The following is a 56673-nucleotide window of genomic DNA, read 5'->3' on the forward strand; positions in this document are numbered from 1 at the left end:
GAACGCGACACCACCTGTCCGGTGCGCAGCGCGTCCTGTCCGACGCCGTCCAGCCGCTGCAGCGAGGCGAGCAGACTCACACGCAGCGAGTGCTGCACGTCGAGGGAAAGCCGTCCGGCCAACATACGGCGTCCGAAGGCTGCCGAGAAGCGGCCGAATGCGACAAGGGCGAGCAGGGCCGCGATGGTCCCGATGACGGAGGTGTCACCGACTCCGGCCGCATCGACCGCCCGCTTGGTCAGCAGTGGCGCGGAGATCTCGACCACTGCTCCGGCCGCCAATGCGATCGCGATCCCCGTGACCGTTCCCCGGTGGCCCCAACACTCGGCCCACAATCTGCGCATCCAACCCATATCGCGCTCGGTCACTCCGCTGCTCACCCCGTCTTGTCGTGCTGGTACCGACGGTAATGACACGTGCCGCACCGCTGTTTGTTCCCCGCGGCCGGGGCCGGATCAGATGTCGCGAGAGCGCAGCAACCACCACGCACCGCCCGCGGCGGAGATTGTCCAGAGAATGAGGACCACCAGGGCAGCGGGGGTGGGGGCCAAGAAGTCGCTGTCTTTGAAGGAACCGACGGCGACGGTGCTGACGGTGGCGGAACCGGGCAGGACGGTGACCACTCCGGCCAAACCGATCGCCTTGGCCACGACCCAGATCAGCGGTTCGATGATCACCAGCCAGCCGAGCATCGCCACGACCGCCGTGGTGGAGGTGCGCAGCAGCAGGCCGAGGCCGGCGCCGATCAGGGACCAGCAGACCGCGGCGAGCAGCCCGCCGCCGAGGACGGCGAGTAGGCGTACTCCGAAGTCGAATTTGCCACGGCCGAAACCGAGCAGGCAGGCGAAGGCGATGAGTTCGACGACGAAGGTCGCCGCCAGGGCGCAGCCCGCGGTGACGAGGAACTTCGCGGCGACGAGCCGGTCCCGGTCGGCGGTGAACAGGGCGGTGGTCGGCATTGTCGCGTAACGGTATTCGGCTCCCGCACCGGCCGCGCCGAAGGCGCCCGCCAGCACGATCGCGACCGCGAGACCGATATAGAGCCCGATGGTCGCCGCGCCTGTGGCCGGATTGGATTTCGGATCGGCGGGTCCAGCGAGCAGTACGGTCACCGTGCTCGCGACGAGGGCGACGGCGGGAATCAGCGCGGCCAGGATTCTGCTGGCGCGCAGCGTGCTGACCTTGCGGACCTCGGAATTGACGGCCGGAACGAGGTCCGGCGGCAGAACGGCGATCATCGTGTAATCCCGTAGGGGGTCGGTTGCTGCGGTGCGATCCCGGCATAGGGGGCGGGCTGGGGTGGGCGGGCCGGTTTGACCAACGAGGCGAGCACTCGGTCGGGATGGATCTGGTCGGCGGCGATATTGTCCACGCGCACACCGGCCGCCGTCGCCGCCGCACGGATCTGGGCTTCGGTCGCTTCGGCGACGGCGAGGCGTCCGTCGGGGCGGATCACCGCATCGGTGAAGCCCTGTGCGGCCAACATGGTCGCGAGTGCGATCGGGGTCGATGCGGCGACGACCAGTCGATCAGGGTGTCCGCGCCGCAGCCGGGCGGGGGTGCCCTGATAGACCACCGAGCCCTCGCTCACGACAATGATGTTGTCCGCCATCGGCATCACGTTCGCGAGGCTTTCGCTGGACAACAGGGCCGAGCCGCCGCGACGGGTGTGCCGCCGCAGGACGTCGGCCAGCCAGGCGCGTTCTGCCGCGTCGAGACCGGCCAAGGGCTCGTCGAGAATCAGCAGCTGCGGGTCGCCCAGCAGCGCGGTCGCCAAGGCCAGCCGGGTCTGCGATCCGTCCGACAGCTCGCCCGCCCGTGTCTTCGCCAACTCACCGAGGCCGACCAGCTGGATCACCTCGTCGACCCGCGCGGCCTCTACTCCCGCGGCCGCCGCATACACCAGCAGATGATCACGTGCGCTTCGAGCCGGATGCAGCCCACGTGGCTGCAACATGGCGCCGACGACAACGGCGGATCCGTCGCCCCGCCGCGAGCCCGGCCCGCCGACCGCGGCGGTTCCCGAGGTCGGCTGGTGTAGACCGAGCAGGATCCGCAGGATCGTCGACTTACCCGCACCCGCCGGACCCACCAGGGCGGCGGTGGAACCGGACGGCACGGTGAAGCTCACGTTTTCGACCGCGGTGACCAGGTCGTAGCGCTTGGTCAGGCCGCGGACGGAGAAGGCGAGCGGTCGGCCCGCGCTCATCGTGGCGTGGTCGGCGGTTGCGGCTTGACCGGATCCAGGGCGGGCAGCGGGTCGGCGTCGATGACGAGCTGCCGATCGGCGGGCCAGGTCACCGGCGCGGGTCCGAATGCCTTGCGCGCGTTGCCGATCGTGGTCTTACCGAGTGCCCGATTGCCGACGCTGCCGATCACCGCTCCGATGCCGGCGGGCACCACCTTGCCTGCCATCAATGCGGCCCGCTTGGTGATGAAACGGATGATGAATCGCTTGAGCAGCGAGTCGTTCATGCTCGACAGGCCGGGAATCCTATTGGCGAACAGCGTGCCCCAGTTCTTCGCCGAATGACCGACCGTCTTCTCGACGATCTCCATCCCGCTCTCACCGAGCACGACCGCGAGCACCAGCGCCCGCCGCGTCTCTTGGTCCTCGGGGGAGATGCCGTGCACGGCCGCGACGGCCAGCGTGAACACCGCGGACGCCTCCATGAAGAAGGTGGTCTCGGCACTGACCGCCGCGAGCGCCGCGATGGTGCCGACTCCCGGCACCGCGGCCGTCGCGCCGACCGCACCGCCACTGCCGGTGACCGCGAGCAGGTACTGGTGCTCCAGCCGCTCGATGATCTGCGCGGGGTTCTCCGAGGGATGCGAACGCCGCAGCCGGTCCACGTACTTGGCGACCGCGGGCCCCTGCAAGCGGGACCCGGTATCGAGTAGCTGGACCACCGTCTTCTCGAACGTGCCTTTGAACACGGCGATATCCTCCTCTTCCGCCCGTAGGCCAACGACCTTATTGCACCGGCCGCCATCAACTCGTCATGACAACGATGTACCCGGTCGGCCGGGTTCCCGATGGGGGATGGCAGCCGGCGGAGCCGACAGGGTGGGTGTACCCGGTGTCGGTCCGATCACGCCGGTTCGCGCAGGGCAGGGACCCTCTCCGTGAGCGGTGGCGGTGGCGGCGGGGTGCCGTCGCCGAATGGCCTGCCGCCCAGCGCTTCTCGGCCGTGCGGGGTCAGCCAGTTGGTCAGCTCCGGCCCCTTGGGCACGATCTGCGTCGGGTTGATATCGGCGTGCACCACGTAGTAGTGCTCTTTGATCTGGCCGAAATCGACGGTGTCACCGAATCCAGGTGTCTGGTACAGATCGCGCGCATAGGCCCAGAGCACCGGCATTTCGGTCAGCTTGGAGCGGTTGGTCTTGAAATGTCCGTGATAGACCGGATCGAAGCGGACCAGCGTGGTGAACAGGCGTACATCGGCCTCGGTGATGGTGTCGCCCACCAGGTAACGCTGGGTGGCGAGCCGTTCGGACAGCCAGTCCAACCGAGCGAAGAGCCGATCGTAGGCCGCCTCGTACGCCTCCTGTGTACCGGCGAATCCGCACCGATAGACGCCGTTGTTGACATCACGGAAGACGGCCAGATTCACCTCGTCGATCTCGGCCCGTAGCTCCTGCGGGTAAAGCTGCGGCGCGCCGAGGCGATGGAGTTCGGTCCATTCGGTGGAGAAGTCGAGGGTGATCTGCGCGTAGTCATTGGTCACCACCTGCCCGGTGGGGACGTCCACGACCGCGGGCACCGTGATGCCACGCGGATAGTCCGGGAATCGCGCATGGTAGGCGTCACGCAACCGGGCAATGCCCAGCACCGGATCCACCCCACGGGGATCCAGATCGAAGGTCCAGCTGTGCCTGTCGTGCGTCGGCCCGCACAAACCGAGTGAGATGACGTCTTCCAGTCCCAGCAGCCTGCGCACGATCAGCGTGCGGTTGGCCCACGGACAAGCCCGCGCCGCGACCAGGCGATAGCGGCCCGGCTCGACCGGATACCCGTCGCGGCCATCAGCGGTAATGCGTGTGGTGATGTAATTCGTATCCCGCTTGAACTCACCGGCTTCGACGTAGGAGCCATTTTCCGATACCGACTTGGTCACCCGCCTAGTCTCGCAGATCGACGGCTGAAGGGATGCCCGCCGTCGGGATGGGGTAGCCCGGGGATGGCAGCCGTCGGAGTGGGTGTGCCTACTCTTGCCGAATGAGTGATACCAAGGCCACCAGGCTGATCCGGGAAACCACCGATGGCGGCGCCGAGGTCGCGATCCTCACCCTGGCCAATCCGCCGCTGAATCTGTTCGACCAGTCGATGCTCGACGCGCTCGTCGAGGATCTCGCCGAGCTCTCGGCCGATCCGCCGCGCGCGGTGCTGCTGCGGGCCGAGGGCAAGGTGGTCTCGGGTGGGGTCGACGTGCACGTCTTCGATGGCTTGACGGACGACCAGGGCGCCGCGCTGTGGCGCACCCTGTTCGCGCAGATCATCCATCCGCTGGAGGCGCTGCCGTGTCCGGTGGTCTTCGCCGCGCACGGCCTGACCCTGACCGCCGCCTTCGAAATGGCCCTGGCTTGCGACATCATCCTGGCCGCGCCGAAGGCGAAATTCGGCCTGGTGGAGACGGTCGTCGGCCTTACGCCGTCGATGGGCGGGCCACAGCGACTGGCCGAGCGCGCCGGTTCCGGCCGCGCCCGCGAGTTCGTGATGACCGGTGACCTCTACGACGCCGCGACCATGGCCGAATGGGGCGTGGTCAACGCCATCCACGACGATGTCGATGCCGCCGCGAAGGACTTGACGAATCGCCTGGCCCAGGGGCCGACGCGCGCGCATGCCGCGACCAAGCAGATCATCGAGGCGTGGCGATCCGGCGGTGTGGCGCACGCGGATTCGGTGACGCCGGAGGTGTCCGGTGCGCTGTTCGACACGGCGGATCTGCGCGGCGCGGTGCGCAGCTTCCTGGAGGTCGGCCCCGGGAAGGCGACCTACACCGGTCGGTGACAGCCGGGACACGTTCAACTGCTATGCCAGCGAAAATGTGACTCGCGTCATATAGTCGCAAGAGCCTGCAGGCTCGAGGCGTGTGCGGAGGACCCATGTCGCAGTTCCTGGTCGAATATCCACTCAACCGTCCGCATGCTTGCGACGCGCCGCTGGCCCGCGGCGCCGACGGGGTGCTGCGCTACGGCAACCTCACCCCTGCGCTGACCGAACTATTGGATCTGCAGGTGCATGCCTTCTCGACCAGGGAGGCGGTCGTGGAGATCGGCGGCCCCCGGCTGAGTTATCGGGAACTGTGGCACTGCGCCTCCCGTATCGCGGGCGGTCTGCAGGAACACGGCATCGGCTACGGCGACCGGGTCGCCATCCATATGCCGACGGGCGCGCGCTGGGTACAGGCCTTCCTCGGGGCGCTGCTCAGCGGCGCGGTCCCGGTGCTGGTGCACGACGGCCTGCCCGATGCGGTGGCCGAGCGGGTGATGGCCGACAGCAGTACCGATTTCGTACTCGGCGGCGGCAGCGACGACCTGCCCGACGGCGCCGCCTTCATCGATGACGGTGCGGCCCTGCACGATCTGGCACTGCTCTGCTACACCAGCGGCACGGGGCCGTGTCCGGTCAACGCCACGGTCGCGCCCAAGGGCGTCGAGCTGACCAACGAAAATCTGCTCTCGGCGATCCGCTCCGTCGTCGCGGCGCTGGATCTGCCGACCGATGGACTGCGCAATCTGGTGCTGTTGCCGCTGGCGCACGCGAGCGGCTGTGTGGACCAGCTGCTGCCGACTTTCGCGGTCGGCGGCACAGTCGTACTCGCGCCGGATAGTCGCAGTCTCGCGGAAACCATTGTCTCCGAACGGATCGATATGGTTTCCGCGACACCGCGCATCTTCGCCCGCCTGCTGCCCGAACTCGCGGCGCTGCGCACCGAGGGATTGTGTACCGAGGGCATCGTCCGGGTCAGCAATGCGGGGCATCGCGGCGAACGCGCCGCCGCTCCCACCGATCCCGCGGACCTGGCCGCCCCCCTGCGGGATATGTTCCCGGCCGCGCGGCGGTGGTCGGTCTGGGGCGCGACCGAAACCAGCGGCATCGGCCTGGTCGTCGACGACGACGCCGGTACCGCGCCCGGCGCGGATCCGGTGCTCGGATTCCCCTTCGGCGGTACCGAATTGGCGCTCTGGGGGCCGCAGGCGCAGACCGGACACGGCGAATTGCTGTGTCGCGGACCGAATGTCACCCACCGCTACTGGAACGATCCCGAGACCACCGCGGACCGTTTCACCGGAAGTTGGTTCCACACCGGCGATCAGGTCAGCATCGACGCCGACGGTCTGGTCCGACGCGAGCGGGCGCAGGCGGGGTGACTCACTCGAGCATGCGCTCGCGCAATCGCGCGCGCAGGTCGGCGGTGAATCCGATGGCGGTCAGGTAGGTCTCGAAATCACCGTGGCTTTCGTGCACCGTATCCGTCGCGATGCGCAGATAGTCCTCGCGCACGCCGAGGATATCGATGGAAAGTTCGGCTCCCGCAGTGAGTTTGGGCGCCATCATGGCGCGCAGCGCGGGGACGGCGTCATTGCTGGCCATGAAGTCGGCGAGCACATCGGCCTCGCCGACCGCGACCGCGCGCAGCAGGGTCGCGATCGCCCACCCGGTGCGGTCCTTACCCGCAGCGCAATGCACCAGCACCGCGCCGTCGCCGTTGGCGATCGTCTCGGCGATGGCGATGATCGCGGCATTGGCCTCGGGCCGGGACGGGAAGTCGCGGTAGACCTCGAGCATGTGTGGGAAGGCGGCGTCGGTCTGCGCATCGTGCGGCGGCGCCTCGGCCATCCGGGAGTCGAACGGTGTGACATTCAGTCGCACACCCTCGGGCAGATTGTCGTGGCCGATGTGCTCGATCTCGCGCGGCCCGCGCAGGTCGAAGACATCGGTGACGCCGAGTTCGCGCAGGATCGCGTGTCCGGGCAGGTCGAGGCCGCTCAGCTGGGCGGAGCGCAACAGCACGCCGGGGCGGATCCGCGGACCGTCGAGGGTGCGCAAACCGCCGACGTCGCGGAAGTTGAACGTGCCGGTCAGATAGAACTGGTCGGCCGATGGCGAGAGAGTCACCGGTCCAGGCTAGCTACCTCGCGGTGTCGGCACGGTGTCGATCGTGGAACCGTCGGCCGTCCAGTTTGCGAGGTATTGGTGTGGGATCCGCCACAGGATGCCGGAGCGGTACCGTTACGTACCGTAGTCTGGTCGATGGTCTATCTTGCGTGGGGCAGACGCGAGAGTGACGCCGTGGGAGGCGATTCCGGTGAACTCCGCTCGATCGCGACCGGATTCCGTTTGGGTAACAAAACATTCTTCCAGTCTGGAAATACCCAACGAACCCGTTCTTAAACCCTGGAAACCCTCTACCATTGATGAATGTTGGACTGGGCATCCAGGAAATTCCCTGACGGGGGATTCGTGAGAGCCGCCTGTCGTGTTCAGCGAGTCGCGCCGACGAGGGTGCGCGAGTTCTTTCCTCGAGGGAGTCGTCGTTGAGCGTACGTGGAGAAATAGCGGCGGTCAGGCTGCGGCCGACCATCTGCGAGGCCGTCGAAAAGGCGGCCGCCTCGCTCGATTTCACCGGAGTGCGAGCGCTTCGGGTGCTGCTGCATGCCGGTGTGAGCGCGTACTGGCCGTTGGTCAAGGCGGCTCCGGCCAAGCAGGCTCGCAGGTACGAGGCGACCGCGCATCAGTTGGCCGAACGGTGGGAGGCGCAGCCCGACTGTGTCGCCGACCCGCAGGCCGCGGCTCTGTTCCAAGAGATGGACTCCGAGGTCGCGAGCTTCCTGGATCTCTGCGCCGACCGTTCGGGCGCGCAGTGGTTGGAGCCGACGGATGCCATCGCGGCCTACGTGGTCTCGATGCTGCAGGGCACGGTGCTGCGCTGGCTCGCGGATTGCAATGACGAAACGATGCTGGTCGTGCTGGACGACCTGGTCAGCAGTCTGGCCGCGCGGGCCGCCGAAGTCTGATTCCCGCAATACTGGACGTTTGACCAGTTTGGTGGTTGAGTGGGTCCGGTGACCGACACGTCGCCGATTGTCGCACTGCATGCGGCCACGGCCGAGCTGGACCCGCCGCTGGCCGCCCTCGACCTGACCGCGCTGCGCGCCAACGCCGCTGACCTGGTCCGTCGCGCGGGTGGGGTGCCCATCCGAGTCGCGAGTAAATCGGTGCGCTGCCGCGCGGTGCTCGAAGAGGTGCTCGGCGCCGAGCTCACCGCGTCCGGCGGCTTCGCGGGCATCATGTCCTACTCATTGGCGGAGGCCATCTGGCTGGTCCGCCTCGGCGCGCGCGATGTGCTGCTCGGCTATCCGACCGTCGACCGCGCGGCGCTCGCCGAACTCGGCACCGATGACACGCTGCGCCAATACATTACGTTGATGGTCGATGATGTCGCACAGCTGGAACTGATCCGCGCCGCGGTCGGCACCGATCTGGTGCGGCCCCGGATCTGCCTCGATGTGGACGCCTCACTACGAATCGGACCGCTGCACCTGGGGGTTCGGCGCTCGCCGGTACGTACTCCCGAACAGGCCGCCGCGCTCGCGCGCGAGGCCGTGAACCGTGGATTCGACGTAGTCGGCGTGATGACCTATGAGGCGCAGATCGCCGGACTGCCCGACTCCAATATCGCGGTGCGCCTGGTGAAGCGGGCCTCGGCCGCCGAAATCGGCAAGCGGCGCAGACAGGTTCTGGACGCGGTGCGCTCGGTGGTCGGCAAGCTGGAGATCGTCAACAGCGGTGGCTCCGGATCTGTCGAGGTCAGCGTCACCGATCCGGATGTCACCGAGGTGACCGCGGGCTCCGGGCTGTACGTGCCGACGCTGTTCGATCACTACCGCGCCTTCACCCCGCGCCCCGCGCTGTTCTTCGCCACATCGGTGTTGCGCAAGCCGACCCCGTCCATCGCAACGGTTTTCGCGGGCGGGTACATCGCCTCCGGACCGGCCGGGGCGGCGCGGGTGCCGAAGCCGACGTGGCCACCGGCTTGAAGCTGCTCGGCACCGAGGGCGCGGGCGAAGTGCAGACGCCGCTCTCGGGAGCCGCCGAACTGCGGATCGGCGATCGAGTGTGGTTCCGGCATGCCAAGGCCGGGGAGTTGTGCGAGCGGTTCGACCACGTCCACTTGGTCGATGCGGCGGGCACGCGGACAACGGTGCCCACTTATCGCGGTGAAGGCAACTGCTTCGGCTGAGCCGGCTGCTAATTGCGAATTGCGCGTGACCGCAATTTCAAGATCGAATTCCACTAAAAGAACCAACCGGTTCGGACTGAATATTTCGGTCACAAACCGAGCAAATGCTGAAAGAAATATTCAGCTGAGTCGCAGGAATGTCGCCAGATCCGATAGATCGTCCGGCGTACTCGGCAGATATTCGGTGAGCAATGGTGACCGAATGATGACGGCCTTCCACATGGCCCGACACAGCGTCGCCTGAACCAGACTGCGCGACAGCAGGAATCGCATACCGTAGGGCGCGTCGGCGGGGCTGGAGGTGGTCATCGACATGAGCACCACCGCCGCCTCCCGACCGCGGAATCGCTCGGCCGTGCCGACCAGCACATCCTCGAACTTGGCCCGGGCCAGCAGCGTTCGGATCAGTCCGACCTGGGCGCTGTAGGGCGCGACCACGAGGATGTCGTGCGGATGCAGCCGTCGTGTCATCGCACCGGTCATCCACGAGACCCCGAGCAGGGCACGCACCCGGCGGACCACCTCGCGGGCCTCGGCCATCGATTCGGTCGAATCGCCGCTGTGTGCCACCAGCACCGTCTCCACGCCGGGTTCGATGCCCTCCAACTGCCGCGCGAGCGTGACGGTTTCGTTGGAGCGCAGCCGGTTGTCGTAGTACAGCCGGGAGATCGGATCGCAGACACGCGGGTGCATCCGCCAAGTGCGGTCCAGGAAGTAGCCGCGGTCGGCGGGCAGGGTGTCGCGGCCCTCGGTGAGCCATCCGAGCACGGATTCGTCGACCGGTTCCGGATGCGCGCTGCGCGCCGCCGAGGGCGCCGGATCGCCGACCAGCAGCAGCTTGCGCGCACTCACCGCGACGGCGACGGTATCGGCGAGTGGGAAGCGGCCCGCGTCGGCGATCACCAGCAGGTCGAGACTGTCGCCGGGCACCACCTCGTCATCGGCGAAATCGGCCGGTACACCGCCGACTACGCAGCCGTTGACCGCATTGTCCAGGAACCGCGGATAACGCGTGCCGTCGATCACCGACCACTCCGGCGCCACCGCCTCGACATCCTTCTTGGCCAGCAGTTCCGGTAGCACGCCCATCGCGACGATCATGTCGAGCAGGCTCTCCACCGTCGAATGCGTCTGCGCGACAATGCCGATGCGCCACTTGTGCCGCGTGACCAGACGTTCGATCGCCCTGGCGACGGTGGAGGTCTTGCCGGTGCCCGACGGTCCCTGCACGGCGAGGTAGGAATCGTCGAGGTCGCGCAGCGCGGCCGTGACGGCCGCCGCATGGTCACCGTGCACATCCGGTAGCCGTTCGGCATGCCGCAGGCGCGGGGGTCGGCGGGCGAGGATGTCGAAGACCGCGCCCGCCGGGATCTCCGGTAGCGCCATCAGCAGTTGCTGTGCGGCGTATTCGACCGCGGTCTCGATATTCTCGTCCCAGGCGGGCAGGCCGGGGGCGATCGCGGTCGGCAGCTCGTCATAGGGTTCGCAGCCGTGCGGCAGCAGTTCCTCCAGCCGCACGGTGTCGTCGAAGTTCGCGTCCACCGAGCAGCCGAGCACGGTCGCGGTGGCGGTCGCGCGTCGGCCGACGGCGGTGATCATCCCGGCGGCGACCGGCTGATCGTAGAAGGTGTAAACGGTGGCGCCCGGCGTCAGCACCGAGCCGGTCGCGGCCCCGCCCGCGGTATCGCGGCCGCCCCAGCCGATGCCGATCCGTCCGGTCAGCGTGAGGTATCTGCGCATGGTCGGCTGGTGTGGGCTGCGATGCCATTTGGTGTCGACCGTGCCCCAATCGGCCACCAATACCCCTGGCGCGTCGGCCCATTCGTCGACCGGATGACTGAGCCGGTCGGCATGCGCCCACCACAGCGGCTGCCGTTCGCGCCGGTGATAGCCGAGCGCCGCCGCCATCAATGCCGCAGGATGGCGTGGCTCGCCCTGTGCCGCCGCGAATTCCGCGAGTGCGGCCTCGATCGACGACGGCCGCGACGGCGGCAGCGGATCGGGCTCCGCCGGACTCGGCACCAGGCACCACGAACTCGCCTGATCCAGGAGCACCGCATCCGAGTCCACGCGCCGTTCGGCGACCCGATCCAGCAGCCAGTCGCGTAGCCGCAGCACGGTGACGCAATCGCGTTCCTGGCCTGCGGCATTCGGCAGTAGCCGCCGCAGTCGACTCAGCCGATAGGAGCGTTCCCCGATCAACAGGGCATTGCGCACGATCGGATACAGATCGACGAGCACACCCGCGTGCAGCAGATCCTCGACGATCTCCTCACCGACCCCGTACCGACCGGTCCACCGCAGCAGCGCCGAGCGCACGCCGGAGGTGTAGTGGTACACACGCATATCCGGATACATCCGCAACCTTTGCGCGACGAAGTCGAGCACCTCGGCCAAAGCGCGCCGCCGCCCGGCCTCCTCGTCGGCGATATCGGTCATCGCCCGGTACGGTGCGCGCGCCGCGCCGAACGGGGCACGGAAGGCCAGATGGACCGTGCCGTTGCCGCCCACCTCGATACCGAGCAGCCGACCCGATGAGTCCTCCTCGATGGTCAATGCGAGATCTTCCGGCGACGCCGGCGGCAACGCACCCAGCGCGATCGCGTCGACCAGCGTGTGGGTCGGCCGGCCGGAATCTTCTCGGGCCAGCTGGATTTCGGCCTGGCGATGCAATGCGTTGAAGGTGCGCGGCGGGAGGCCGGGCACGGTCGCGGTGCTGCTCGCCAGCCGGTCGATGGTGCTCACCCCGGCCTCGCGCAATCTGGCCCGCGCGGTGCGCGGCATACCGGCGACCAGCAGCAGGTCGCGTGCCGCCGAGATCGCGCTTGTACAGGTCGGGCAGTGGCCGCAGGCGAGATAGCGCGGATCGCCCCACTGCACCGGCAGCAACTCGCTCAGTTTGTCTTCCAGGATCCGTTCCACCCGACCGCGCCGGGCCAGATACACCGGCAGCAGATCGGTGAGCGCGAGGGTCTGGCTGCTCTCGTCCAGGTACAACCGGACCAGGGGAGCGGTGAGCGCGCCGCTGCGATCCAAAGCGTCGGCGCAGGCGGCGAGTTCGAGTGCCGCGGCGATCCGATCCGGTGGTCCCGCCGCGGTGCCGTGCACGGTATAGCGCACCCGATGACCGGCCCGAATCAGAAAATCGCTGGTGCAGACGAATTTTCCGTCGAAGAAGGTGGCGCCGTGGATTACGTGCGCACCGGCCCGCAGTGCCGCGACCGTCTCGGCATTGGCGGCCCGCAGCGCGGCGATATAGCGTTCGGGCTCGGCCACCGGATCGTGCGCGGCGCAATGGATCTCCACCATCCGACTGCCGAACCGATCACGGAAGTCCGCGAGCCTGCGTGCGCGCGCATCGTCGAATGCGCTGCGCTGCGTATGATCCGGCGCCACGTCCGCCGTGCCCGCGATGGTGCCCAGTTCGGTATCGAGGGCACGCAGCAACTCGAATTCACATTGCGCCGCGCGTACCAGGTCGACGGCGGAACAGACGACACGATCACCGAACACGATCAAACGCGGCCTCCTGTGTCTTCGCCGGACACGGACGGCAACACTGTAGCTAGCCGCGTTGACTGCGTTGAATTCGGTGTCCGCGGGGCCCTGCGTGGTTACGCAAGCCGATCGTTTCGAGCGACCTGCAAGCAGTCGCTACGGCTACGCCTCCGGGCCCGTCGCTCCCACCGGCGGCTTACCCCTCCCCGGTTCAGGAGCGTGGCTTACGCCGTTCGGGTCGCTTGCCGCCGTCGCGATCCCGACGTGGTCCGGCGCGGAACGGACGTCCGTTCGGCGGGCCGGAATCGAGTTGCAGCTGGATGAGCTGGCCGCTGATCCTGGTGCGCCGCAATGCTTCCAGCGTCTCCGAGGATAGGTCGGCGGGCAGTTCGACCAGGCTGTGGTCCGGACGGATGCTGATATGGCCGAAATCGCTGCGGCGCAGTCCGCCCTCATTGGCGATCGCGCCGACGATCGCGCCGGGTACCACCCGGTGCCGCTTGCCTACACTGATCCGGTAGGTCGCCAATTCGGCTCCGGTCCCGCGGTGATGCGAAGGACCGCGATCCTCACCCTCGAACCGGCGGGCGGGCCGATCCCCGCGCGGCATGCGTTCGCGCTGCGGCCGTTCGACCGGCTCCGGCTCGGGCTCCATGAAGAAGTTGTCGCCGTCGTAGCCGCTGACCGCCAACGCCGCCGCGATGTCCACCAGCGGAATGTTGTGCTCGCGCTCGTAGTCCTCGACGAGCTTGCGGAACAGCGCCAGGTTCGTCGAGCTGAGGTTCTCGGTGATCGAATCGCCGAACTTGGCGACGCGCTGGGTGTTGACATCATCGACGCTGGGCAGCTGCATTTCGGTCAGCGGATGCCGGGTGGCGCGCTCGATCGACTTGAGCAGATGACGTTCCCGCGGCGCGACGAACAGCAGTGCCTGACCGCTGCGCCCGGCCCGGCCGGTGCGGCCGATGCGGTGCACATAGGACTCGGTGTCGTGCGGAATGTCGTAGTTGACCACATGCGAGATCCGGTCCACGTCGAGACCGCGCGCGGCGACATCGGTGGCGACCAGGATGTCGAGTGCACCGGACTTCAGCTGGCCGATGGTGCGCTCACGCTGGTTCTGCGCGATATCGCCGTTGATCGCCGCGGCGGAGAAGCCGCGCGAGCGCAGCTTTTCGGCCAGTTCTTCGGTGGCCTGCTTGGTGCGCACGAACAGGATCATCGCCTCGAACGACTCGACCTCGAGGATCCGGGTGAGTGCGTCGAGCTTGCGCTGATGGGAGACCTGCACCCAGCGCTGGGTGATGTTGGTATTGGTCGAGGTCTTCGACTTGACGGTGATCTCGACCGGTTCGCGCAGATACTTCTTGGAGATGCTGCGGATCGCCGAGGGCATGGTCGCGGAGAACAGCGCGACCTGCTTCTCGCGCGGGGTGTCGGCGAGGATGCGTTCGACATCCTCCTGGAACCCCATCTTCAGCATCTCGTCGGCCTCGTCGAGCACCAGATACTGCAGCTGCGACAGGTCCAGCGTGCCCTTCTCCAGATGATCGATCACCCGGCCCGGCGTGCCGACCACGACGTGCGCGCCGCGACGCAGGCCGGCGAGCTGGACGCCGTAGGCCTGACCGCCGTAGATCGGCAGCACATGCAGCCCGGGGATGTGGGTGGCGTAGCGGCCGAATGCCTCCGCGACCTGGATCGCGAGTTCGCGCGTCGGGGCCAGCACGAGGGCGCGCGGAAGTTTGCCGGTCGCCTCGATACCCATGAGGATCGGGATGGCGAATGCCGCGGTTTTGCCGGTGCCGGTTTGGGCCAGCCCGACCACGTCGGCGCCTTCGAGCAGCGGTGGAATGGTTGCCGCCTGGATGGGAGACGGCGACTCATAGCCCACATCGGCGATGGCCGCGAGGACGCGGTCATCGATGCCGAGATCGGCGAAGGTCGGGCCGTCGTTGTCCCTGTCGTTGTCGCCAGGAACGCTGTCGACCTGATTGGTACTCATTGACCAGCAGTTTACTGCCTCGCGGTGGTCGTCCCGGCCACCGGGCCAATACGGTGAGACGTATGCAACCCGAAAACGTGTCCGTGCATCACGATCCGGAGTCGTCGGCGGTGGCTGTGGCGGTGGTCCAATTCGCGCCGGGAACCGATCCGTCCGGCAATCTCGAAACCCTGCGCGGGCATGTTCGCGCGGCCTCGGAACGGGGTGCGAAGGTGGTGGTCGCGCCCGAATACTCGATGTTTGCCGTGAGCCGGCTCGACGAACGGGTCGTGGCCGTCGCCGAACCGCTGACCGGGCCGTTCGTCACCGGTCTCGGTGAAATCGCGCGCGAATTCGGGGTGTATCTGGTCGCCGGAACGGTCGAGCAGGTGGCGGCGGCCGGGCGGATCCGCAATACCCTCGTCGTCCTCGGACCCGACGCGACCCTGGTGACGAAATACCGCAAGGTGCATCTCTACGACGCGTTCGGATATCTCGAATCCGATGTCGTCGAGCCGGGTGCGATCGAGGCCCCGGCGACCTTCACGGTCGGTGCTGTGACATTCGGCATGCAGACCTGTTTCGATCTTCGCTTTCCGGAAGGCTGCCGTCGCGTCGCGGCCGCCGGAGCCCAGGTGCTGGTACTGCCCGCGCAGTGGATTCCCGGTCCGGCGAAGGTGGATCAGTGGACGACGCTGCTGCGCGCGCGTGCCATCGAGAACACCGTCTATGTGGCCGCCGCCGATCAATGCGCACCGCGCGGTGCGGGCGCATCGATGATCATCGATCCGACCGGTGTCGTCCTCGCCGAACTCGGCGACGAACCCGGTGTGCTCACCGCGACCATCGACCTCGATCGCTTGGACGCGGTGCGCACATCTAATCCGAGTTTGATCTTGCGTCGGTTCGCGATCACCGAGCGCGTACGGGATTGACATCCATGCCCGGCTGGCCAGCCGGACACTCCTACCGGCAGCTCGTACTGCCCTCGGCGGGTTCTTGCTTCACAGCCGATCGCTAGGACGGATCCGAGTCTTACATCAGCTCCACAAGCGTTTAGCCTCTCCGCCTGCCCGGCGGCGAGAATAGAACCTGCGTAGTCTAAGTTGCGGTGACCCGGGACACAATGCGGTACCGTTCAGATGGATGATCTACTCCGATCGGACAGCGGCCGGTCGCGCGCTGGGTTTGGAACTCGGCCACCTGCGTGCGATGCAACCGCTGGTGCTCGGACTGCCTCGTGGCGGGGTTCCGGTGGCGGCCGCGGTGTGCGAGGTCATCGGGGGCGATCTCGACATCATGCTGGTCCGCAAGCTCGGTGTGCCGTGGCAGCCGGAGCTGGCGATGGGCGCGATCGGTGAGGAAGGAATCCGGGTGCTCAATCAGGATGTGTTGTCGCACACCGGGATAACGACGCGGCAGCTCGCCGAGATCGAGGATGTGGAACGCGCCGAACTCGAGCGTCGACGCGAGATGTGGCGCGGTGACGCCAAGCCGATCCCGATCTCCGGCCGCACGACGGTGATCGTGGACGACGGCATGGCGACCGGGGCGACGGTGGCCGTCGCCTGCCGGGTCGCCCAGCTGCACCAGCCGACGCGGATCGTGGTCGCGGTGCCGGTGTCGTCCACCGAGGCGTTGCACCGGGTGGCCGCCGAGGCGGATGAGGTGGTCTGCCCATGGGTGCCGCGCTCGCTCGGCGGTGTGGGGATGGCGTACCGCGACTTCCATCAACTGGACGACGACGAGGTCACCACGCTCCTTGCATGAGAGCGCCCCGCCGATTCGTCGAGATGTTCGGTGCCGCGAAGTGTCGCGCGGTCAGGGCTGGACTTCGGTGATGGCCTCGCGGTGGCGTCGGCCGAGTTCGGTGTAGAAGCCCGGATTGAGTTTGACCCAGCCTTCGGCCGGGGTGCCTTCGATGGACTTCTTGACCTCGGCGGGGGAACCGGCGGCGAGCACGCCCGCGGGGATCTTGGCGTGCGGCGGGACGAGGGAGTGCGCGGCGATCATTGTGCCCGCGCCGATTTCGGCCAGGTCGAGGACCGTGCTGCCATTGCCGACAATGGCCTCCGCGCCGACCGACGCACCGTGGAAGACCACGCTGTGGGCGATGGTCGCGCCGGGGCCGATGTCCATCGGCACATCCGGCGGCACATGCAGGACCGCATTGTCCTGGACATTGGCACGTTCCCGAATGGTGATCGGCGCCAGGTCCGCGCGCAGCACCGCGCCGTACCAGATGGACGCACCCGCCTCGACGCGCACATCGCCGATCAGGGTCGCGGTCGGCGCGACGAACGCGGTCGGATCAACCGTGGGCCGTTTGCCTTCGAATTCGTAGAGTGGCACCGGTTCACGGTAAACCCAGCGCGATCTCACCAGCGTTCGGCCAAGGCGAGGGTGCGTTCGGCCGCGGTGACCATCGGCCGCAGTTGTGCGGTGAACCGCTGCGCGGTGACCGGCACGATATCGACATCGACCCCGGTGCGCACCGAGTATCTGCCGTCGCCGATCACGTCGATCCAGCACAGCACGCCGAACGGATGCAGCTCGCCGTCGGCTCGGCGCACCGACACCACGATCTGGCCGATGCCGTCGCGAGATTGCCTGAGCAGCTTGCGAATCCGGGTCGGCGTGGTGGGTCCGGCCACCGGCACGGTCACCAGATCCCGGCTGTCCTCGGTGACTCGGGCCAGCGGTGCGGTCAGTTGCGGTGTGGCGCCGGGCGAATTCTCCGGGAGCACCGAAGTAATCCGTGCGGAAAGGTTCTTCACGCGATCGACGAACAGCCGGATATCGCCGCCGCGATCGGTGGTCGCACCCGCACGTTGCGCTGCGACCACCGCGATATCCCCGGCGATCGCACCGAGTACGCGCACCGGACGCGACTCGGCCGCGATGCCGGGCTGGGCGACTACCGGACCGGTCTGTTCGACCAAACCCGTCGCCTGGACCGTTCCGTCCGGCCCGCCATCGACCGCCGACGGCGCTGCCGTACCACGCTCACCGAAGACCTCGATGCGCACGGTTGGGCGTGCGAGCACCCGCAGGGCCCCCTCCAGATCGGCGTCGAGAGTCTCGTCGCACCAACGGTTCAGGGCGGGGAGTTGCGCGGCGCGCTCGGCGGTATCGCGAGCCGAGAGGCGGACAGCGAGCGGGTAGGGGATGCGGTCGCCATCGGTGCGGGCCCAGGCCATGGCGAACTGGTCCGGGGTCAGCGTCCAGTTCACTCCAGTTCGGTCCATTCGCCGACGACCGGGGGCGTCGTCGGATCCATATCGCCGATCAGCTCACCGCCGTCATCGGCCGGTTCCAGGAAGGTCAGATCGTCGTCGAAGAAGTGGTAGTCGTCGTACTCGTCCTCTTCGCGGGCCTGGGCGCGGGCTGCGGCCGCGCTGGCGCTCGTGCCGGAGCGCGGGCTGTCACCCGCGACCATGGCGCCGCCCATGAGTCCGCCGACCGCGCCCGCGCCGACGCCGTTGATGGCATCGCCACTCGCATCGCGTTTGCGCTCATCGCGTTTGCGTTCGTCGTCGGTGTGCGAGGTGCCGGGAACGGTCGGGGCGACCACCGAGGTGGACGCGGCGGTGGTCACCGGTGCGGTGGTACCCGGTCGCACCGGGCGATCCGGTGTGGTCGTCGGTGTGGCGGCTGCGGCGGGTGTGGTCGATGCGGGGGAATCCGCTATCGGCACAACGGGTTTGGCGGCGGCAGGTGCGGTGTCGGCGGCGGTGCTCACCGGAGTGACGGTGGTCGGCGCGTCAGCCGGTTGAGTCGTCGCGGCCGGCTCGACGGTGGTGTGCGATGTGGTCGGCACCGGCGCGGCCGTCGAAACCGTTGGGGTGGTGAGGGTTTGCGTACCGGTGTGGAAGACGGGCGTTGTGGCGACCTGCGCGGCCGATGTTGTTTCGGAAGACTGCGGCATGTCGGCGGAGACCGCATCCGGGAAGGCGGGCACACCGGAACCGGTCGAGATGAACACATTCGTGTAGATGCTGTCCATCGCCTGCACCACATCCTGACGGGTGCCATCGGCGGTTTTCTGGGTGGCGGTGTTCTCGGTCGCCTTGGCCGGATCCAACAGTGCGCCAGCTAGATCCGTTGTCTGGCTGGATGGTTCGACAACGGCCGCGCGCAGTGCCTCGGCGGCATCGCCCGCTTGGCCGAGCCGCTGACCGACCGCGGCCATGACATCGGCGAGCTGCTGTCCCTGCCGCTCGAATTCGCGTACCGCATCGGCGGCAGCATCCGCCGCGGCACCGCGCCAGCCATCGGCCATCGCGGCCCGAATCTCACTGTGCGCCTGCTCGACCGCGGTGGCGAGTCCGGTCGAACTGCCTTGCCACGCTTGCTGTCCGGCCGCGAGGACAACCGGATTCATCAGCTGGACCCCGTCGTGAATTTCCCGATGCGACAGGTTGTCGAAGATTTCGACGGTCTGCGCGTAGTTGGGGTCCGTATAACTGGGGTCGGCATACCGAATGGGCGTCTTCTCACCGGAGTGCGGCATCTTACGCATGCGCGGCTCCCGCCACCTCGACTCGACCGACCGCGGCTGCCAGATCCGTATCGGCCCGGGTGTACGCCGCTCCGGCCGCGCGGAAGGTCTGCGCGAGCGCCCGCGCGGCGTCGGCGTATGCGCGCAATCGGATGATCGCGCCGTCGGCCTTGTCCTCGAAGCCGCGCCGCAGCGCCGCACCGGAATCGAAGCCGCCGAAGCCGGGAAGTGAAGTGGCCCCGCCCAATACGGCGATCTGGGCATCGACCTCATCGGCGAGTTGTGCATAGCGCTTGGCGCACTGTTCATGTGCACCCTCGGCGACCAGTACCCCATCTATCCAGAGCTGGCCATCGTCGATCGCTTGATTCAGAGTTGTCACGTCCGACATCTCGCCGCCCCCTTCCTCGTCGTGCTGCCCGCGCAGCCGTGATCAACTCACCGGTGCGCCAACCCCACGACGACACCCTGCATCCAGTCCGCGATGTCGGCAGCGACCCGCGCGTGCACCGGCTCGTGCAACAGGTCGTGCCCGGCGTCGGCGTACTCACGCAAACTTACCCAATCGTGGCGGCGAGTCCAGACCCTCATCGCATCGATCGGCGCCCGTCGGTCCTCGATGCCGTGCACCGCGAGGATGGGCAGGGTGCTCGGCAACGGCGTGCCGGGTGCACCGGGTGCGCCGCCACCGAGGGCTCGCTTCGGCACTCCCGACAGCACCAATCCGATCAGTTCGCTCGGCGGCAGGCTCGGGTGCAGCGGGTACTTGGCCTCCAGACCGTGCAAGTCGTCGACGGCACTGGTCTGATCCGGCACCGCCGCACCGAGGATGCCAAGGGCGGTGACGGCCCCGAGTGAGTGGCCCATCAGGATCAGCGGCGTACCCGGTAGTTCCGCGCGGACCAGCTCGATCAGCTGCATCGCATCGGCCACCAGTTCCACCAGCGTGCCGGGATTATTCGGATCACCCTCGCTCAACCCGTGCCCCGCGGTGTCCAACGCCCACACCTCGATCCCGGCGGATTTCGGGGTGCGGGCGAAGCGGTGGTAATGGCCGCTGTGCTGGCCCATTCCAGGCAAGAGCACTGCAGCTGCGACCGGGTTGTCGACCGGCCACCGCCGGTAATGCATCCGGCCTCGCGCACCGTCGAAGAATGGCATCCGTAAATACTGGCAACTCGTTGAGATGCAGTCGAGTTCCTGACATAACTACTGGTGAGTTCATAACTGACAAAGTGGCTAGACTCCCGGCCGAGGGTCGGACATAGAGAGTCGAGGTTCGCTTTGAGGAAGCCCTATCGTCCGAACGTGCGAGTGTGGGTCATCGCATTTGCGCTGAGTTGTGCCGGTGTGGATGCCTCGGCCGCCATGGCCGAGCCCCAGCTGGGTGCGGTCGCCGCATGCGCGCGGGCCCAAGCGGCGACGGCCGTGCCCGCCGGTCTGCCGGTGCTCGACTGGTCGGAGAATGTGGGGTACGACGCGCAGGGCAATCTGTGGGTATCGCGGCTGTACCGCAATGAGGTGCAGCGCTACGACAGCGCGGGCCGGTTGACCGCGACGGTGCCGGTCGAATTCCCGGGCGCGATTCGGCTCGGACCGGACGGACTGCTCTACGTCGTCTTCGGCAATTCACCGACGAGTGTGGTGCGTCCAGGTGGGGTGGTGCGCTTCGATCCCAACGATCCCCGGCCCTCGGTATTCGCCTCCGGACTCACCATGCCCAACGGTGCCTCCTTCGATACGCAGGGCAATCTGTACGTCGCCTCCAGTCTCGGCGTGCTCCGGATCCGTCCGGACGGCGGCGTCGATGCGGACTGGACCGTGCGGGCGAAGTACACCGGCGCCAATGGGATTGTGGTGCGGGATGGTTCGATCTACCTCAGCATGAACGGCAATCCGCTCGGTCGGATCGTGCGCTTCCCGATCGAGGACCCGGACCGAGTCGCCGTGATCGCCGACTTGACGGTGTCACCCGGAATTCCGGATTTCGCAGACGACTTCGTCATCGATGACCCGGGTGTGCTCTACGTGACCACCTTGACCGGCCAGCTGGTTCGGGTCGATCCGAGCACGAATACCGCGTGCGCGGTGCTGACCGGCGAACCGATGACATCGGTGGTCGCCGTGCCCGGCCGCTCGGACGAACTCATCGCCGGCACCGAGAGCGGCGCGATCCTGCGGATTCGGCTGTCGCGCTGAGCGAATCGGTCAGTCTTCGATGAGATCGGCGGGCGCGGCCTGACGCCAGGAATCCAGCAGGATGTCGTAGAGTTCGTCGATATCTTCCACGGCGCAGAGCCGGGCCCGGACCCAGGACGAGGACGCCTCGTGCGGCGGAACCCAGAACTTGTCCGGTTCGGCGGCGATGAGTTCCGCGCGATCGTGTCTGGGGCAGCGGATGGCGACCGAGGTCTGATCGTCGGGGATGGTGACGAACATTTTGCCCGCCACATCGAAGGTGGGATGGTTCCAGCGTTCCTTCTCCACGGTCTTGGGAAAGGACAACGCGATGCGGCGCACGTCGTCGGCGTCGAGCACGGTTCAGCCTCCGGTTCGGAAATCGGACTCCTATCGTGCACATCGCTTCGTCGGCCATCAAGTGACGGCGTCGGTTATGCGGGATGCGATCGTGCGCAACCGCTCCACCAGGGCGGCCGGCTCGTGGACTCGGAAGTCCGCGCCGAGTTCGATCAGGCGGTATGCCAACCAGGTCGGGTCGTCGTCGCGGCTGGCCTCCAGTCGGCAGGAGTCGTCGTCGATGGGCGCGATATCGCCGGGGGAGTCGCCGAGACGTCCCGCGACCCGGCCGATCGGGGCCTGGATCGTCACGCGGACGCGGAAGGACGGTGTGCCCCAATCGGTTCGGCGACCCGCCACATAGGCGGCCGGATCCGCCGCGGGTAGCGGTCGCGGGCGGTAGCGAGCGCCGGTGGGTTGCGGTCGGTCGATGCGATCGACTCGGAAGACGCGCCAGTCGTCGCGGTCCACATCGTGGCCGACGAGGTACCAGCGGCGCCGTGACGGCACCAGCCCGACCGGTTCGATATGGCGACGGGTTTCGGCACCGGATTCGCCCCGATACGCGAAACGTACCCGCTCCCTGTTGGTTACCGCCGCGGCCAGCGCGGTCAGCACCTCGGGATCGACCGCCGGGGCGTCGTCGGTGTGCGGCACCAGGGCGGTGCCGAGCACCCGCACCCTGCGGCGCAATCTGGCGGGCAACACCTGTTCCAGCTTGGCGAGCGCGCGGACCGAGGCCTCCTCGATACCGACGATCGCCGATCCGGCGGCCGCGCGCAGTCCCACCGCGATGGCTACTGCCTCTTCGTCATCGACCAGGAGGGGCGGCATCGCGGTACCGGCGACGAGCCGGTAGCCGCCCGTCGCGCCCATAGTCGCCTCGACCGGATAGCCGAGTTCGCGTAGCCGGTCGATATCGCGGCGCACGGTGCGGTCGGTGACGCCGAGTCGATCGGCGAGTTCGCTGCCCGGCCATTCCCGTGGTGTCTGCAACAGGGAGAGCAGGCGCAGCAAGCGGGCGGGGGTGTCGTTCATGATTTCAGGATTCCAGATAACTAGGACCTGATTTGTCCTAGTTGGCTCCTAACGTGGTTGCCGTACCCCAAGAGCTAGGAGTCACCCGATGAACGAGATCCGCCCCTTCCGCATCGACATTCCGCAGGCCGATATCGACGATCTGATCGACCGGCTGGCCCGCACCCGCTGGTCTGCGCAACTGCCGGGCAAGGGCTGGGAGCGCGGTGTCCCGGTCGACTATCTGCGGGAGCTGGCCGAGTACTGGCGCACCGGATTCGACTGGCGGGCACAGGAGGCGGCGTTGAACGAGTTCCCGCAGTTCGTCACCGAAATCGACGGCCTGGACGTGCATTTCCTGCATGTGCGTTCGCCCGAGCCGGATGCGCTGCCACTGATCCTGACCCACGGCTGGCCCAATTCGTTCGTCGAATTCACCAAAACCATTGGCCTGCTGACCGATCCGCGCGCCCACGGACTCGATCCGGCGCAGGCGTTCCATGTGGTGGTCCCGTCGGTGCCCGGTTTCGCATTCTCCGAGGGGCCGAAGGAGACCGGGATGACCGTGCGTCGAGTGGCGCAGATGTGGGTCGAGCTGATGGACCGGCTCGGCTACCAGCGCTATGGCACCCAGGGTGGTGATCTCGGGGCCTACGTGGCGCCCGAAATCGCTCTCATCGCACCGGATCGCGTGGTCGGCGTGCATATCGATGGCGGTATCGGCATGCCGACCGAGGCCGACGTGCCGACCATGACGCCGGAGGAACGCGCGGAATGGGATCAGATGCAGGGCTGGATGTCCGGTGGCGTGAACCACCACGTGCTATTGCGTGCCGCGCCACAGACTTTCGCGCACGCCTGGACCGATTCGCCGGTGGGCCTGCTCGCCTGGCTGATGCAGAAATTCCACGAGTTCACTCCGTTGGCCGAACTGGCCGAGGACGTCATGGACCGCGATCATCTGCTGACCAATATCAGCCTGTACTGGTTCACCAACACGACAGGGACGTCGTCCTGGCCGATGTACAACGGACTCGGCGACGGTGGATTCGTCTGGCCTACCGGCCAGCAGGCGGTACCGACGGGCGTCTACGCGGGCGGTTCCGCACTCATGCTGCGACTCGCCGAGCGCGACAACACCATTGCGCACTGGCCCGAGGGCAATACCGGAAACCACTTCGTGCCGATGGAACTGCCGGATATGCACGTCGCCGATATCCGGGCGTTCTTCGGCAAGGTGGCTTGAGCGCTCAGTTGTTCTGGTGCGCGATTTCGTCCCGCGATACGGAGTCCGCATGGTTCGGGGCGGCCGGCGCCACGGGGTCCTGAGTCGAGGCGGGCTGTGCCGCCGGTGCCGGTGCGGCGCTCTCGGGCGCCGGCGCCGGCGGCAGTACCGGAAGATCCGGAACGTAGAACGTCCCGACCGTCGGCGTCATCACGCAGTGCGCGAACGGGTAGTCGATCATGCCCCACATCGAGGCGATGACCGTGCCAGGACCGCTGGTCACGGTCTTCGACAGCGTCGGCATGTTGTATTCGGTCCGGTCGTCGAGCGTGGTGAGGCCGCTCGCGCCGGTATTGACGTTCAGCCAGGCCACGACGAGCCCGGAGGACAGCGGTGCGCCCGAATGCGCGGGCGTCGCGCTGAACCGCAGAGTGCCGGGCAGGGGGTCCGCGGCGCCATTGGGGTTGGATCCGTCGGTGGAGGCCGCCGCGATGATCGTGGTGACCGGGCCGGTGCTGCCGCAGCCGAAGGTCGGCGCGGCATAGGCGAACGGGGTGAAGGCGGCCGAGACATTGCGCAGCTCGGCGATATCCACCAGCTTCGTGAACTGGCTGAGCGCTCCGACGCCCGCCCGCGCGGCCGGATCGGATCCGGCATCGGTGGTGAGCTGTTCGAGTCCGGTATCGACGGTGGATGGCTCGGCGACCGCCGTACCGGTCAGGGCGAGGACCGCACCGATGCCGAGAGAGGTCACTGCCGCGGCGGCGCGTGCGATGGATCTGCCGTTCACTCGTTCTCCTCGATACCGAACACCGGGATAGCTCCGCCCCACGAGCAGCAACGTACCAGTTCGTCGCTTACGCCGCCCAGGGACTCACAACCAAGCGCACCGGCCGCTGAGGGCCGGCGCGCGACACATCGCCGATCTGCCCTTGTGACCCACTCGACAGTGCGAGATTACCGGGGGGTAGGTTTGACGCGGACGTACGAGACACACCGGGAGATGTGTATGAAACTAAGTCTGACGCCCGAAGAGGTGGGCTTCCGCGACGAGCTGCGGAACTTCTACCGGACCGAGATCCCCGCAGACATCCGTGACCGCGTCAAATACGGCCACGAACTGACCCGCGAGGACATCGTCACTTCGCACAAAATCCTCAACGACCACGGTCTGGCCGTGCCGAACTGGCCGGTCGCGTGGGGCGGCAAGGACTGGACGCCGATTCAGCGCCACATCTGGCAGGACGAAATGCAGCTGGCATCGGTGCCCGAGCCGCTGACGTTCAATGCCCAGATGGTCGGCCCGGTGATCGCGCAATTCGGCTCGCAGGAGATCAAGGAGCGCTTCCTGCCGCCGACGGCCGCGCTGGATATCTGGTGGTGCCAGGGCTTCTCCGAGCCCGACGCCGGATCCGACCTGGCCTCGCTGCGCACCACCGCGGTGCGCGACGGTGACTCCTACATCGTCAACGGCCAGAAGATCTGGACCACGCTCGGCCAGTACGCGGACTGGATCTTCTGCCTGGTCCGCACCGATCCGAACGCGTCGAAGAAGCAGGCGGGCATCTCCTTCCTGCTGTTCGATGTGAAGTCTCCCGGCGTCACCATCCGCCCGATCAAGTTGATCGACGGTGGCTACGAGGTCAACGAGGTCTTCTTCGAGAATGTGCGGGTGCCCGCCGATCAGCTGGTCGGCGAGGAGAACCAGGGCTGGAGCTACGCGAAATTCCTGCTCGGCAACGAGCGCACGGGCATCACCGGTGTCGGTCGTACCAAGGTCAAGCTCGGTGTCGCGAAGGATTACGCGCGCCAGACCAAGTCGGGTTCGGGCACCCTGCTCGAGGATCCGGTCTTCGCCGCGCGCATCGCCGAACTGGAGAACGAACTGCTCGCACTGGAACTGACCCAGCTGCGCGTGGTCTCGAACTCCTCGGACGGTAAGCCGAATCCGGCCTCGTCGGTGCTCAAGCTGCGCGGTTCCGAGCTGCAGCAGGCCACGACCGAGCTGCTGCTCGATATCGCGGGCCAGGATGCACTCCCGGTCGACGCCGCCGATATCGCCTCGCCCGGTTGGGCACAGCGCAGCGGCCCCGGCTATCTGAACTACCGCAAGACCACCATCTATGGAGGCTCCAGCGAGGTGCAGCGCACCATCATCGCCTCCACGATCCTCGGATTGTGAGGCGCCGCCATGGATTTCGAACTCACCGATGAACAGGTCATGCTGCGCGACACGGTTCGCGAACTGCTCGCCCGCAACTACGATCCCGAGACCCGTCTGAAGGTCACCGACACCGAACTCGGCTGGAGCCGCGATGTCTGGAACCAGCTGGCCGAACTCGGCGTGCTCGGCCTGAGCTTCACCGAGGAGGACGGCGGCGTCGGCGCCGGTCCGGTGGAGACTATGGTCGTCCTCGAGGAGATCGGGCGCAGGCTCGCACCCGAACCGCTGCTGGATGCGGTGCTGGTGCCGGGCGGTCTGGTCGCGCGGGTCGGCAGTGCCGAACAGCGGCAGCGGATTCTGCCCGAGGTGACCGGCGGCACCAAACTGCTGGCGTTCGCGCATGCCGAGCCCGGTGTGCGCTGGCCGTCCACCGAACTCGCGACCACCGCTGTGCAGCAGGGCGATTCGTGGGTGCTGACGGGTCTGAAGAACCCGGTTCCGCACGGTGACAGCGCCGATGAGCTGGTGGTCAGCGCGGTGCTGCCGACCGGTGGCATCGGACTGTTCCTGGTGGATGCGGCCGGAGTGCAGCGCACGGCGTACCGGACGCTCGACGGTCAGCGCGGCGCGCAGATCGAATTCGACAAGGTCCCAGGCGAATTGCTCGGTGACAATATCGACGCCGCCGAGGCGGTGCAGATCACGATCGGGCACGCCCAGGCCGCGCTGTGCGCGGAGTCCATCGGTGCGATGGAGGAAGCGCTGCGGCTGACGACGGATTACCTGAAGACGCGCAAGCAGTTCGGTGTCACGCTGTCGAAGTTCCAGACGCTGACCCAGCGGGCGGCGAATATGTACGTCTCGCTGGAACTGGCGCGCAGCATGAGCCTCTACGCGAATGCGTCGCTGGCCGATGGCGCCGCTGACCCTGTCGTCGCGTCGCGGGCGCGGCTGCAGGTCGGCCGGTCGGCTCGGCATATCGGCCAGGAGGCGATCCAGATGCACGGCGGCATCGGCGTCACCGCGGAGTACCCGGTGAGCCATTACGTCGCTCGGCTCACCGCGATCGAGCGCACGCTCGGCGGCGGGCTGGAGCATCTGCGGGTGCTCAGTGCGCAGGTCGGTGACTACGACCTGCCGCAGCTGTAGGGTCCGGTAGTTCCGAACGGCGGCGCGTACGAGGTACGCGCCGCCGTTTTGCTATTCGTCGTCGCTGAGGCCCGGCGAGCTGGCCGTCGGCACGCGGCGCGTCGTCGGCGGCTCTTCGATGGTCGGGTCGACGGCAGGATGCGACTGGGTGGTCGGCGGCAGCTCGATCTCGGTGGTGAAAGCGGGCGGCGGCACGGCGTACGACGGGGAGGTCTCTGTCCCTCGGGTCGTGGATTCCGGCCGCGCCGACGGTGGAACGGTGAAATCGACCGACTTGCGCGGCGGTCCAGGGCGCGCGACCTGCCAGCTCGGCGACGGCGGGATGAACACCTTCGGCGCCGCCGAGGTGCTGGTGGTGCCGTAGCGCACTGCCGGGACGGCGTCGTCATTGGCGGATTTGATCGGCGGGGGCGCGACGTAGGTGTCGTGCTTGCCGATTCCGCAGGCGCCGATGAGAACGAGTCCGAGAGAGACTGCGCCCGCGGCGATTACCGGACCGGCGATCTTGGCCCTGCTGCTCTCCATCGGTAACACTCCTCGTCCGTTCGAGTGGAGCTCACAATAATCGAGGCCGGTCGCCCCGGCCAGACGAGCACACGCTGGACACGTGCGGTGCCGGCATGAATTAAACAGTGGTGACTCAGATATCGAATTGGTCTCTTCGGCGTGTCGCGGGCACGTGTCGTGGTCGAACCACGTTCCCGGGCCGTAGCGTGTGTGATCAAAGTTACGCGTGAGACGCCAGTACCTAGATGAGAGACGCGCGATGGAAATCGGGCGACGGCAACACTCTGATCGGCGTCATCGAGGAGTTGATGATGGGAGCTTACTCGACAACTCCGTTGCGAGCCTCCGCCACGGCCGACGAATCGGCCGCCCCGGAAACTTCGCAGCAAGTCGTGTCGAACCCGCCGGTGCCCACCCTGTCCACGATTTTGTCGCGGATAACGGCCTGGCTGATTTTCATCGGCGGCATCGTCGGAGCCGTGCTCGGCATCGCCGGACTGCACGTCGAAATCACTGTCGCCGGACTGATTCTGGCGTGCACGGCTGGTCTGGTGCTGCTGAAGCTACGGGCGGATCGAACCAGCTGAACCGTGCCGCGGCGGCGCGGAAAATTGCGAGCACGCAGGGCTTTCACGCTCTAGCGTAATCCGGTATGAGGATCGAGATCACCGCCGATGCCGCACGGTTCCGGTCACTGACCGAGCCGTTTCTGCGACGTGAACCGTTGCGGCACACGGTGATCACCACCGGGATCGCCAACCACCTGACCGGCATGCAGGTCGATGCCGACTGCTCGCGGTTCCTGTCCGTCCACGACGACGACGCGACGGTGATCGGCGTTGCCATGCGCGCGGCCGGACGCGGCGTGTATCTCGGTGAGCTGCCCGCGGGAAGTATTGTGCCCGCCGCCGATGCGATGGCCGAGGTCGCTGCGGACGCGGGCGGGGTCGAGGGCGCGACCGACGATGCGACCGAATTTGCCGAGCGCTGGGGCAAATGGCACGGTGTCGGCTATCGGGAGGTGTACTCGACGCGCCTCTACCGGCTCGCGGATCTGAACTTTCCGAAGGCCGCCGGATCAGCCCGTCGCGCAACCGATTCCGATGTCGGCCTATGCGCCGAATGGGCCGAAGCCATGCGCCTCGAATCCGGTATGCCGCCGCCGACCCTGACCGCCATCGCCATCCGCAATCGCATCGCGACCGGTCGCTGGTGGCTGTGGGAACGCGACGGCGAGCCCGTCTCCCTTGCCGCACACCAGGTCCCGGTCTTCGGCTGGTCCCGAATCGGACCCGTATACACACCACCGGCCCACCGCGGCAACGGCTACGCCGGCATCCTCACCGCCCACCTATCGCGCACCCTGCGCTGGAACAACCTGAACGTCTGCCTCTTCGCCGACATCGCCAACTCCACCGCGAACCACATCTACCGCACCATCGGCTTCGAACCCGTCCGCGATTTCGTGCACTACCAATTCACCTCGGCCACAACCGCACTGAGCAAGTAGCGGGTGCCGCATAGGCATTGGTGACCTCGCAGGGGCTACGGCTTTTGCGAGGTACGCACTGCTCGTGCGGCGGTCAGGGGACGGGGGTGACCCATTCGAAGGCGGCGGCTTTGGAGCGGGTGCCTTCGGCGGTGCGGGAGCGGTTGGGTTCGTCGAGGTCGGTGAGTAGGGCTTCGGTGAGGGTTACCAGGGTGGCAAGGACCGGTGGGGTGAACCAGGTGGGGCGGGTGGCGAAGAGAATGTCTTCGGTGGAGGTGTTGCCGCTGGCGCCGGGGGCGAAGGGGCAGCCGCCGAGGCCGCCGAGGGAGCCGTCGACCATGGTCGCTCCGGCCTGCAGGGCGGCCAGGGTGTTGGCGACGCCCATGCCCCACGTGTCGTGACCGTGGAAGACGATGCGGCGGTGCGGGGTTCGGTCGCGCACCGCCGAGATCAGCTCCGACACCTGGGTCGGGTGGGCCTGGCCCAGGGTATCGGCGATGACGATGTCGCGAGCGCCCTCGGTGCGCGGGTCGTTGGCAATGGCCAGGACTCGCTCGGGATCGACGGGACCGTCGAAGGGGCAGGTGAAACTGGTGGCGAGGCAGAGCTGGATTTCGCCGCCCGCATCGCGCGCCAACCGAACAGCATCCGGCATCGCGGCGACACTGTCCTCGGTGCTGCGGCCGATATTGGCCTTATTGTGCGCGTCCGATGCGGAGAAGCAGTACTGGAAGTTGCGCACGCCCGCGGCGGCGGCCTTCTCAACATGGCGCGGCGTGGCCACCCAGACCCAACAGCGTTGCAGCTCTTCGGGGCTGAGCGCGGCAATGAGTTCCAAGGTGTTGGCCATCGGCGGCACCAGATCGGGACGTGCCATCGACCCGATCTCCAGTGCGGGCACGCCCACGGCGAGCAGTCGGCGCACGATGTCCACCTTGCGCTCGACCGGCAGCACCTTTCCGGTCAACTGCAGCCCGTCGCGCAAGGTCACATCGCGCAGCATCACTCCTCCTCCCGGGCATCCCGGGTCGGTGGCGCCTGACGCACATGCATCGGCACGCACATCACCCCGCCGCAGGGCTTTTCATTCGTGGCCGGGGTGGGATGCACCGTCGGACGCGCGTGTCCGGGCGCACTCACTTCGCGCGCACCGCGCCCCGGCGGTCGACGCCTGCCGTATACCCGTCGCGTCATACCGCCTCCACTCCATTGATACCGGCGCGCATCACGCCTCCAATCCGGCGATATCGGCATCGCTCATTCCGAGCAGTTCCGACAGCACCTCTCGCGTGTGCGCACCCAGGTCCGGTCCGACATTGCGGATCGGCAGGGACTTTTCACCGATCACGGGCACTATGCCGGGAAAGCCGACCGTCTTCGGTTGCGGCGCACCGACATCCACCGGGAACGGCTGAATCATATTGCGCGCCTGGTATTGCTCGTCGTCGACGATATCGGCGGCGGTGTAGATGGGGCCGCACGGAATAGCCGCCGCCTCCAACAGTTTCAACGCCTCGTCGCGGGTGTGCCGCACGGTCCATTCGGCAATGGACGCGTCGAGCCGTTCGCGATTGCGCCAGCGTCCGGCATTGTCCCGCAGTTCCGGATCGGCGGCCAGATCGGGACGGCCGATCACCTCCATATAGCGCTGGAAGATGGCATCCCCGTTGCCGCCGATGATGATGCTCGCACCGTCGGCGGTCGGGTAGGCATTACTCGGCGCGATGCCTTCCATCCGCCCGCCGACCCGCTCGCGATTGATGCCGTAGGCAAGATAGTCGGGCACCAGCGATTCCATCACCGACAGGATCGCCTCGTTCAGCGCTACATCGATGACGCGTTCGCCCAGCGGTATCGACTCGTTGGTGCGTTGCCGCTGGAACAGCGCCATCACCGTGCCGAACGCCGCGTAGATCCCCGCGATCGAATCACCGATGGACACGCCGACCCGAACCGGCGGCCGATCCGGATCACCGACGAGTTCGCGCAGCCCGCCGACCGCCTCGGCGACCGCGGCGAAACCGGGCCGCGCGGCCAGCGGCCCGGTTTGCCCATAAGCCGAAATCCGGGTGATCACCAGATCCGGATTGACTTCGTTCAGCACCGCCGGACCGAGGCCCCACTTCTCGAGCATGCCCGGCCGGAAATTCTCCAGCAGCACATCGCAGTGCCGCAGCAGATCCAGGACGATGCCTCGACCTGCCTCGGTGCGCAGATCCAGCGTGATCGACTTCTTGTTCCGGTTGATGGTGCGGTACAGCATCGAGGTATCGCCGCCGTAGAGTCGCCAGTTGCGCAGCTCGTCGCCGGCCTTCGGGCGCTCCACTTTGATCACCTCGGCACCGAAATCGCCGAGGATGCGACCAGCGGTCGGCGCGGCGATGTAATTGCCGAGTTCCAGGACGCGAACCCCGTCCAGCGGGCTGATGCTCATGGCATCAGTCTGTACTATCGTGCCGCCCGGCAACGGCCCGACCTCGTACCTCGGCGAATGCCGGTACCACAACCGCACGGCCCCTCAACTGCCGCAGCACAATCGGCGTACTGCGGCAGCCGTGCGATCGTCGTCACACTTCGAGCGGGGAAGCTTCCTCGATGATCGAGTAGTGCTCGGCATTGCCGTGGTGTGAGGTGCTCGCGAGGCCGTCGACACCGACCGGGATATCGCCGGCGAGGGTGATCCGGGTCAGCTTGCGCGGCTGGTTGTCGTAGTCGTCGACGGCGTAGTGCTGGGTGGCGCGGTTATCCCAAATGGCGACGTCACCGGGCTGCCAGTTCCAGCGGGTGGTGTTCTCCAGCTTGGTCACGCGGTCCTGGAACAGGCGGAACAGGGCCTGGGACTCGCTGGTGGAGACCCCGACGAAGCGCTTGACGAAGTGCCCGACCAACAGGGCGCGCTCACCGGTCTCCGGGTGCACCCGCACCACCGGGTGCTCGGTCTCGTAGTAGTCGGACTGGAACTCGGCGCGGTAGGCGTCGGTGTTCGGGTTGCTCCGGTCGACGTCGGTGGCGGCGTAGTCGTAGAGGTTGGTGTGCACCGCCCGCAGGCTCTCGGCCAGGCGCTTGAGCGGCTCCGGCAGCGAATCGTAGGCGGCGACGGTGGAGGCCCAGGTGGTGGAGCCGCCGTAGGTCGGCAGGGTGACCGCGCGCAGGATGGAGGCCTTCGGGATCCGGTCGACGAAGGTGACGTCGGTGTGCCAGCTATTGGCGCGGCCGTACTCCGAGTCGATGGCCAGACTCTTGACGCCGTGCGAGGTGACTGTCGGATGCGGGGTGGTGGGAGTGCCGAGCAGTTGCGCGAACTCGTACTGCCCGTCCTCGGTCAAATGGTCCTGGCCGCGGAAGAAGATGACCTTGTGCTCGAGCAGCGCGCGCCGGATCACCGCGACGGTTGCCGAGTCCACATCGCCGCCGAGCCGGACATTGTCGACCTGGGCGCCGATGCGGGCGCCGATTTTGGTCACGGTGGCGGTTGTCTGGGCGTAGTCGACCGTCATGAGATCACCTTCGCTGGGTTGAATCGGTTGATGCGCCATCGAGCACATCACCGAAACACCCAGGCCGACCAGTGTTTTCGTCGCCATGATCCCAACCCCACGCCCGTGCCGAGTGGAGTCATATGGCGGCTCAGTGCATGTCGCGGAGCCGCCATTCGACTGCCCTCGGTGGGGCTGTGGTTGCGTTCTCGAGAGTAGTCGAATGGCGGTTGCCGGTGGCGTTTCGGGCCACCATTCGACTACCTTCGGTCAGCTGTCCGGTTGGGTCTGCTGACACCTGGACGGAGGCGGCGGCAGGCTCAGCCGACGTGCTCGCGCAGATACGCAAGATCCTCGGCAACCCCTTCGCCGGGCGTCTCCAGAACCACCGGGGCATCGGCCGTCCGGCACACCTCGGCGAGCAACTCCGGATCGATCGTCCCGTCCGCGAAGTTGGCATGACGGTCCGCGCCCGAATTGAATTCGTCGCGGGAGGAGTTCAGGTGCACCAGGTCGATGCGGCCGGTGATGGCCTTGATCCGCTCGACGACGCCGACCAGATCCTCACCGCCCGCCCAGGCGTGGCAGGTGTCCAGGCAGAAGCCCGCGCCGAAATCGCCGACCGCGTCCCAGAGCCGGGCGATCGAATCGAAATGCCGGGCCATGGCGTGGTTGCCGCCCGCGGTGTTCTCGATCAGGATCGGCACCGCGAAGCCGCCCTTGTCCTGCTGACGTTCGAACAGCTTGCGCCAGTTATCGATTCCGGTCTCGAGTTCGCCGTCGGAGCGGACATGTCCGCCGTGCACCACCAGGCCGAACGCGCCGATATCGGCGGCGGCCTCGGCCTGCTGCGCGACCGCATTGCGCGACGGCATGCGCAGGCGATTGTTCAGGCTGGCCACATTGATCTGGTAGGACGAGTGCACCACCACATCGATCGGACTGGCGAGGATCTCCTCGGTCCGCGGATGCGGGGTCGGTTTGTCCCAACTCTGCGGGTCGACGACGAACAGCTGGATGACATCGGCGCCGAGTTTTTCACCGAAGCCGATCGGATCGCTGTCGAGCCGGACGTGTGCTCCAATGCGCATGGGGCCGAGCCTAACGAGTGCCACCGACAACGTCTTCGCCCACCGCAACGAACATGTTGCGTCCGGGCCGTGCGAACAGATACATCGGTAGGATCCAGGTGCTCGACCCGATACGGGGGGTGAATCCACTGTGCTGCGACCTGGCGATGTTTTCGCTGGATACACGATCAAACGTGGGCTCGGCCAGGGCGGTATGGGCACCGTCTACCTGGCCCAGCATCCGCGCCTGCCGCGCCTGACCGCGCTGAAATTGCTGAAGCGCGAACTGTATACCGATGCCGAGATCCGGCGCCGCTTCGAGCGGGAGGCCGATCTGGTCGCCCAGCTCGACCATCCGAATATCGTCACCGTCTACGACCGCGGCGCCGAGGATCAGCAGCTGTGGATCTCGATGCAATTCGTGCCTGGCGCGGATGCGTCCTGTGCGGATGTCAATGTGCTCGCGCCGGGTCGCGCGGTGCAGATCGTCGCGGATACCGCGGCCGCACTGGATTTCGCACACGGCAACGGCGTGCTGCACCGCGACGTGAAACCGGCCAACATCCTATTGGCCAAGGCCCCGATCGGACAGCCGGAACGGGTGCTGCTCACCGACTTCGGCATCGCGGCAATGCGCGATGGCGAGTCCACGCTGAGTTCGGCCGGAACCATCACCGCCACACTGGCATACGCCGCGCCGGAACAACTGACCGGTACGCCGGACTACCTGGCCGACCAGTATTCACTGGCCTGCTCGCTGTTCTGGATGCTGACCGGTGTCGGACCGTTCCAAGGGGCGAATCCCATGGCCGTCATCAACGGGCACCTGTATGGGGCGATACCGTCGCTGCGCCGGTATCGCCCCGACGTGCCGCCCGCGCTGGACGCGGTGCTGGCGCGGGCCATGGCCAAACGGCCCGCGGACCGGTTCGGCAGCTGTATCGAATTCGCCGTGGCGGCTCGGCGGGCGCTGGTGTCGTCCGCGCCGCACCAGCCTCGAGCGAACGGTGCGTATCGCCCGCCGATGGGCATGGGTCCCGAATCGCGTTCCGGCACCGAACCTCCTCGCGATGCCGGTCCGGCCCGGAACCCGGTGCCGTCTGGCGGTCCGGCCCGGAACCCGGTGCCGTCTGGAAACGCGGTGCCCCCCAACAGTTCCGAGCGGGTCGGCAGCAGCAGAACCGCCCGGCCGACCGAGCCGACCAGCCGCAGTGCCCCCGAGTCCCCGAGAACGTCCCAGCCGCGCCTGCCGCTGCCGCCGCGCCGTTCGCCGCGACCCGGCACCATCGCCCTGCCCGATATCCCACGTCGCCCCGGCAGAACGCCGCCCGGACCCACGCCGCGCCCTCCGCCATAGCCGGAACTACGTCGATACCGATAAGTCGACGATAACCAGGGCTTAAGCGAATCCTGCTAAGGTTTCGATGTTTTCCGTGGTCAGGAGGTCCTGATCGCGCATTCTTATGCTGTACGTCCGTTCATCGGTGGGTCCCGGTGGGCGGCGGAAATGGAGCAGACATGCTGGCCAGCGGTGACGTATTCGCCGGTTATGTCATCGATCGGCAACTGGGTCGCGGTGGCATGGGTTCGGTGTACCTGGCAAAACATCCGCGACTGCCGCGGATGACGGCGCTGAAGCTGCTGAATCGAGAGATGTTCTTCGATAAGGAGGTGCGCGCGCGGTTCGAGCGGGAGGCGGATCTGGTCGCGCAGCTCGATCACCCGAATATCGTCACCGTCTACGACCGCGGCCTCGAGGACGAGCAGCTGTGGATCTCGATGCAGTACATCGATGGCATCGACGCCGCATCCGTCGATCCCAAGTCGCTGCCGCCGGAGCGCGCGGTCCAGATCATCAAGGAGACCGCCGACGCGCTCGACTACGCGCACGGCATGGGCGTACTGCACCGTGATGTGAAGCCCGCGAATATCCTGCTCGCCCGCTCCGGCGGCGGGCGCGGTGAGCGGGTCTACCTGACCGACTTCGGTATCGCGCGATTGCGTGACGACACCGGCCATCTCACCCAGACCGGCACCTTCACCGCGACTCTGGCCTACGCCTCGCCCGAACAGCTGACCGGCGCTTCGCTCGATCACCGCTCGGATCAGTATTCGCTGGCCTGCTCGCTGTTCTGGCTGTTCACCGGGTCCGGTCCGTTCGCCGCGACCAATCCGGCGGCGGTGATCCAGGGACATCTGCAGGGCACGCCCCCGGCATTGAGCAGTGTCCGTCCCGGACTGCCGTTCCAACTGGACGGGGTGCTGGCGAAGGCCATGGCAAAGCGACCGGATGAGCGGTTCGCCTCGTGCTCGGAGTTCGCGCAAGCCGCCAAGCAGGCATTCACCGGTCCGAGCGTCCCGGCGATGCCGGTGGTCGGCCCGCGTCCGGGTACCGGACCGGCGATTCCGGTGACGGGTGCGCCCCGGCCGGTCACCGGGCAGCCGATGCCCGTGACCGGTACCCCGCATCCGGTGACGAACGGTCCGTACCCGCAGACCGCCGGACCGTATCCGCAGACCAGCGGCCCGTACCCGCAGACGAGCGCTCCGCACACCGTGCAGCCGCAGCCGTTGGCGCCGACGACCGTCAATCCCGCTTCGCAGGGCACCCCGCGTCCGCAGCCGGTGCAGACCGCGCCGACCCAACAGCAACCGCATCCGAGCAATCCCTACAACCAGCAGCCGCTCGGATTCGCGCCCCGGCCGCCGATGAGCGGGCCGCGCCCACCCGCACCGCCGCAGCGCAAATCGAATGTCGGGCTGATCGTCGCACTGTGCGTCGGTCTGGTGATCCTGTTGGTGATCGTGCTCGCGATCATCGGCGTGGTATCCAACGGTGGTTCGTCCAACTCCAGTGGCGGTAGCACGACGACCTCGTCGAGTTACTCCAACGGCGGCAGCGGCTCGGTGGACGCGACCGCGGCCGCGATCAGCAAAGAGTTCCCGCGCATGGTGCCTGCCAGCGAGTCCGATTCGGTCGGCTACAACGGCGCGAAATGCAATGCCCACAAGACCGGCGACCTGACGCTGCCCACGCCGGGTACGCCGGACTTCGGCGCCTGGGCCGCGCAGTGGGATTGCTACGGCGGCGGTGACAACGACGACCCGTTCTACACGATCTACGTCTACAAGAACGCCTCCGATGTGCAGAAGGCGCTGAGCAACCTGCCTTCCGACGCCACCAAGTCGACCGATACCAACGGTGGCAAGACCTACACGAACTACAAGTTCGTCAACGACGGGCCCAAGATCGTCACCGCGTTCACCGGCGACAGCAAGCGCGCCCAATTCCTCATGTACGCCGACGGTTTGGCGGGTGCTCAGGACAAGGTCCTGCGCTGGTGGCGCTCGGCCCCACTGAACTGACAGCCCAACCGGGCGCGAAAAATGGCTCGCGCCCGGTTCCGTTCGGTCCGTACAGTTCTGTGCATGTTCGGCCACACCATCGCTCTGGAGTCCGCGGTCGCGGACGCGATGGCGGCTGCCCTGGCAGCGTCCGCGGCAGTGGCCGCGGCGCACCTCGACGGCGCCCGAAGCTGACCTTCCCCGGGATGTCCCGGGACCTCTGACGGGGAAGGTGGCCCGTCGCAGAGAGGTCCCACGGCGAGATCGCCGGAAATCATTTCCTAGCCAGGGAAAGTCATGTCCAAGAAGACGTATGTGCGGACCAAGCCGCATCTGAACATCGGCACCATGGGGCACGTCGATCACGGCAAGACCACGTTGACCGCCGCCATCACCAAGGTGCTCGCCGAGCGCGGTGGCGGTAGCTTCGTCCCGTTCGACCGGATCGACCGGGCGCCGGAGGAGGCGTTGCGCGGAATAACCATCAATATCGCGCACGTCGAATACGAAACCGCCACAAGGCATTACGCGCATATCGATATGCCGGGGCACGCCGACTTCGTGAAGAACATGATCACCGGCGCGTCCCAGCTCGACGGGGCGATCCTGGTGGTGTCGGCGCAGGACGGCGTCATGCCGCAGACCGCCGAGCATGTACTGCTCGCGCGTCAGGTCGGAGTAGAGCACATCGTGGTCGCGCTCAACAAGGCCGACGCGGGCGATCCGGAACTGCTCGACCTGATCGAGCTCGAGGTGCGCGAGCTGCTCAGCGCCCAGGGGTACCCGGGTGTGGAACTGCCGGTCGTACGGGTTTCGGGTTTGCGTGCGCTGGAAGGGGATTCGCGGTGGACCGCCGCGCTGCTCGACCTGCTGGACGCCGTGGACACCCATGTGCCCACGCCCGTGCGCTACACCGACGCGCCGTTCCTGCTCCCGGTGGAGAACGTCCTGACTATTACCGGTCGGGGCACCGTCATCACCGGTGCGGTGGAGCGCGGCCGGATTCGCCTCGGCGATCGGGTGCAGCTCTTCGGGGGCGAGGAGCTGACCTCCGTTGTCACCGGGGTGGAAACCTTCGGCCGGACAATGGAGTTCGCGGAAGCGGGGGACAATGTCGCGCTGCTGCTGCGCGGCGTGCAGCGCGGTCAGGTGCGTCGCGGTCAGGTCGCGGCGGAACCGGGCAGCATCGCGGTGCACACCCGGTTCACGGCGCGCGTGTACCTGCTGGGTACGGCGGAGGGCGGTCGGCGCACCCCGATCGCCACCGGCTACCGCCCGCAGTTCTACGTGCGCACCGGTGACGTAGTCGGCAACGTCACGCTGCCCGTCGCCGTCGCCCGCCCTGGCGAAACCATCGACCTGACAGTCGAATTGGGCCGCCCGGTCCCGCTGGAGCCGGGCCTCGGCTTCGCCATCCGCGAGGGCGGCCGCACCGTCGGCGCGGGCACCGTCCTGACCGTCGGCTAGCCCTGCCCAGGTTGGGCATGTGCGAGCGTCACGCATGCCCAACACCTGGTCGGGAGCTGCCGCATCGGCAGACCGCATGGCGCGCAACTACCCCTGAGTGTGCGCGTCGATTCTTGTGCGGCGTTTGGGAATCCGTGCCGTCAACCGCCGGCGCATCCACCCGCGATCGAGCTGTCGGTGTGGTCGTAGGGGTTGCGCTCCCGAGGCCGATTGCGTTCGTCAGCGCGACGAATCCGCTGGAGGTCGCGAACCACCGCCGCACGCCGAGCCGCGGTTTCCTCGGCCGCGGACCAGGATGCCGAAACCCTGCGCCGCCGGAGCAGCAGATTCAGAATTCGTCGAATGCCCATGATTACCAACCCCCTTCTGTGTTATGTGATTTTATCGAAGGGGTCTGACAAGTCCGGCTGCCTCGACGGCCTGCACAGTGGACGAATGAACACGGGAAGAGGGAGCAACACGACGTGATCAGTGATCGGCGGCAACGCGCACAACGGTTCGTCGAGCTGCACCGGGAAGGTTGCTTCCTGCTCCCGAATGCGTGGGATGCGGGCAGTGCCCGGATTCTGGAATCGGTCGGATTTCCCGCCGTGGCCACCACCAGCGCCGGTATCGCGTTCTCCCTCGGACGCCCGGATCACGACTTCTTCGCTGAGCACGAGGACGGGCGGGTCGATCGCGAGACCATGCTGGGGCGGGTGCGCGAGATCGTCGACGCGGTTGGGGTGCCGGTCAGCGCCGATCTCGAAGAGGGGTACGGCGAGAAGCCCGAGACGGTGGCGGCCACGATCTCGTCGGCGCTCGACGCCGGTGCGTCGGGCGGCAATATCGAGGACTTCACCGGCGACAGCACCCGTCCGCTCTATGACCTGGAGTTGTGCGCGGACCGCATCCGCGCGGCCCGCGCTGTTATAGATGCCGGCGGGGAGCCGTTCGTTCTGGTCGGCCGCACCGATGGTCTCCTGGTCGATATCTCGCTCGATGAATGCATCCGCCGGGCCAACGCCTATCTGGCAGCGGGCGCGGACTGCGCTTTCGTTCCGGGTGCCAGCGACGCCACAACTATCGGCACACTCGTGCGCGAACTCGACGGCCCACTCAATGTGGTCATGGGCTTGACCGGCAACGCACTGTCCCTCGACGACCTGCGCGAACTCGGTGTACGCCGAGTCACGGTCGGCGGCAGCATCTTCCGCGCCATGTACCGCCAATTGCTCGATACCGCACACGAATTGGCCGACCGCGGCACTTTCACCTACGCAGCCGAGCAACTCACCCAGAACGATCTCAACAACCTCTTCCGCCGCTGATCCAGGCTCCAGGTCGGGCGGTTCTCGCGCATCGGGCGGCAAGGATCGTGTCGAGGTCGCGTTCCTTGAACGGAACTGGGTCGGGGCGCCGCAGGCGCGAATCACGGCGAGGTCGATCGCCGTCAGACGAACAAGAGGCCCGGCACTGCGAGTGTCGGGCTTTTTGTCGCGGCAACACGCTTTCTCCCAGGCACAGGGGCGAAGTCGGGCGCTGAGCCTTGCCTGCCCCACGCCTATCGTAGTACTGTCCAGACACGTGTCCATCATATGTGTGGACAGATATCCCAGGAGGATTTTCATGACCCTGGTCAAGCCGCTGCGGGTTTCCGGAGGCGATCACGAGCATGGGCATCTCGAGGAATTCCGCGTCGATCCATTGGCTTTGATGCGCCGGGTGCGGGCGGAGTGCGGGGATGTCGGCGCATTCGATCTCGCCGGGCGTCATGTGATTCTGCTGTCCGGCGCCGAGGCCAATGAGTTCTTCTTCCGGTCCGGCGACGAGGATCTCGATCAGGCCGCCGCGTATCCCTTCATGAAGCCGATTTTCGGCGAGGGCGTGGTGTTCGACGCCAGTCCGGAGCGGCGCAAGGAGATGCTGCACAACCAGGCTTTGCGCGCGGAACAAATGCGCGGGCATGCGGCGACCATCGGGCGCGAGGTCGAGCGCATGCTGGCGAACTGGGGTGACGAGGGGCAGATCGACCTGCTCGACTTCTTCGCCGAGCTGACCATCTACACCTCATCGGCCTGCCTGATCGGCAAGCGCTTCCGCGATGAACTCGACGAACGCTTCGCCCACCTCTACCACGATCTGGAGCGCGGCACCGACGCGCTGGCCTATGTGGATCCGTATGCGCCGATCGAAAGTTTCCAGCGCCGTGACGCAGCCCGCGCCGAACTGGTCGAATTGGTGCAGGGCATCATGGATGGCCGCGCCGCGAATCCGCCCGCGAACAAGGAAGATCGGGACATGCTCGACATCCTGATCTCGATCAAGGACGAGCAGGGGCAGCCGCGATTCAGCGCGAGCGAGATCACCGGGATGTTCATCTCGATGATGTTCGCGGGCCATCACACCACTTCGGGTACCGCGGCGTGGTCGGTCATCGAATTGCTCAGGCATCCGGCGGAATTGCGTCGCGTCGTCGATGAACTCGACGAGTTGTACGCCGACGGTTCCGATATCAGTTTCGGCGCGCTGCGCCAGATTCCGCATCTGGAGGCGGTGGTCAAGGAAACACTGCGCCTGCATCCGCCGCTGATCATTCTGATGCGGGTGGCGCAGGGCGAATTCGAGGTGTGCGGACATCGCATCGCACCGGGCGATCTGGTCGCGGCGACTCCGGCCATCTCCAACCGGATTCCGGAGGACTTTCCGAATCCGGATCTGTTCGACCCGAACCGCTATATCGATCCGAATCAGGCGGATATCGTCAACCGCTGGACCTGGATCCCCTTCGGGGCAGGCAGACATCGCTGTGTCGGTGCGGCCTTCGCGCTCATGCAGCTCAAGGCGATTTTCTCGATACTGCTGCGGGACTGGGAATTCGAAATGGCACAACCATCCGACAGCTACCGCAACGACCACAGCAAGATGGTGGTGCAGCTGCAACAGCCCTGTGCGGTGCGCTACCGCAGGCGGCGAAAGGCCTAGGCAAACGCCCAGTTACGAGAGCATGAGCGGGAAGATTCTGGGCCCGATGGACTTGCGAATTCGCTTGTAGGGTGAAGACATGATCACGCTCAAAAAGGAAGATGGCGCCGCTGATCTCAACGGCATCACCAAGCTGACGGTCGGGGTGAGCTGGGACCCGTCGGGGGGCACCAGCGGCGGCGCGGTCGGATTATTGCGCCGCAAGCGCGGTGTGGACCTGGATCTGATCGCCATCCTGATGCAAGGCGCCGAGCCGGTGCGTTTCGCCGGACTCGACTCCCTCGACCCGCTCGGCAACGGCTCGGTCCAGCACACCGGCGACGAACAGACCGGCGCGGCCTCCGGCGACGACGAATCGGTGCACGTCACCTTCGCGAATGTGCCCGAGGCCATCGACGCGATCATTTTCGTGGCCGCGGCCTTCAAGAAGGGCTCCTCGTTCGAGAAGGCCAACAACATCAGCTTCAAGGTCTACGACGCGACCGGCGGCAGCGCCCAGCAGGTGGCCGATATCTGGCCGTCGCTGCTCGGTACGGATAACGCCAATGCCGTGGCCAAGGCTTTCCGCAACGGCGGAAGCTGGCAGCTCGAGGTGCTCAATCGCAAGGGCAAGATCAAGCAGGGCGATAAGCAGGCCCTGCTGCGCTTCGCGATGGCGTGACCACGCAGCGCGAGCCGGAGCTCAGGCGAGTTCCGGCTCGCATCGCTACCGGAATGTGGTGTACTACTCCACCACATTCGTTGCCCCTGCCAATAGTGATGCACCAACTCGAGGGAGTCTTGTCGCATCTGCTTCGACGACACGCCGGTCAGCGACTTGACCAGCTTCGACATCGCAAACCAGCTGTACCGTGGCAGATGTGCAGTTGCGGTACACCTTTCGCATCTACCCGACACCTGGCCAGCGGCAAGCGCTGTCGCGGGCGTTCGGGTGCGCGCGTGTGGTGTTCAATGATGCGTTACGTGCGCGGCACAACGCGCGAGCCGCCGGAGAGCCGTATGTAAGTGATGCCGCACTGTCGCGGTCCCTGACTGCTGCGAAGAAGACTTCGGAGCGGGCGTGGCTAGGTGAGGTGTCGGCGGTGGTGCTGCAGCAGGCGCTGGCGGACCTGAACACTGCCTACCGCAACTTCTTCGCGTCAGTCAGCGGGAAACGCAAGGGCCGTAAGCTTTCCCCGCCCCGATGCAGGTCTCGCAAGGACCATCGGCAGGCGATCCGGTTCACCGCCAACGCCCGCTTCGCGATCACCGATGACGGGAGGCTGCGGTTGCCGAAGATCGGTGATGTCGCGGTGCGGTGGTCGCGGAAACTGCCCTCGGTGCCGTCGTCGGTCGCAATCATCCGTGATGCTGCCGGGCGGTATTTCGCGTCGTTCGTCGTGCGGACCGATAGCGAGCCGTTGCCGGTGGCGGAGGGGGAGGTCGGTATCGACTTGGGCCTGGTGACCTTCGCTGTTATGTCTGACGGAAGGGTGATCGAGTCACCGAAGTTCTTTCGCCGCGCCGAACGCAGACTCCGCAAGGCGCAACAGGCACTGTCACGGAAGCGAAAAGGCAGCAAGAACAGGGCCAAGGGACGTCTGCGGGTAGCGTGGGCGCACGCGAAAGTCGCTGACACACGCCGGGATTGGGCGCACAAACACTCCACGATAATTATCCGCGAAAACCAAGCGGTGTATGTCGAGGACTTGTGTATCCAGGGTTTGGCGCGTACCCGGTTGGCGAAGTCGGTGCACGATGCCGGGTGGGGCATGTTCACCCGGCTCTTGGAGGAGAAAGCCGCCCGCTACGGACGGCACTTCGCCCGGGTGGGCCGGTTCTTCCCGTCGTCGCAGCTGTGTTCGGTGTGTGGGGTGATCGACGGGCCGAAGCCGTTGTCGGTGCGAACCTGGACGTGCCGGTGCGGTGCGGTCCACGACCGGGACCGCAACGCCGCCGACAACATTCTCGCCGCCGGGCAGGCGGAGAGACGAAACGCCTGTGGAGTGTGGGTAAGCCCGGAACCCGTTCCGGCACCGTGCGATGAAGCAGGAACCCACCGACAGACCACTACGGTCTAGCAGGAATCGCCTTCGTACACGAAGGCGAGGATGTCAAAGAACCGATTCGACGGCGGACACGACGGACGCATCATCGGGGGTGGTGCGCGGCCGGAACCGGCCGACTACCGCACCCTCGCGATTGATCAGGAATTTTTCGAAGTTCCACTGGATATCACCGGCCGTGCCCTCGGCATCCGCGGCCTCCACCAGTGCCTGGTAGAGCGGATGCCGCTCGTCACCGTTGACATCGGTCTTCTCCAGCAGCGGAAAGTCGACGCCATAGGTGGTCGAGCAGAATTCCGCGATCTCCTCGGCGGTACCCGGCTCCTGGCCCATGAACTGGTTACACGGCACGCCGACCACGCTGAAACCGCGGTCGCCATAAGTTTTCTGAAGTTCGACGAGTCCGGTGTACTGCGGCGTCAGCCCACACTTGGAGGCCACATTGACCAGCAGTACCGCCTTGTCTCCGACCAATTCGCCCAGTGTTGCCGGGTCGCCGGAGAGGGTACGTAGGGGAATGTTGCGGATATTCATTCGTATCGCACCTGCCAGTTCTTGATTCCGTTGATCCACCCCGATCGCAACCGTACCGGATCGGCGACCTGGCTGATCTGGGGCATGACATCGGCGATCGCGTTGAACATCAGGTCGATCTCCAGTCGCGCCAGATTCGCCCCGACGCAATAATGCGCACCGGTGCCGCCGAATGCTACGTGCGGATTGGGATCGCGCAATACGTCGAAGGTGAACGGATTCTCGAAGGCGTCCTCGTCGAAGTTGGCCGAACTGTAGAAGATTCCCAGTCGCTGACCCTGCTTGATCTGCTGTCCACCGAGTTCGGTGTCCTGGGCCGCGGTGCGCTGGAAGGCATTCACCGGGGTCGCCCACCGGACGATCTCATCGGGTGCGGTGCGCGGCCGCTGCTCCCGATATAGCTCCCACTGCTCCGGATGGTCCACGAAGGCCTTCATGCCGTGGGTAATGGCATTGCGGGTGGTCTCATTGCCCGCGATGGCGAGCAGGATGACGAAGAATCCGAATTCGTCCGAACCGAGTGCTTCGCCGTCGACATCGGCGTGCACCAATTGGCTGACGATGTCGTCGACCGGACGGGCGCGGCGCTCTTCGGCCATATTCCAGGCGTAGCCGAGGATTTCGGTAAAGGCGGTGGTAGCGTCGCCGTACTCCGGATCGTCGTAGTTCAGCGTCTGGTTGGACCATTCGAACAGCTTGTGGCGGTCGTCGTTCGGCACGCCGAGCAGTTCCGCGATGGCCTGCAGTGGTAGTTCGCAGGCGACCTGCTGGACGAAGTCGCCGCCGCCGGTTCGCTTGGCCTCGTGCACGATTCGCGCCGCGCGTTCGGTGAGTGCGGCGCGCAGACCCTCCACCGCACGCGGGGTGAATCCCTTGGAGACGATCCGGCGGGTCTTGGCATGCTTGGGCGCATCCATGTTCACCAGCAGCGCACCGGTGAGTTCGATCTGCTCCGGTGTGACATCGTCGGGCAGCCGGATGATCGCGCCCTTCTGCGCGGAGGAGTAGATTTCCGGGCTGCGCGAAATCTCCTTCACGTCTTCGTGTTTGCTGACCACCCAGTACCCGCCGTCGCGGAACCCGCCGGAGGTCGCATCCGGCTGCGCGCACCACCACACCGGTGCGGTGCGGCGCAGGGTCGCGAATTCCTCGACCGGCATGCGGTTTTCCCACAGCCCGGGATCGGTGAAATCGAAGCCTGCCGGGAACGCGGGCGCTGCCATAGCTACCTCCTGGGTGAAGAGTGTTTTCAGCGCAGCCTGAGTCGGCGCATGAGTCGTAGGGTCGTCAGCGTGGTCTTCAGCTGCTTCTCGTAGGGCAGGCCCGCGCGGGCGGCCATTACCTGGCGCTTCTGCACGCCGATATTCACGGTGTCGGTGTATTTGAGCAGGCCCTGATCGCCGTGCCTGGTGCCGACGCCGGATTGTTTGACACCACCGGACGGGGTGCCCTTGGCGGCGTAGGTGGTCACGAAGCCGTCGTTGATATTGATGTTCCCGGCCTCGAGCTGCGCGCCGATTCGGTTGGCGCGGGCCAGGTCTCGGCTCCAGACGCTGGCGTTCAGGCCGTAGGTGGTGTCGTTGGCGAGCCGGATGGCCTCCTGCTCGTCGGTGAATCGGTAGACGCTCACCACCGGACCGAAGGTCTCCGCGGTCGCGTGCGTCATCTCGGGGGTGACATCGGTGAGCACGGTGGGTTCGTAGCAGGCCGGGCCGATATCCGGTCGCGCCTTGCCGCCGGTCAGCACGGTCGCGCCCTTCGCGCGCGCATCCTCGACGTGCGCCGCGACCCGCTCCATATGCTGCACCGAGACCAGCGAGCCGAATTCCGGTGTGAAGTCGTAGGCGGCGCCGATCTTGGCGTTCAATTCGTCTGCCGCCGTGACCAATCGGCGCACGAACTCGTCGTACAACCTGTCCTGCACATAGATCCGCTCGATGTGCATACAGGCCTGGCCCGAATTCGCGAAGACCGCGAATGACGCACCGGGAATCACTTCGTCGAGATTCGCATCGTCCAGCACGATCATCGGGTTCTTGCCGCCGAGTTCGAGGCTGCAGCCGATCAGATTGCGGCCCGCGCCTGCGCCGACCACCCGCCCGGTCGCGGTCGAGCCGGTGAACATGACGAAGTCGGCATTGTCGATCAAGGCCGGACCCACATCGGGACCCTCACCGCAGACGACCTGGAACAGCCCCTTCGGCAGACCGGCCTTGTACAGCAGCTCCACCCCGAACAGCGCACAGAGCGCGGTCTTGTTATCGGGCTTGAGTACGACGCCATTGCCCGCCATCAGCGCGGGCATCGAGTCCGAGAGCGCGATGGCGAATGGGAAATTCCACGGCGCGATGACCGCGACGACGCCCTTGGGGCGGTGCTGCTCGGTCGAGGTGGTGATCAGCGGCACCGGGCCGCCGCGCCGCTTGGGCTTCAGCACCCGCCGTGCGGTCCTGAGGTAGTGGCTGATGACCATCGGCACATCGCAGGATTCCTCGAAGGCCATGCGGCGGGTCTTACCGCAGCCGATCTGGATCAGGTCGGCGATGGTTTCGTATTCGGCGAGTATCAGGTCGTGTGCGCGTGCGAAGACCTCGAGCCGGCGCCGCAGCGGCCAAGCGGCCCATTCCTGCTGGGCCGCGCGGGCGGTCGCGTATGCGGCGGCGACGTCCTCGGGGGTCGACTGCGGTAATTCACCGACCGCGGCGCCGGTGTAGACCTCGACCATCGAATACGGATCGGCGGTGCCGGAGGCCGCGACCATTGCGGTCAGCCTGCCGATCAGCGCTTCGGTGATCCGGGCGGGCAGCGCCGGTGCGGAATCCTTCTTGGCTTCGGTTGTATTCATCGGACCTTCTCCGTGCTGACGGCAGATGCTCTCGAATTAGAACACGTTCTCATCATGGCTGTCAGGGGCTTGATGGGGATGACCTGGTCGAATGCATGGCGAGACAGGGTTCAATCCGCCTGATGATCCGGTGCGCGGCTCGCCGCGTACTCCCGCGCCCAACGGTAATCGGGCTTCCCGCTCGGGGCCCGCGTGACGACCTCGGCCAGCCAGATCTTTTTGGGCACCTTGTACCCCGCGAGATGCTTGCGCACATGGCGCTCGAGCGCGGCGAAATCCATCGGTCCGGCGCCCGCGACCGATACGACCGCCGCCACCTGCTGGCCCCAGCGCTCGTGCGGGAGCCCGATCACCACCGCGTCGTAGACGGCTTCGTGCGCCTTCACCACGCTCTCGACCTCTTCGACGAAGACCTTCTCGCCGCCGGTATTGACGACCATATTGCCGCGACCGATCAAGGTCACCGAGCCGTCCGGCTCGACCCTGGCGCGATCGTCGGTCACCACGATCCGGTTGCCGTCGACCGTCTTGAACAGCCGCTCGGTCTTCTCCGGATCCTTGTAGTAGCCGATCGGCACCGCACCGGTCTTGGCGAGCCAGCCCTCGGCACCGGGTTCGACCTGCCGTCCCGCATCATCGACCACGATCGCGCCGCGCCCGCTCTGCACGCGTGGACCGCGGCCGGGATTGTCGTCCTTCTGTGCGAAACCGATACCGCCGAAACCGGTTTCGGAGGACCCGATGGAATCCGAGACGACCGTCGACGGAAACAGTTCCAGCAGTGCGTTTTTCACCGGTTGTGACAGCAGTGCGGCACCGGAGCCGATGGCGACGAGCGAGGATGCGTCCACCGGAGCGGCGCGGTAGGCATCGATCAGCGGACGGGCCATGGCATCGCCGGTGATCACCATGATGTGCGGGCGATGTTGTTCGACCACCTGCCACACCCGCCGCGCATCGAATCTGGGCTCGAAGATCACGGCATTGCCGGACCACAGGGCGGTGAACGACGGCATCATCGCGGCGGCGTGGATGAGCGGCGGGAGGACGAACCAGGTGCTCGGCTCGCCCTGCGCGCCGACACGGGACTGTTGATATTCGTCGGAAACCGGTTCGTTCGTGTAGAAGTCGATGCCGCCGCCGAGTACCCGCCACATATCCTCTTGCCGCCACATGACGCCCTTGGGTCGGCCGGTGGTGCCGCCGGTGTACATCATGAACAGGTCGTCGGGGCTGCGGTCGATCGAACGTCGGGCGGGGGAGCCCGAGAGTAGGGCCTGCTCGTATGAGGCGGACGCGGCCGGGGGGATGGTGTCGACGGGTGGCCGGGCGTCGACGATCAGCACGCGGATCGACGGCGTGTCGGCGAGTGCTTCCAGTGCCGCATCCGCGTATTTCTGATGACACACGAGCACTTCGAGGTCGGCATTGTCGAAGAGGTAGCGCAGTTCTTCGGCGCCGTACCGATAGTTGATATTGATCGGGACTGCCCGCAGCTTGAAGCAGGCAATGAGGGTAGTCATGGTTTCGATGCCGTTGTGCATCTGGAAACCCACGTGCGTACCGGGGCCGACGCCGATCGAGCCGAGATGGTCGGCGAGGCGATTCGCGCGGCCGTCGAGTTCGGCGAGGGTGAGTGCGAGATCGCCCTCGATGAGCGCGGTGCGCTCCGGCATCGCGTCGACCGCATGCTCGAAGAGGTCGGCGAAATTGTGGGACATGGCAATTCACTCTCAGCGAATGACGGTGAGCGGCAGCGGAATGCCGCGGTCGGTGAAAATGAAGGCGGCGCCGGTGCTGATCCGGGTGATGGCCACCTCGGTCGCCTCCTTGAACGGCGCTGCGGCGAGGGCTATCTCAGCGGTCCAGCCGTGCTCGTCGGAAGTGGTCGAGTGCACGTCGAACCGTGGATTAACGCCGCGCACCATGGCTGCCAACGGTGCTGGATGGTCGGGGTCGATCATCGATGGCCAGGTGCGGTCGGTGTCGGCATCGCTGTGCCACGGCACGCGCAGTCGCACCGCCTCGTCGGTGACGGATACATCGATGCCGGTGTACGGCAAGGGATTCCATGCCGGATGCAGGAGCAGCACCTCGGCCAGCGCGGCCGGATCGTCGCCGAGCCCGAGTGCGTTGCGAATCCGCTCGGAGGTGAGTCCGGCGATGCCGGTGAATTGTTTGCGGCCGATATCGGTTGCGGTGTCGGCGGACCGAGCGCGCACGGCGGTCATGAAGCCGATGGTGAGCAGATGGTGTTGCAGGCAGACCTCGTCGGCCATGCGCACCAGCGCAGATTTGGAGAAGTCGGCGAACCGCAGGTCACTGAGCAGCGGACCGGCGTAATCGCTTTGGCCGGGATCGTTCTTATCGATGGGGGACAGTTCCAGCAGTGCGGCTCGGGAGTTGGCCACCACCTCGGTATTCGGCGGTGTGGGCGGTGGGATATGTGCCGGGTCGATGACGACGGTCCACGCGCACACCGGCTTTCGGTCCGCCGGATGACGCGGCGGCCGGTGGATCGGGCGGACCTGGGCATGCGGATTTGTGGCGAGGGCGGTCGCGTCGAAGGTCGGATCCTCGATGTCGTGGCACATGGACACCACGAACTCCTCGCCGAGCGGCTCCACATCCGCCAGCGCGCCACAGTGGTCCAGCCAGAATTCGCCGTGGTCGCGGTCGTCGACGCGGAAACGGAAGTCCATGAACTGCGGCGGCGCACCGATATCGAGTTGCAGGCCCTTGAAGATCGTCGGCACGTCATCGCCCTCGAAATCGAGCGCGCGGCGCATCCGACGGGTATAGACCGGACTGGCGAGCTGCCACTCCTCGATGGCGACCGCCGCCATGCCCTCTCGCCCGAATGCCCCAATGGAATGTGCCATTCCGGACCGGTCGATCAGATGACCGCACAGCAGCAGTTCGGGCACCAGCGTCGCCAGCTGGGCCCGCGACAACCGGTCGAAGCTCGAAATCACCACAGTGGAACCGGTGCTTCGCCGATCCGATACCAGCCAGGCAGCGTCTTTCCGGAGACCGACCGCTGGATTCGCTTCTGCATTCCTGCCGTCAGTGCGTTGTTCTGGATCATCTCCACGAACAACTGCGAGACATTGCCGAAGTCGAAGAAGTCGCGCTGCCAGGACCATTGGTAGTTGCCGCCGTAGCGGAACCAGCTGCCGCCGATGCCCTCCGGACTGTAGTTGCGACCGTCGGATCGCTTGTTGTCGCTGATCTGCTTCCAGAAGCCGATGACATCACCGCTGCGCTCATCGATGACGAACTGTTGGTACGGATAGGACCAGCCCTCCAGCCCATCCATCTCCTGACCGAGTGCGAGTTCCCGGATCTCGGCCCGCCCCACTGCCATGAATTCCTGGGTCGGACCGTAATTCCAGCCGTAGGTGGCGTCCTCGGTGTACATCTCGGCGAGCGGCTTCCAGTCGCCCTTTTCCTCGCAGCGCTGATTCTCCAGCACCCAGCGCCGGACCATCTCGTCGAGTTCGGCGCGGTCGAAATCTGGCATTACCGTGTTCCTTTCGCGGCTGTGTCTACCCGCCCCGCCGGCTCCGCTGGCTGCGATCCCTCCGGGTCCTCACGGATCGACAGCGCTTGTGTCGGGCAGTAGCGCACCGCGCGCTCGATGTCCGCGCGGGCTTCGGGACCCGGTGTCGGGTCGAGGATTTCGACCTTGCCGCGCTTGGGCACGGTGAAGGCCGCGGGCGCTTCGTCCTGGCAGACGGCGTGCCCCTGGCACAGATCCAGATCGGCGACGATCCTCATGGTCGGCCCCTGTCCTCGGCGGTCGGTATTGGACGCAGCGGGGCCTCGGGCTGGACCTCGACCAGCACGAGATGCGCCCCGCGTGGTGCGCAGACCACGGCGATGACCGCGGCGGCCAGATCGCTCGCACGCAGCATGTACGGGTGACGGGCGAAACCCCAGGCCTTCCAGTCCGCCAGCATCGGCCCGACCACCTCGGGAGTGGAATTCATGCCCATGCCGGTCAGTGTCGGACCCGGGCGCACCAGTGATGCGCGAACTCCGCTGCCCTCCAGCTCCATTCGCATCTGCTGAACCATTGCCTCGAGCCCGGCCTTGGCCGCGCTGTAGGCGCCGGTGCGCGGGCGTGGCTCCTCGGCGCAGTCGGAGCTGATCAAGACGAAATCGCCGCGCTGCCTTCGCATCATGCCCGGCAGTACCCGGTGCACCAGCCGGTGCGCGCCGACCAGATGCACCTGTACCTGCTGCAGGAACCGATCCGGTTCCATCTCGTGCACCAGCGAGAATTCGATGTCGCCCGCGCCGGAGACCAGGATTTCGGTGGGCCCGAGGGTGTCTTCGGCCGCGGCGACGAAATCGTCGACGGATGCCGCGTCGGTGACATCGAGCTGGTGGGCGAAGGCTTCGCCACCGTTGGCGCGGATTTTGGCCGCCAGCGCCTCGCATTGATCCACCCGGCGCGCGCCGAGCGCGACGGGGTGTCCGAGTTCGGCGAGCGCTTCGGCCGTCGCGGCACCGATACCGGAGGATGCTCCGGCCACAATCGCCGGTCGGCGCACCGGATTCGGTTCGAACCGTGGCATTATTTGGCCTCCACGATGACGGGCAGGTTGGCGAACCCGCGGACATTGGTCGAGTGCACGCGCTTGATCCCGGCGTCGATGACGTCGTAAGAGCGCACGCGCGAGGCGAATTCGCGCAACGCGACGTTGGACTCCAACCGGGCGAGGTGGGCGCCGAGGCAGAAGTGCACGCCCGCACCGAAACTCGCGAGTCCGGACTTGTCGGTGCGCCCGATGCGGTAGCTGTCGCCGTCGGCGAAGACCTCCGGATCCCGATTGGCCGAACCGATCAGCAACAGCACCTTCGCGCCCTTCGGGATGGTGCGGCCGTGCTGGTCGATATCCACCGCGGCACAGCGCGCGACCATCTGGCTGGAGGTGTCATAGCGCAGCGTCTCCTCGACCCAGTCGGTGACCAGCTCGGGTTCCGCGACGACCTTGGCGTATTCGCTCGGATTGCGTGCGCTCCAATACAGCGCATTGCCCAGCAGTTTGGTGGTGGTCTCGTTACCGGCCACCACCATCAGGAACATGAAGCCGATGATCTCCTCGTCGGACAGGGTGTCGCCGTCGATTTCGGCATCCAGTAGCGCCGAGGTGAGATCCGTTGTCGGAGCATGCCTTCGTGCGGCGACCATTTCCGCGTAATAGGTGAGCAGCGTGATCGATGCCTGCGCGGCGGCCATCGGGACATCCAGGACGCCGTCCTCGCGGTGCACCACCAGATCGGCCAGCCTGCGGACCTCCGCGCGGTCGGCCTCGGGCACGCCCATCAGTTCGGAGATGACATCCATCGGGAGTTTGCCCGCGACCTCATCGATCCAGTCGAACTCGCCGGTCGCGAGTGCCGGTTCCAGGTAGGACAGCGTCAGGTCCCTGATCCGGTCCTCCATCTCGGCCACCCGCTTGGGGGTGAAGCCCTTGTAGACCAGGCGGCGCATGCGCATATGCCGCGGATCGTCCATGGCCAGGAACGACATCACCCGGCTCGCGTGCGGACCCCACGCCGCTGGATCCAGCGAGACCCCGTTGGCGCTGGACAGGCGGACGCTGTCGCGGAAGGCCGCGGTCACATCCGCGTGCCGGGACAGCGCCCAGAAATCCAGGTCGGCGTTGTAGTAGAGCGGCGCCTCGGTGCGCAGCCGCTCGTAGGTGGGGTACGGGTCCTCGTGGAACGCGTAGTCGTAGGGGTCGAAGGTCAGGGGCTCCAGTGAGGCGGCCGTCATCGCGATAACCCGGAATTCGAGAACCAGTTCTCATCGCTGAACGGTGTCGCGTCATCGATGGGAGACACATAGCTGGACATGTGTCTGGACGGTACCACCGGCATGCCGGAATCGACAGAGGTTTCCCTGAACAATCTGGGTGAGGTCAGGCGTGGTCCGCGAATGGCAGATGGTAGTTCTCGTCGGGGGCGGTCAGGCTGGTTGTGGGCCGTAGTTCTGAAACGAGTTCTTGCGTACGGGAGCGGACCGAGACTATATTCCGTACACCTGTCCAGACAGTATCGGAGCCTTTATGAGCAGCCTCCTGCCCGCCGACGGTTCGCGCCTGCTGATCGGCGGCAAACTGGTCACCGGCGGGGACGGCGTCTTCGCCACGGTGAACCCGGCGACCGAAGCGGTCATCGGTCAGGCCGCGAATGCGAACGGCGCGGATATGGACGCGGCCATCGCGGCCGCGCGCACCGCATTCGACGACACCGACTGGTCGCGCGATCACGCCTTCCGCGCCCGCTGCCTCGAACAGTTGCGCACCGCATTGCAGGCCGATGTCGACGAACTGCGCGAGATCACCGTCGCGGAGGCGGGCGCGCCGACCATGCTGACCAGAGGGCCACAACTCGAAGGCCCGGTCGCGGATCTGTCATTTTCCGCGTCGCTGGCCGAAACCTACAGCTGGGAAACCGATCTCGGCACCGCGACACCGATGGGCATCAAGAGCCATCGGGTGTTGCGCCGCGAGGCGGTCGGCGTTGTCGGTGCCATTACGCCGTGGAACTTCCCGCATCAGATCAATTTCGCCAAACTGGGTCCCGCGCTCGCGGCCGGAAATACCGTGGTGCTCAAGCCCGCACCGGATACCCCGTGGTGTGCGGCGGCCGTCGGCGCGATCATTGCCGAGCAGACCGATATTCCGCCCGGCGTCGTCAATATCGTGACCTCCACCGATCACGGTCTCGGCGCGCAGCTCACCACCGATCCGCGCGTCGACATGATCAGCTTCACCGGCTCGACGCAGACCGGTAGATCGGTAATGACCGGCGCGGCGGCGACTTTGAAGAAGACCTTCCTCGAACTCGGCGGCAAATCGGCATTCATCGTGCTCGACGACGCGAATATCGCGGGAGCCTGTTCGGTGGCGGCGTTTTCGGTGGCCGTGCATGCGGGACAGGGGTGTGCCCTCACCACCCGGCTGCTGGTGCCGCGCGCGGCATACGACGAAGCGATCCAGGCCGCGGCGGCCACCCTGTCGGGCATCGTTCCTGGTGATCCGGCCGATGCGCGCACCGTCTGCGGACCGCTGATCTCCGAGCGCCAGCGGGAAAGAGTCGAGCGATATCTGGAGATCGCGCGCGCCGAGGGCGGCCGGATCGTGGTCGGCGGCGGCCGACCGGCGGCCCGCGAGCGCGGATATTTCATCGAACCGACATTGATCGCGGATGTGCCGAATACCGCGACGGTCGCCCGCGAGGAAATCTTCGGACCTGTGCTCGTGGTGATCCCGCACGACGGCGACGACGATGCGATCCGGATCGCCAACGACTCCCCGTACGGACTCTCCGGCTCGGTATGGGGCACCGACCTGGACCGAATTCGGCACGTCACCAATGGCGTTCGCACCGGCACGATCGGTGTCAACGGCGGTATCTGGTACTCGGCCGACGCACCGTTCGGTGGCTACAAACAATCCGGCATCGGCCGGGAAATGGGCCTCGCCGGATTCGAGGAATACCTGGAAACCAAGCTCGTCGCGACCGCCGGATAGACCACAAACAGCTGCAAGGAGCTGATTTCATGACTCGATTCCCGGGAAAGACCGCCATCGTCACCGGCGCCGCCCAAGGTATCGGCGCGACATACGCCAAGGCGCTGGCGAACGAAGGCGCCAATGTCGTTGTCGCCGATTTGAATGCCGAGCGCGGTAAGGCCGTAGCGGCCGAGATCACCGCCGGTGGTGGCAGCGCCGTCTTCGGCGAGGTCGATGTGGCCGATCCGGAATCGGCCACCGCCCTCGCCGAATTGACCGTCCGCGAATTCGGGGCGATCGACCATCTGGTGAACAATGCCGCCATCTACGGCGATATGAAACTCAACCTCCTGCTCAGCGTGCCATGGGACTACTACAAGAAGTTCATGAGCGTGAATATGGACGGTGCGCTGAATATGACCCGCGCGGTGTGGCAGCACATGGTCAAGGCGGGCGGCGGATCGATCGTCAACCAATCCTCCACTGCCGCATGGACCTACTCCAGCTTCTACGGCTTGGCCAAGGTCGGCATCAACGGCCTGACCCAGCAGCTCGCCTTCGAACTCGGCGGTTCCAAGATTCGCATCAATGCCATCGCGCCCGGTCCCATCGATACCGAAGCCACCAAAACCGTGACACCGAGTGTCATTGTCGACGATATGGTGAAACGGTTGCCGCTCAAGCGCATGGGAACACCGGATGACCTGGTCGGTGCCTGTCTGTATCTGCTCTCGGACGAGGCCAGCTGGGTCACCGGGCAGATCTTCAATGTCGACGGCGGACAAGTGTTCCGGTCATGAGTAGCGAATTGCCGGTCGGCTTCATCGGTTTGGGCAATATGGGCGCACCGATGGCCAAGAGCCTGCTGTCCTGGCCCGGTGGACTCACCGTCTGCGATATGCGCCCCGATGCGGTGCAACCGCTCACCGAAGCCGGTGCCGCATCGGCTGTTTCGGCTGCGGAAATCGCCGAGAAGGCGGCCGTGATTTCGGTGACCGTACTGGACGACGCACAGGTGCGAGCGGTGGTCACCGGACCGGCGGGGGTGTTGCGGACCGCCGCCCCGGGCACCGTTGTCGCCGTGCACTCCACCATCAGCGACCGGACCGCCGAAGAGTTGGCGGGCGAATGTGCCGAGTACGGAGTCGAATTGGTGGATGCGCCGATCAGCGGCGGTGCGGCCGGCGCCACACGCGGCAAGCTCGCGGTCATGGTCGGCGGTAGTGATACGGCATTCGAGCGGGTGCGCGGCCCCTTCGGCTGCTTCGCCGATCTGGTCGTGCACGCCGGACCGGTCGGCGCGGGCACCCGAATGAAGCTGGCGCGCAACCTCTTGCACTTCATCGCATTCACCGCGGCCACCGAGGCGCAGCGACTCGCTGAGGCGGCGGATCTGGATATCACCGTGCTGGGCAACGTCGTCCGGCATTCCGACGCGGTCACCGGCGGTCCCGGCGCGATCATGCTGCGCGACCGCACCGCACCGATCGAACCGAATGATTTCTGGCTGCCGATCCTGAGTCACGTGCGCGATCTCGGCGAAAAGGATCTGAGCCTGGCCCTGGATCTCGGCGCGCGACTCGGCGTCGAACTGCCGCTTGCGGAACTGGCTCTCGACCGCCTCGGGCCCGGGCTCGGCGTGCCGAAAGAAAGGGAAACCAATGAGTGAAGCATCGCGTAGCGATTCGATGGGGGGTGGCGGTCGGGTGACGGGTGGGCGTGACAACGGATCTGCTGATTCGGTACGTCAGCGCGGGCTGGCCAAGATGGCCGAGGTATACGGCACCGAATTCCAGGACTACCCCAGCGACCATTTCGCGGTCACTGCCGATCATCTCTTCGCCGAAATCTGGTCGCGTCCTGGACTCACCATTCGGGACCGCCGACTGATCCTGCTCGGGGCGCTCGCCGCCCAGGGCGCGATGGATACGGCGGGTATCCAGATCGGCGCGGCGCTGCGCAACGAGGAGTTGACCGAGGCGCAGCTGCACGAGATCGCGCTGTTCCTCTGCTATTACGTCGGCTGGCCGACCGGCACCAAACTCGACCTGCTGGTGGGAACGATTGTCGCCCAACAGAAAAAGGCGGCACGC

At 66.4% G+C, this 56673-nt stretch carries 53 protein-coding genes and 1 pseudogene (2 of these 54 running past the window's edge); 23 read left to right on the forward strand and 31 right to left on the reverse strand.

Going from position 1 to position 56673, the window contains the following annotated elements:
* The 5 genes from ACQPYR_RS07900 to ACQPYR_RS07920 all read right to left on the reverse strand — a co-directional run.
* On the reverse strand, positions 1–353 hold the start of the coding sequence (locus ACQPYR_RS07900; protein ID WP_433635052.1) for an ABC transporter ATP-binding protein. Its footprint begins 3310 nt before the window's first position; only the first 353 of its 3663 coding nucleotides appear in the window; its start codon is at positions 351–353; its stop codon lies off the left edge, out of view.
* A 102-nt stretch (positions 354–455) separates the two neighbouring features.
* On the reverse strand, positions 456–1238 hold the full coding sequence (locus tag ACQPYR_RS07905) for an ABC transporter permease (protein ID WP_433629394.1): 783 nt from the start codon (positions 1236–1238) through the stop codon (positions 456–458).
* Positions 1235–2209 (reverse strand): ABC transporter ATP-binding protein, encoded by a 975-nt coding sequence (locus tag ACQPYR_RS07910; RefSeq protein WP_433629397.1) that lies wholly within the window; start codon positions 2207–2209, stop codon positions 1235–1237. The genes ACQPYR_RS07905 and ACQPYR_RS07910 overlap by 4 nt, the downstream gene beginning before the upstream one ends.
* The gene (locus ACQPYR_RS07915; RefSeq protein WP_433629400.1) at positions 2206–2937 is read right to left on the reverse strand and encodes a hypothetical protein; all 732 of its coding nucleotides are present in this window, start codon (positions 2935–2937) and stop codon (positions 2206–2208) included. The genes ACQPYR_RS07910 and ACQPYR_RS07915 overlap by 4 nt, the downstream gene beginning before the upstream one ends.
* A 155-nt stretch (positions 2938–3092) precedes the next feature.
* Positions 3093–4118: a glutathione S-transferase family protein gene (locus ACQPYR_RS07920; protein ID WP_433629403.1), complete on the reverse strand. Its 1026-nt coding sequence runs from the start codon at positions 4116–4118 to the stop codon at positions 3093–3095.
* Between the two features lie 101 nt (positions 4119–4219).
* Between ACQPYR_RS07920 and ACQPYR_RS07925 the strand changes: the two genes are divergently transcribed.
* Together ACQPYR_RS07925 and ACQPYR_RS07930 are read left to right on the forward strand one after the other, a co-directional pair.
* Positions 4220–5014: an enoyl-CoA hydratase/isomerase family protein gene (locus tag ACQPYR_RS07925; protein ID WP_433629406.1), complete on the forward strand. Its 795-nt coding sequence runs from the start codon at positions 4220–4222 to the stop codon at positions 5012–5014.
* Between the two features lie 95 nt (positions 5015–5109).
* The gene (locus ACQPYR_RS07930) at positions 5110–6378 is read left to right on the forward strand and encodes a class I adenylate-forming enzyme family protein (RefSeq protein WP_433629408.1); all 1269 of its coding nucleotides are present in this window, start codon (positions 5110–5112) and stop codon (positions 6376–6378) included.
* 1 nt (position 6379) lies between these two features.
* Here the strand turns inward: ACQPYR_RS07930 and ACQPYR_RS07935 are convergent, their stop codons facing one another.
* Positions 6380–7126 carry a tyrosine-protein phosphatase gene (locus tag ACQPYR_RS07935; protein WP_433629411.1) on the reverse strand — a complete coding sequence of 249 codons (747 nt, stop codon included), beginning with the start codon at positions 7124–7126 and terminating at the stop codon, positions 6380–6382.
* A gap of 419 nt (positions 7127–7545) precedes the next feature.
* Between ACQPYR_RS07935 and ACQPYR_RS07940 the strand changes: the two genes are divergently transcribed.
* Positions 7546–8025 (forward strand): TetR family transcriptional regulator, encoded by a 480-nt coding sequence (locus ACQPYR_RS07940; RefSeq protein WP_433629413.1) that lies wholly within the window; start codon positions 7546–7548, stop codon positions 8023–8025.
* A 39-nt stretch (positions 8026–8064) separates the two neighbouring features.
* Positions 8065–9251, forward strand: a pseudogene (locus ACQPYR_RS07945) (amino acid deaminase/aldolase).
* Positions 9252–9371: 120 nt separating this feature from the next.
* Here the strand turns inward: ACQPYR_RS07945 and ACQPYR_RS07950 are convergent.
* Positions 9372–12764, reverse strand: a complete 3393-nt coding sequence (locus tag ACQPYR_RS07950; protein WP_433635053.1) for an AAA domain-containing protein — start codon at positions 12762–12764, stop codon at positions 9372–9374.
* 196 nt (positions 12765–12960) lie between these two features.
* Positions 12961–14754, reverse strand: a complete 1794-nt coding sequence (locus tag ACQPYR_RS07955) for a DEAD/DEAH box helicase (protein ID WP_433629415.1) — start codon at positions 14752–14754, stop codon at positions 12961–12963.
* Positions 14755–14816: 62 nt separating this feature from the next.
* Here ACQPYR_RS07955 and ACQPYR_RS07960 point away from each other — a divergent pair, with 62 nt between their 5' ends.
* Together ACQPYR_RS07960 and ACQPYR_RS07965 are read left to right on the forward strand one after the other, a co-directional pair.
* Positions 14817–15668 carry a carbon-nitrogen hydrolase family protein gene (locus tag ACQPYR_RS07960; RefSeq protein ID WP_433629418.1) on the forward strand — a complete coding sequence of 284 codons (852 nt, stop codon included), beginning with the start codon at positions 14817–14819 and terminating at the stop codon, positions 15666–15668.
* A 211-nt stretch (positions 15669–15879) separates the two neighbouring features.
* A complete protein-coding gene (locus ACQPYR_RS07965; RefSeq protein ID WP_433629421.1) occupies positions 15880–16503 on the forward strand; it encodes a phosphoribosyltransferase in 624 nt (207 codons plus the stop codon).
* Positions 16504–16554: 51 nt separating this feature from the next.
* Here the strand turns inward: ACQPYR_RS07965 and ACQPYR_RS07970 are convergent, their stop codons facing one another.
* The 5 genes from ACQPYR_RS07970 to ACQPYR_RS07990 are packed head-to-tail and all read right to left on the reverse strand — an operon-like array spanning position 16555 to position 20395.
* Positions 16555–17085, reverse strand: a complete 531-nt coding sequence (locus tag ACQPYR_RS07970; RefSeq protein ID WP_433629423.1) for a gamma carbonic anhydrase family protein — start codon at positions 17083–17085, stop codon at positions 16555–16557.
* A gap of 26 nt (positions 17086–17111) precedes the next feature.
* Entirely contained in the window at positions 17112–17981 is an 870-nt protein-coding gene (locus ACQPYR_RS07975) for an ESX secretion-associated protein EspG (RefSeq protein WP_433629425.1), read from the reverse strand.
* Positions 17963–19255 (reverse strand): PPE domain-containing protein, encoded by a 1293-nt coding sequence (locus tag ACQPYR_RS07980; protein WP_433629427.1) that lies wholly within the window; start codon positions 19253–19255, stop codon positions 17963–17965. Before ACQPYR_RS07980 ends, ACQPYR_RS07975 begins: the two co-directional genes overlap by 19 nt.
* A complete protein-coding gene (locus tag ACQPYR_RS07985; protein WP_433629429.1) occupies positions 19248–19625 on the reverse strand; it encodes a hypothetical protein in 378 nt (125 codons plus the stop codon). Before ACQPYR_RS07985 ends, ACQPYR_RS07980 begins: the two co-directional genes overlap by 8 nt.
* A 47-nt stretch (positions 19626–19672) precedes the next feature.
* Positions 19673–20395: an alpha/beta hydrolase gene (locus tag ACQPYR_RS07990; RefSeq protein ID WP_433629432.1), complete on the reverse strand. Its 723-nt coding sequence runs from the start codon at positions 20393–20395 to the stop codon at positions 19673–19675.
* 147 nt (positions 20396–20542) lie between these two features.
* Here ACQPYR_RS07990 and ACQPYR_RS07995 point away from each other — a divergent pair, with 147 nt between their 5' ends.
* Positions 20543–21433 (forward strand): SMP-30/gluconolactonase/LRE family protein, encoded by an 891-nt coding sequence (locus ACQPYR_RS07995; protein ID WP_433629435.1) that lies wholly within the window; start codon positions 20543–20545, stop codon positions 21431–21433.
* Positions 21434–21442: 9 nt separating this feature from the next.
* On the opposite strand, the gene ACQPYR_RS08000 is transcribed toward ACQPYR_RS07995, so the two are convergent.
* Positions 21443–21772, reverse strand: a complete 330-nt coding sequence (locus ACQPYR_RS08000) for an MmcQ/YjbR family DNA-binding protein (RefSeq protein ID WP_433629438.1) — start codon at positions 21770–21772, stop codon at positions 21443–21445.
* Positions 21773–21829: 57 nt separating this feature from the next.
* Positions 21830–22789 carry a helix-turn-helix transcriptional regulator gene (locus ACQPYR_RS08005; RefSeq protein WP_433629440.1) on the reverse strand — a complete coding sequence of 320 codons (960 nt, stop codon included), beginning with the start codon at positions 22787–22789 and terminating at the stop codon, positions 21830–21832.
* Between the two features lie 88 nt (positions 22790–22877).
* Between ACQPYR_RS08005 and ACQPYR_RS08010 the strand changes: the two genes are divergently transcribed.
* Positions 22878–24014, forward strand: coding sequence for an epoxide hydrolase family protein (locus ACQPYR_RS08010; protein WP_433629443.1), 1137 nt, complete (start codon positions 22878–22880; stop codon positions 24012–24014).
* Between the two features lie 4 nt (positions 24015–24018).
* Here the strand turns inward: ACQPYR_RS08010 and ACQPYR_RS08015 are convergent, their stop codons facing one another.
* The gene (locus ACQPYR_RS08015) at positions 24019–24783 is read right to left on the reverse strand and encodes a hypothetical protein (RefSeq protein ID WP_433629445.1); all 765 of its coding nucleotides are present in this window, start codon (positions 24781–24783) and stop codon (positions 24019–24021) included.
* A gap of 219 nt (positions 24784–25002) precedes the next feature.
* Here ACQPYR_RS08015 and ACQPYR_RS08020 point away from each other — a divergent pair, with 219 nt between their 5' ends.
* Together ACQPYR_RS08020 and ACQPYR_RS08025 are read left to right on the forward strand one after the other, a co-directional pair.
* Positions 25003–26175 (forward strand): acyl-CoA dehydrogenase family protein, encoded by a 1173-nt coding sequence (locus ACQPYR_RS08020; RefSeq protein WP_433629448.1) that lies wholly within the window; start codon positions 25003–25005, stop codon positions 26173–26175.
* 9 nt (positions 26176–26184) lie between these two features.
* Complete coding sequence (locus ACQPYR_RS08025) at positions 26185–27306, forward strand: acyl-CoA dehydrogenase family protein (RefSeq protein WP_433629451.1); 1122 nt, start codon at positions 26185–26187, stop codon at positions 27304–27306.
* 51 nt (positions 27307–27357) lie between these two features.
* Here the strand turns inward: ACQPYR_RS08025 and ACQPYR_RS08030 are convergent, their stop codons facing one another.
* On the reverse strand, positions 27358–27831 hold the full coding sequence (locus ACQPYR_RS08030; protein ID WP_433629454.1) for a hypothetical protein: 474 nt from the start codon (positions 27829–27831) through the stop codon (positions 27358–27360).
* A 227-nt stretch (positions 27832–28058) separates the two neighbouring features.
* On the opposite strand from ACQPYR_RS08030, the gene ACQPYR_RS08035 reads away from it, so the two are divergent.
* Both ACQPYR_RS08035 and ACQPYR_RS08040 read left to right on the forward strand, forming a co-directional pair.
* Positions 28059–28400, forward strand: coding sequence for a hypothetical protein (locus ACQPYR_RS08035; protein ID WP_433629457.1), 342 nt, complete (start codon positions 28059–28061; stop codon positions 28398–28400).
* Positions 28401–28465: 65 nt separating this feature from the next.
* Complete coding sequence (locus ACQPYR_RS08040) at positions 28466–29323, forward strand: GNAT family N-acetyltransferase (RefSeq protein ID WP_433629460.1); 858 nt, start codon at positions 28466–28468, stop codon at positions 29321–29323.
* 73 nt (positions 29324–29396) lie between these two features.
* On the opposite strand, the gene ACQPYR_RS08045 is transcribed toward ACQPYR_RS08040, so the two are convergent.
* The 4 genes from ACQPYR_RS08045 to ACQPYR_RS08060 form a co-directional block, all read right to left on the reverse strand.
* On the reverse strand, positions 29397–30305 hold the full coding sequence (locus ACQPYR_RS08045; protein WP_433629462.1) for a hydroxymethylglutaryl-CoA lyase: 909 nt from the start codon (positions 30303–30305) through the stop codon (positions 29397–29399).
* A gap of 222 nt (positions 30306–30527) precedes the next feature.
* The gene (locus tag ACQPYR_RS08050; RefSeq protein ID WP_433629465.1) at positions 30528–31736 is read right to left on the reverse strand and encodes a CaiB/BaiF CoA transferase family protein; all 1209 of its coding nucleotides are present in this window, start codon (positions 31734–31736) and stop codon (positions 30528–30530) included.
* A 133-nt stretch (positions 31737–31869) separates the two neighbouring features.
* Complete coding sequence (locus ACQPYR_RS08055; RefSeq protein WP_433635054.1) at positions 31870–32799, reverse strand: TauD/TfdA dioxygenase family protein; 930 nt, start codon at positions 32797–32799, stop codon at positions 31870–31872.
* A 299-nt stretch (positions 32800–33098) separates the two neighbouring features.
* On the reverse strand, positions 33099–33869 hold the full coding sequence (locus ACQPYR_RS08060; RefSeq protein WP_364482196.1) for a deoxyribonuclease IV: 771 nt from the start codon (positions 33867–33869) through the stop codon (positions 33099–33101).
* A gap of 130 nt (positions 33870–33999) precedes the next feature.
* On the opposite strand from ACQPYR_RS08060, the gene ACQPYR_RS08065 reads away from it, so the two are divergent.
* From ACQPYR_RS08065 to tuf, 3 genes are all read left to right on the forward strand, one after another.
* Positions 34000–35205, forward strand: a complete 1206-nt coding sequence (locus ACQPYR_RS08065; protein WP_433629468.1) for a serine/threonine-protein kinase — start codon at positions 34000–34002, stop codon at positions 35203–35205.
* A 161-nt stretch (positions 35206–35366) separates the two neighbouring features.
* A complete protein-coding gene (locus ACQPYR_RS08070; RefSeq protein WP_433629471.1) occupies positions 35367–37214 on the forward strand; it encodes a serine/threonine protein kinase in 1848 nt (615 codons plus the stop codon).
* A gap of 276 nt (positions 37215–37490) precedes the next feature.
* Positions 37491–38660: an elongation factor Tu gene (gene tuf / locus ACQPYR_RS08075; RefSeq protein ID WP_433629474.1), complete on the forward strand. Its 1170-nt coding sequence runs from the start codon at positions 37491–37493 to the stop codon at positions 38658–38660.
* A 140-nt stretch (positions 38661–38800) separates the two neighbouring features.
* Here the strand turns inward: tuf and ACQPYR_RS08080 are convergent, their stop codons facing one another.
* On the reverse strand, positions 38801–39010 hold the full coding sequence (locus ACQPYR_RS08080; protein WP_433629477.1) for a hypothetical protein: 210 nt from the start codon (positions 39008–39010) through the stop codon (positions 38801–38803).
* Between the two features lie 114 nt (positions 39011–39124).
* Between ACQPYR_RS08080 and ACQPYR_RS08085 the strand changes: the two genes are divergently transcribed.
* The 4 genes from ACQPYR_RS08085 to ACQPYR_RS08100 all read left to right on the forward strand — a co-directional run bounded on the left by ACQPYR_RS08085 (position 39125) and on the right by ACQPYR_RS08100 (position 43684).
* Positions 39125–39970: an isocitrate lyase/PEP mutase family protein gene (locus ACQPYR_RS08085; RefSeq protein ID WP_433629479.1), complete on the forward strand. Its 846-nt coding sequence runs from the start codon at positions 39125–39127 to the stop codon at positions 39968–39970.
* A 298-nt stretch (positions 39971–40268) separates the two neighbouring features.
* Positions 40269–41624, forward strand: a complete 1356-nt coding sequence (locus ACQPYR_RS08090) for a cytochrome P450 (RefSeq protein WP_433629482.1) — start codon at positions 40269–40271, stop codon at positions 41622–41624.
* Positions 41625–41703: 79 nt separating this feature from the next.
* A complete protein-coding gene (locus tag ACQPYR_RS08095; RefSeq protein ID WP_063045919.1) occupies positions 41704–42285 on the forward strand; it encodes a TerD family protein in 582 nt (193 codons plus the stop codon).
* A 199-nt stretch (positions 42286–42484) separates the two neighbouring features.
* Positions 42485–43684, forward strand: a complete 1200-nt coding sequence (locus ACQPYR_RS08100) for an RNA-guided endonuclease InsQ/TnpB family protein (RefSeq protein WP_433629485.1) — start codon at positions 42485–42487, stop codon at positions 43682–43684.
* 33 nt (positions 43685–43717) lie between these two features.
* Here the strand turns inward: ACQPYR_RS08100 and ACQPYR_RS08105 are convergent, their stop codons facing one another.
* From ACQPYR_RS08105 to ACQPYR_RS08145, 9 genes are all read right to left on the reverse strand, one after another.
* The gene (locus tag ACQPYR_RS08105) at positions 43718–44203 is read right to left on the reverse strand and encodes a glutathione peroxidase (RefSeq protein WP_433629488.1); all 486 of its coding nucleotides are present in this window, start codon (positions 44201–44203) and stop codon (positions 43718–43720) included.
* Entirely contained in the window at positions 44200–45426 is a 1227-nt protein-coding gene (locus ACQPYR_RS08110) for a cytochrome P450 (RefSeq protein WP_433629491.1), read from the reverse strand. Before ACQPYR_RS08110 ends, ACQPYR_RS08105 begins: the two co-directional genes overlap by 4 nt.
* 26 nt (positions 45427–45452) lie before the next feature.
* Positions 45453–47048, reverse strand: a complete 1596-nt coding sequence (locus tag ACQPYR_RS08115; protein WP_433629494.1) for a succinic semialdehyde dehydrogenase — start codon at positions 47046–47048, stop codon at positions 45453–45455.
* Between the two features lie 110 nt (positions 47049–47158).
* Entirely contained in the window at positions 47159–48769 is a 1611-nt protein-coding gene (locus ACQPYR_RS08120; RefSeq protein WP_433629497.1) for an acyl-CoA synthetase, read from the reverse strand.
* Between the two features lie 12 nt (positions 48770–48781).
* Positions 48782–50026: a hypothetical protein gene (locus tag ACQPYR_RS08125; RefSeq protein WP_433629499.1), complete on the reverse strand. Its 1245-nt coding sequence runs from the start codon at positions 50024–50026 to the stop codon at positions 48782–48784.
* Positions 50020–50571, reverse strand: a complete 552-nt coding sequence (locus ACQPYR_RS08130) for a nuclear transport factor 2 family protein (RefSeq protein ID WP_387296891.1) — start codon at positions 50569–50571, stop codon at positions 50020–50022. The genes ACQPYR_RS08125 and ACQPYR_RS08130 overlap by 7 nt, the downstream gene beginning before the upstream one ends.
* Complete coding sequence (locus ACQPYR_RS08135) at positions 50571–50828, reverse strand: ferredoxin (RefSeq protein WP_433629502.1); 258 nt, start codon at positions 50826–50828, stop codon at positions 50571–50573. Before ACQPYR_RS08135 ends, ACQPYR_RS08130 begins: the two co-directional genes overlap by 1 nt.
* Positions 50825–51631, reverse strand: coding sequence for an SDR family oxidoreductase (locus ACQPYR_RS08140; RefSeq protein WP_433629505.1), 807 nt, complete (start codon positions 51629–51631; stop codon positions 50825–50827). The genes ACQPYR_RS08135 and ACQPYR_RS08140 overlap by 4 nt, the downstream gene beginning before the upstream one ends.
* Complete coding sequence (locus ACQPYR_RS08145) at positions 51631–52836, reverse strand: cytochrome P450 (protein WP_433629508.1); 1206 nt, start codon at positions 52834–52836, stop codon at positions 51631–51633. The genes ACQPYR_RS08140 and ACQPYR_RS08145 overlap by 1 nt, the downstream gene beginning before the upstream one ends.
* 292 nt (positions 52837–53128) lie before the next feature.
* Here ACQPYR_RS08145 and ACQPYR_RS08150 point away from each other — a divergent pair, with 292 nt between their 5' ends.
* The 4 genes in view from ACQPYR_RS08150 to ACQPYR_RS08165 are tightly spaced (at most 29 nt apart) and all read left to right on the forward strand, a layout consistent with a single transcriptional unit that may run on beyond the window.
* Positions 53129–54598, forward strand: a complete 1470-nt coding sequence (locus ACQPYR_RS08150; protein ID WP_433629510.1) for an aldehyde dehydrogenase — start codon at positions 53129–53131, stop codon at positions 54596–54598.
* A 29-nt stretch (positions 54599–54627) separates the two neighbouring features.
* Complete coding sequence (locus ACQPYR_RS08155) at positions 54628–55380, forward strand: SDR family oxidoreductase (RefSeq protein ID WP_433629513.1); 753 nt, start codon at positions 54628–54630, stop codon at positions 55378–55380.
* On the forward strand, positions 55377–56249 hold the full coding sequence (locus ACQPYR_RS08160; protein WP_433629515.1) for an NAD(P)-dependent oxidoreductase: 873 nt from the start codon (positions 55377–55379) through the stop codon (positions 56247–56249). The genes ACQPYR_RS08155 and ACQPYR_RS08160 overlap by 4 nt, the downstream gene beginning before the upstream one ends.
* A 19-nt stretch (positions 56250–56268) precedes the next feature.
* Positions 56269–56673, forward strand: the 5' portion of a protein-coding gene (locus tag ACQPYR_RS08165) for a carboxymuconolactone decarboxylase family protein (protein ID WP_433635055.1). It continues 63 nt past the right edge of the window; only the first 405 of its 468 coding nucleotides appear in the window; its start codon is at positions 56269–56271; the stop codon falls past the right edge of the window.

Origin of the sequence: Nocardia sp. CA-120079 (genome assembly GCF_050955745.1) — a bacterium.
Classification (GTDB): domain Bacteria; phylum Actinomycetota; class Actinomycetes; order Mycobacteriales; family Mycobacteriaceae; genus Nocardia.

Coding starts and splice junctions, on each gene's coding strand:
- ACQPYR_RS08040 (WP_433629460.1), top strand. CDS start 28,466: ATGAGGATCGAGATCACCGCCGATGCCGCACGGTTCCGGTCACTGACC.
- ACQPYR_RS08105 (WP_433629488.1), bottom strand. CDS start 44,203: ATGAATATCCGCAACATTCCCCTACGTACCCTCTCCGGCGACCCGGCA.
- ACQPYR_RS07955 (WP_433629415.1), bottom strand. CDS start 14,754: ATGAGTACCAATCAGGTCGACAGCGTTCCTGGCGACAACGACAGGGAC.
- ACQPYR_RS08110 (WP_433629491.1), bottom strand. CDS start 45,426: ATGGCAGCGCCCGCGTTCCCGGCAGGCTTCGATTTCACCGATCCCGGG.
- ACQPYR_RS08045 (WP_433629462.1), bottom strand. CDS start 30,305: ATGCTGCGCGATGTGACCTTGCGCGACGGGCTGCAGTTGACCGGAAAG.
- ACQPYR_RS08115 (WP_433629494.1), bottom strand. CDS start 47,048: ATGAATACAACCGAAGCCAAGAAGGATTCCGCACCGGCGCTGCCCGCC.
- ACQPYR_RS07990 (WP_433629432.1), bottom strand. CDS start 20,395: ATGCCATTCTTCGACGGTGCGCGAGGCCGGATGCATTACCGGCGGTGG.
- ACQPYR_RS08060 (WP_364482196.1), bottom strand. CDS start 33,869: ATGCGCATTGGAGCACACGTCCGGCTCGACAGCGATCCGATCGGCTTC.
- ACQPYR_RS08020 (WP_433629448.1), top strand. CDS start 25,003: ATGAAACTAAGTCTGACGCCCGAAGAGGTGGGCTTCCGCGACGAGCTG.
- tuf (WP_433629474.1), top strand. CDS start 37,491: ATGTCCAAGAAGACGTATGTGCGGACCAAGCCGCATCTGAACATCGGC.
- ACQPYR_RS08030 (WP_433629454.1), bottom strand. CDS start 27,831: ATGGAGAGCAGCAGGGCCAAGATCGCCGGTCCGGTAATCGCCGCGGGC.
- ACQPYR_RS07930 (WP_433629408.1), top strand. CDS start 5,110: ATGTCGCAGTTCCTGGTCGAATATCCACTCAACCGTCCGCATGCTTGC.
- ACQPYR_RS08120 (WP_433629497.1), bottom strand. CDS start 48,769: ATGTCCCACAATTTCGCCGACCTCTTCGAGCATGCGGTCGACGCGATG.
- ACQPYR_RS07985 (WP_433629429.1), bottom strand. CDS start 19,625: ATGTCGGACGTGACAACTCTGAATCAAGCGATCGACGATGGCCAGCTC.
- ACQPYR_RS08135 (WP_433629502.1), bottom strand. CDS start 50,828: ATGAGGATCGTCGCCGATCTGGATCTGTGCCAGGGGCACGCCGTCTGC.
- ACQPYR_RS07905 (WP_433629394.1), bottom strand. CDS start 1,238: ATGATCGCCGTTCTGCCGCCGGACCTCGTTCCGGCCGTCAATTCCGAG.
- ACQPYR_RS08035 (WP_433629457.1), top strand. CDS start 28,059: ATGAGAGACGCGCGATGGAAATCGGGCGACGGCAACACTCTGATCGGC.
- ACQPYR_RS08005 (WP_433629440.1), bottom strand. CDS start 22,789: ATGAACGACACCCCCGCCCGCTTGCTGCGCCTGCTCTCCCTGTTGCAG.
- ACQPYR_RS07910 (WP_433629397.1), bottom strand. CDS start 2,209: ATGAGCGCGGGCCGACCGCTCGCCTTCTCCGTCCGCGGCCTGACCAAG.
- ACQPYR_RS08055 (WP_433635054.1), bottom strand. CDS start 32,799: ATGACGGTCGACTACGCCCAGACAACCGCCACCGTGACCAAAATCGGC.
- ACQPYR_RS07980 (WP_433629427.1), bottom strand. CDS start 19,255: ATGCGTAAGATGCCGCACTCCGGTGAGAAGACGCCCATTCGGTATGCC.
- ACQPYR_RS08095 (WP_063045919.1), top strand. CDS start 41,704: ATGATCACGCTCAAAAAGGAAGATGGCGCCGCTGATCTCAACGGCATC.
- ACQPYR_RS08130 (WP_387296891.1), bottom strand. CDS start 50,571: ATGCCAGATTTCGACCGCGCCGAACTCGACGAGATGGTCCGGCGCTGG.
- ACQPYR_RS07975 (WP_433629425.1), bottom strand. CDS start 17,981: ATGGACCGAACTGGAGTGAACTGGACGCTGACCCCGGACCAGTTCGCC.
- ACQPYR_RS08010 (WP_433629443.1), top strand. CDS start 22,878: ATGAACGAGATCCGCCCCTTCCGCATCGACATTCCGCAGGCCGATATC.
- ACQPYR_RS08140 (WP_433629505.1), bottom strand. CDS start 51,631: ATGCCACGGTTCGAACCGAATCCGGTGCGCCGACCGGCGATTGTGGCC.
- ACQPYR_RS07960 (WP_433629418.1), top strand. CDS start 14,817: ATGCAACCCGAAAACGTGTCCGTGCATCACGATCCGGAGTCGTCGGCG.
- ACQPYR_RS07925 (WP_433629406.1), top strand. CDS start 4,220: ATGAGTGATACCAAGGCCACCAGGCTGATCCGGGAAACCACCGATGGC.
- ACQPYR_RS08090 (WP_433629482.1), top strand. CDS start 40,269: ATGACCCTGGTCAAGCCGCTGCGGGTTTCCGGAGGCGATCACGAGCAT.
- ACQPYR_RS08145 (WP_433629508.1), bottom strand. CDS start 52,836: ATGACGGCCGCCTCACTGGAGCCCCTGACCTTCGACCCCTACGACTAC.
- ACQPYR_RS08080 (WP_433629477.1), bottom strand. CDS start 39,010: ATGGGCATTCGACGAATTCTGAATCTGCTGCTCCGGCGGCGCAGGGTT.
- ACQPYR_RS08150 (WP_433629510.1), top strand. CDS start 53,129: ATGAGCAGCCTCCTGCCCGCCGACGGTTCGCGCCTGCTGATCGGCGGC.
- ACQPYR_RS08050 (WP_433629465.1), bottom strand. CDS start 31,736: ATGAGCATCAGCCCGCTGGACGGGGTTCGCGTCCTGGAACTCGGCAAT.
- ACQPYR_RS07965 (WP_433629421.1), top strand. CDS start 15,880: ATGATCTACTCCGATCGGACAGCGGCCGGTCGCGCGCTGGGTTTGGAA.
- ACQPYR_RS08070 (WP_433629471.1), top strand. CDS start 35,367: ATGCTGGCCAGCGGTGACGTATTCGCCGGTTATGTCATCGATCGGCAA.
- ACQPYR_RS08025 (WP_433629451.1), top strand. CDS start 26,185: ATGGATTTCGAACTCACCGATGAACAGGTCATGCTGCGCGACACGGTT.
- ACQPYR_RS08160 (WP_433629515.1), top strand. CDS start 55,377: ATGAGTAGCGAATTGCCGGTCGGCTTCATCGGTTTGGGCAATATGGGC.
- ACQPYR_RS08155 (WP_433629513.1), top strand. CDS start 54,628: ATGACTCGATTCCCGGGAAAGACCGCCATCGTCACCGGCGCCGCCCAA.